45 protein-coding genes and 1 tRNA gene (1 of these 46 cut by a window edge) are annotated in these 50,291 nt (G+C 66.5%); 23 read left to right on the top strand and 23 right to left on the bottom strand.

All coding sequences use genetic code 11. From position 1 onward, the window contains the following. The 3 genes from BN984_RS19910 to BN984_RS03380 all read left to right on the top strand — a co-directional run. Positions 1–348 (top strand): pre-peptidase C-terminal domain-containing protein (locus BN984_RS19910; protein WP_342339073.1); only part of this gene is annotated, 348 nt, incomplete at its 5' end. Between the two features lie 150 nt (positions 349–498). Further along, a complete protein-coding gene (locus BN984_RS03385; protein WP_049967667.1) occupies positions 499–1,791 on the top strand; it encodes an ATP-grasp domain-containing protein in 1,293 nt (430 codons plus the stop codon). Positions 1,792–2,129: 338 nt separating this feature from the next. Continuing rightward, entirely contained in the window at positions 2,130–2,381 is a 252-nt protein-coding gene (locus tag BN984_RS03380; RefSeq protein ID WP_008095559.1) for a hypothetical protein, read from the top strand. A 118-nt stretch (positions 2,382–2,499) separates the two neighbouring features. On the opposite strand, the gene tuf is transcribed toward BN984_RS03380, so the two are convergent. Then, entirely contained in the window at positions 2,500–3,762 is a 1,263-nt protein-coding gene (gene tuf, locus BN984_RS03375) for a translation elongation factor EF-1 subunit alpha (protein ID WP_004975270.1), read from the bottom strand. 427 nt (positions 3,763–4,189) lie between these two features. On the opposite strand from tuf, the gene BN984_RS03370 reads away from it, so the two are divergent. The 7 genes from BN984_RS03370 to gcvPB all read left to right on the top strand — a co-directional run bounded on the left by BN984_RS03370 (position 4,190) and on the right by gcvPB (position 13,521). Continuing rightward, entirely contained in the window at positions 4,190–4,675 is a 486-nt protein-coding gene (locus tag BN984_RS03370; protein WP_008095561.1) for an Lrp/AsnC family transcriptional regulator, read from the top strand. Positions 4,676–5,054: 379 nt separating this feature from the next. Next, on the top strand, positions 5,055–6,539 hold the full coding sequence (locus tag BN984_RS03365; RefSeq protein ID WP_049967666.1) for a proton-conducting transporter transmembrane domain-containing protein: 1,485 nt from the start codon (positions 5,055–5,057) through the stop codon (positions 6,537–6,539). After that, positions 6,529–8,964 carry a DUF2309 domain-containing protein gene (locus tag BN984_RS03360; protein ID WP_049967665.1) on the top strand — a complete coding sequence of 812 codons (2,436 nt, stop codon included), beginning with the start codon at positions 6,529–6,531 and terminating at the stop codon, positions 8,962–8,964. The genes BN984_RS03365 and BN984_RS03360 overlap by 11 nt, the downstream gene beginning before the upstream one ends. Before the next feature lie 316 nt (positions 8,965–9,280). Then, complete coding sequence (gene gcvT, locus BN984_RS03355; protein WP_008095564.1) at positions 9,281–10,372, top strand: glycine cleavage system aminomethyltransferase GcvT; 1,092 nt, start codon at positions 9,281–9,283, stop codon at positions 10,370–10,372. Between the two features lie 2 nt (positions 10,373–10,374). Then, positions 10,375–10,755, top strand: a complete 381-nt coding sequence (gcvH, locus tag BN984_RS03350; protein WP_008095565.1) for a glycine cleavage system protein GcvH — start codon at positions 10,375–10,377, stop codon at positions 10,753–10,755. Position 10,756: 1 nt separating this feature from the next. Beyond that, positions 10,757–12,100, top strand: a complete 1,344-nt coding sequence (gene gcvPA / locus BN984_RS03345; RefSeq protein WP_049913598.1) for an aminomethyl-transferring glycine dehydrogenase subunit GcvPA — start codon at positions 10,757–10,759, stop codon at positions 12,098–12,100. Beyond that, positions 12,100–13,521 (top strand): aminomethyl-transferring glycine dehydrogenase subunit GcvPB, encoded by a 1,422-nt coding sequence (gene gcvPB / locus BN984_RS03340; protein WP_008095567.1) that lies wholly within the window; start codon positions 12,100–12,102, stop codon positions 13,519–13,521. The genes gcvPA and gcvPB overlap by 1 nt, the downstream gene beginning before the upstream one ends. A gap of 23 nt (positions 13,522–13,544) precedes the next feature. Here gcvPB and BN984_RS19630 read toward each other — a convergent pair whose 3' ends face one another. Continuing rightward, the gene (locus BN984_RS19630) at positions 13,545–13,721 is read right to left on the bottom strand and encodes a DUF7838 family putative zinc beta-ribbon protein (protein WP_004969725.1); all 177 of its coding nucleotides are present in this window, start codon (positions 13,719–13,721) and stop codon (positions 13,545–13,547) included. 394 nt (positions 13,722–14,115) lie between these two features. Here BN984_RS19630 and BN984_RS03335 point away from each other — a divergent pair, with 394 nt between their 5' ends. Then, entirely contained in the window at positions 14,116–14,457 is a 342-nt protein-coding gene (locus tag BN984_RS03335) for a hypothetical protein (protein WP_049967664.1), read from the top strand. 129 nt (positions 14,458–14,586) lie between these two features. On the opposite strand, the gene BN984_RS03330 is transcribed toward BN984_RS03335, so the two are convergent. The 3 genes from BN984_RS03330 to BN984_RS03320 are packed head-to-tail and all read right to left on the bottom strand — an operon-like array spanning position 14,587 to position 16,763. Beyond that, entirely contained in the window at positions 14,587–15,366 is a 780-nt protein-coding gene (locus BN984_RS03330; RefSeq protein WP_147298779.1) for a hypothetical protein, read from the bottom strand. Positions 15,367–15,410: 44 nt separating this feature from the next. After that, the gene (locus tag BN984_RS03325) at positions 15,411–15,995 is read right to left on the bottom strand and encodes a hypothetical protein (RefSeq protein WP_049967663.1); all 585 of its coding nucleotides are present in this window, start codon (positions 15,993–15,995) and stop codon (positions 15,411–15,413) included. Between the two features lie 51 nt (positions 15,996–16,046). Continuing rightward, complete coding sequence (locus BN984_RS03320; RefSeq protein WP_147302750.1) at positions 16,047–16,763, bottom strand: hypothetical protein; 717 nt, start codon at positions 16,761–16,763, stop codon at positions 16,047–16,049. Between the two features lie 98 nt (positions 16,764–16,861). On the opposite strand from BN984_RS03320, the gene BN984_RS03315 reads away from it, so the two are divergent. After that, positions 16,862–17,626, top strand: coding sequence for an ABC transporter ATP-binding protein (locus BN984_RS03315; protein WP_049967662.1), 765 nt, complete (start codon positions 16,862–16,864; stop codon positions 17,624–17,626). Positions 17,627–17,629: 3 nt separating this feature from the next. After that, complete coding sequence (locus tag BN984_RS03310; protein WP_049967660.1) at positions 17,630–19,234, top strand: hypothetical protein; 1,605 nt, start codon at positions 17,630–17,632, stop codon at positions 19,232–19,234. 51 nt (positions 19,235–19,285) lie between these two features. On the opposite strand, the gene BN984_RS03305 is transcribed toward BN984_RS03310, so the two are convergent. The 3 genes from BN984_RS03305 to BN984_RS03295 are packed head-to-tail and all read right to left on the bottom strand — an operon-like array spanning position 19,286 to position 22,208. Next, positions 19,286–20,284, bottom strand: coding sequence for a metal ABC transporter permease (locus BN984_RS03305; RefSeq protein WP_008095581.1), 999 nt, complete (start codon positions 20,282–20,284; stop codon positions 19,286–19,288). Further along, entirely contained in the window at positions 20,281–21,105 is an 825-nt protein-coding gene (locus tag BN984_RS03300; protein WP_081909220.1) for a metal ABC transporter ATP-binding protein, read from the bottom strand. The genes BN984_RS03305 and BN984_RS03300 overlap by 4 nt, the downstream gene beginning before the upstream one ends. Next, positions 21,102–22,208 carry a metal ABC transporter substrate-binding protein gene (locus BN984_RS03295; RefSeq protein ID WP_008095585.1) on the bottom strand — a complete coding sequence of 369 codons (1,107 nt, stop codon included), beginning with the start codon at positions 22,206–22,208 and terminating at the stop codon, positions 21,102–21,104. Before BN984_RS03295 ends, BN984_RS03300 begins: the two co-directional genes overlap by 4 nt. Before the next feature lie 188 nt (positions 22,209–22,396). Between BN984_RS03295 and BN984_RS03290 the strand changes: the two genes are divergently transcribed. From BN984_RS03290 to BN984_RS03275, 4 genes are all read left to right on the top strand, one after another. Next, positions 22,397–22,636 carry a glutaredoxin family protein gene (locus BN984_RS03290; protein ID WP_008095587.1) on the top strand — a complete coding sequence of 80 codons (240 nt, stop codon included), beginning with the start codon at positions 22,397–22,399 and terminating at the stop codon, positions 22,634–22,636. After that, positions 22,633–23,166: a cob(I)yrinic acid a,c-diamide adenosyltransferase gene (locus BN984_RS03285; RefSeq protein ID WP_004969720.1), complete on the top strand. Its 534-nt coding sequence runs from the start codon at positions 22,633–22,635 to the stop codon at positions 23,164–23,166. The genes BN984_RS03290 and BN984_RS03285 overlap by 4 nt, the downstream gene beginning before the upstream one ends. Positions 23,167–23,435: 269 nt before the next feature. Further along, positions 23,436–23,687 (top strand): hypothetical protein, encoded by a 252-nt coding sequence (locus BN984_RS03280; protein WP_008095589.1) that lies wholly within the window; start codon positions 23,436–23,438, stop codon positions 23,685–23,687. A gap of 72 nt (positions 23,688–23,759) precedes the next feature. Further along, positions 23,760–23,834 (top strand) — tRNA-Val (locus tag BN984_RS03275). A gap of 239 nt (positions 23,835–24,073) precedes the next feature. Here BN984_RS03275 and BN984_RS03270 read toward each other — a convergent pair. Both BN984_RS03270 and BN984_RS19625 read right to left on the bottom strand, forming a co-directional pair. Beyond that, positions 24,074–24,262, bottom strand: coding sequence for a DUF7511 domain-containing protein (locus tag BN984_RS03270; protein ID WP_004975315.1), 189 nt, complete (start codon positions 24,260–24,262; stop codon positions 24,074–24,076). After that, complete coding sequence (locus tag BN984_RS19625; protein ID WP_181950681.1) at positions 24,262–24,411, bottom strand: zinc finger domain-containing protein; 150 nt, start codon at positions 24,409–24,411, stop codon at positions 24,262–24,264. Before BN984_RS19625 ends, BN984_RS03270 begins: the two co-directional genes overlap by 1 nt. Positions 24,412–24,911: 500 nt before the next feature. Here BN984_RS19625 and BN984_RS20145 point away from each other — a divergent pair, with 500 nt between their 5' ends. After that, positions 24,912–26,354 (top strand): DUF7282 domain-containing protein, encoded by a 1,443-nt coding sequence (locus BN984_RS20145; RefSeq protein WP_049967657.1) that lies wholly within the window; start codon positions 24,912–24,914, stop codon positions 26,352–26,354. 90 nt (positions 26,355–26,444) lie between these two features. On the opposite strand, the gene BN984_RS03255 is transcribed toward BN984_RS20145, so the two are convergent. The 6 genes from BN984_RS03255 to BN984_RS03230 form a co-directional block, all read right to left on the bottom strand. Beyond that, entirely contained in the window at positions 26,445–26,816 is a 372-nt protein-coding gene (locus BN984_RS03255; RefSeq protein WP_008095593.1) for a hypothetical protein, read from the bottom strand. 80 nt (positions 26,817–26,896) lie between these two features. Further along, positions 26,897–27,601 carry a haloacid dehalogenase type II gene (locus BN984_RS03250; protein ID WP_008095594.1) on the bottom strand — a complete coding sequence of 235 codons (705 nt, stop codon included), beginning with the start codon at positions 27,599–27,601 and terminating at the stop codon, positions 26,897–26,899. Between the two features lie 120 nt (positions 27,602–27,721). Then, complete coding sequence (locus BN984_RS03245; protein ID WP_008095595.1) at positions 27,722–29,506, bottom strand: Ig-like domain-containing protein; 1,785 nt, start codon at positions 29,504–29,506, stop codon at positions 27,722–27,724. A gap of 3 nt (positions 29,507–29,509) precedes the next feature. After that, entirely contained in the window at positions 29,510–31,681 is a 2,172-nt protein-coding gene (locus tag BN984_RS03240) for a hypothetical protein (RefSeq protein WP_049913600.1), read from the bottom strand. Positions 31,682–31,685: 4 nt separating this feature from the next. Beyond that, complete coding sequence (locus BN984_RS03235) at positions 31,686–33,818, bottom strand: type II secretion system F family protein (RefSeq protein ID WP_049967656.1); 2,133 nt, start codon at positions 33,816–33,818, stop codon at positions 31,686–31,688. Continuing rightward, positions 33,808–36,000 carry a type II/IV secretion system ATPase subunit gene (locus tag BN984_RS03230; protein WP_049967655.1) on the bottom strand — a complete coding sequence of 731 codons (2,193 nt, stop codon included), beginning with the start codon at positions 35,998–36,000 and terminating at the stop codon, positions 33,808–33,810. Before BN984_RS03230 ends, BN984_RS03235 begins: the two co-directional genes overlap by 11 nt. A 388-nt stretch (positions 36,001–36,388) precedes the next feature. Between BN984_RS03230 and BN984_RS03225 the strand changes: the two genes are divergently transcribed. Beyond that, positions 36,389–37,531, top strand: a complete 1,143-nt coding sequence (locus BN984_RS03225) for a CBS domain-containing protein (RefSeq protein WP_049967654.1) — start codon at positions 36,389–36,391, stop codon at positions 37,529–37,531. A 102-nt stretch (positions 37,532–37,633) separates the two neighbouring features. Here the strand turns inward: BN984_RS03225 and radB are convergent, their stop codons facing one another. Continuing rightward, complete coding sequence (radB, locus tag BN984_RS03220) at positions 37,634–38,323, bottom strand: DNA repair and recombination protein RadB (protein ID WP_008095603.1); 690 nt, start codon at positions 38,321–38,323, stop codon at positions 37,634–37,636. A 139-nt stretch (positions 38,324–38,462) separates the two neighbouring features. On the opposite strand from radB, the gene BN984_RS03215 reads away from it, so the two are divergent. Then, entirely contained in the window at positions 38,463–39,209 is a 747-nt protein-coding gene (locus BN984_RS03215) for a RuvC family protein (RefSeq protein ID WP_008095604.1), read from the top strand. A gap of 181 nt (positions 39,210–39,390) precedes the next feature. Beyond that, positions 39,391–39,930 (top strand): hypothetical protein, encoded by a 540-nt coding sequence (locus tag BN984_RS03210; protein ID WP_049967653.1) that lies wholly within the window; start codon positions 39,391–39,393, stop codon positions 39,928–39,930. A gap of 65 nt (positions 39,931–39,995) precedes the next feature. Here the strand turns inward: BN984_RS03210 and larC are convergent, their stop codons facing one another. Then, entirely contained in the window at positions 39,996–41,525 is a 1,530-nt protein-coding gene (gene larC / locus BN984_RS03205) for a nickel pincer cofactor biosynthesis protein LarC (RefSeq protein ID WP_049967652.1), read from the bottom strand. 193 nt (positions 41,526–41,718) lie between these two features. On the opposite strand from larC, the gene BN984_RS03200 reads away from it, so the two are divergent. Then, the gene (locus BN984_RS03200) at positions 41,719–43,950 is read left to right on the top strand and encodes a CDC48 family AAA ATPase (RefSeq protein WP_004975353.1); all 2,232 of its coding nucleotides are present in this window, start codon (positions 41,719–41,721) and stop codon (positions 43,948–43,950) included. 84 nt (positions 43,951–44,034) lie between these two features. Here the strand turns inward: BN984_RS03200 and phoU are convergent, their stop codons facing one another. The 5 genes from phoU to BN984_RS03175 form a co-directional block, all read right to left on the bottom strand. Continuing rightward, entirely contained in the window at positions 44,035–44,715 is a 681-nt protein-coding gene (gene phoU / locus BN984_RS03195) for a phosphate signaling complex protein PhoU (protein WP_008095611.1), read from the bottom strand. 174 nt (positions 44,716–44,889) lie between these two features. Next, positions 44,890–45,738 carry a phosphate ABC transporter ATP-binding protein PstB gene (gene pstB / locus BN984_RS03190; RefSeq protein ID WP_004975356.1) on the bottom strand — a complete coding sequence of 283 codons (849 nt, stop codon included), beginning with the start codon at positions 45,736–45,738 and terminating at the stop codon, positions 44,890–44,892. A gap of 51 nt (positions 45,739–45,789) precedes the next feature. Then, positions 45,790–47,418, bottom strand: coding sequence for a phosphate ABC transporter permease PstA (gene pstA / locus BN984_RS03185; RefSeq protein WP_049967651.1), 1,629 nt, complete (start codon positions 47,416–47,418; stop codon positions 45,790–45,792). 1 nt (position 47,419) lies between these two features. Beyond that, positions 47,420–48,379, bottom strand: a complete 960-nt coding sequence (pstC, locus tag BN984_RS03180; RefSeq protein ID WP_008095634.1) for a phosphate ABC transporter permease subunit PstC — start codon at positions 48,377–48,379, stop codon at positions 47,420–47,422. 63 nt (positions 48,380–48,442) lie between these two features. Then, positions 48,443–49,480, bottom strand: coding sequence for a PstS family phosphate ABC transporter substrate-binding protein (locus BN984_RS03175; protein WP_049967650.1), 1,038 nt, complete (start codon positions 49,478–49,480; stop codon positions 48,443–48,445). Between the two features lie 346 nt (positions 49,481–49,826). Here BN984_RS03175 and BN984_RS03170 point away from each other — a divergent pair, with 346 nt between their 5' ends. Beyond that, positions 49,827–50,291, top strand: partial view of a phosphate uptake regulator PhoU gene (locus BN984_RS03170; protein ID WP_049967649.1) — the 5' portion only. 537 nt of this gene lie beyond the right edge of the window; 465 of the gene's 1,002 nt are visible here — the first part of the coding sequence; it begins with the start codon at positions 49,827–49,829; the stop codon falls past the right edge of the window.

Raw genomic sequence — 50,291 nt, 5'->3', positions numbered from 1 at the left:
GGCGGCGGCGGTGGCGGTGGCGGCGGCGACTCGACCACCTCCACCATCGACGACTCGCTGTCGTCGTCGGCCGACTCCGACTGCTGGAGCTACGCGTGGGAGTACGGCTCGCCGTCGCAGGTCGTCGTCGACCTCAGCGGGCCGTCGAGCGCCGACTTCGACCTCTACGTCAACGAGGGCTCGGGGACGTGCCCCACGACCGGGTCCTACGACTACCGCTCGTGGACCACGGACAGCGAAGAGCAGATAGTCATCGACGACCCCGACACGTCGGCCGACCTCTCGGTGCTGGTCGACAGCTACTCCGGCGGCGGCAGCTACACCGTGACCGTCACCGAAAAGGAGTAACCGCGACCGCCGACTCGGTGGCGGGACCGAACCGATAGCCGACTTCATGAGCAGGTGACCGCCGCGCCCGCGACGCGTCGCGCGGCGTCACATTCCGATTCTGCGGAACCTCGCGATGCGCTGATGCGACCGCGACGCGTAGTGTCACCCATGGAGGGGGACAAACCGACGGTCACCGTGGGGATTCTGGGGTTCCACGACAGCAGGGAGACGAAAGCCATCAGCAACGCGGTCACGGCGCTCGGCCACGAGGCTGTCTGGCTCCACGAGGAGGCGGTCGGTATCGACGTGTCGCCGTCGGGCGTCGCGCTCGACCCCGACGTCGACGTGGTGGTCAATCGGCTCCTGCTGTCGAAGTCGACGAGCCCGCTCGAAGACCTCTCTATCGCCAGTTGCTACGCCGCGGTTCGGCCCGTACTCAACGACCCGCGGAACGTCCTCTTCGCGGTCCACAAACACGCGACTTCGAGCAGACTGGCCGCCGCGGGCGTCCCGGTGCCGCACACGTACATGGCCACCGCGGACGCCAGGCTGAACGCCGCGCGAGAGGGGTTCGGGACGCCGGTCGTCTACAAGACGGCCATCGGGACCAACGGCGGAGGGACGTGGCTGGTCGACCACGACCGGGCCGTCTCGGCGACCGTCGACGGCCGGCGAGCGTTCATTCAGGAGTACGTCGACGCGAGTGAACGCCACCGCGACCTCCGAATCTATATCGTCGACGACGAGGTCGTCGGCGCGATGTACCGATACGCCCCGGCGGGTGACTGGCGCACGAACGTCGCGCTCGGCGGCGACGTCGAGGACGCGACGGAGGAACTCTCGCCGGAGGCCGCGGAAACGGCGCTCCGGGCGACGAGGGCGCTCGGTCTCGACTACGCCGGCGTCGACCTCATCGAGAGCGACGACGGCTGGGTCGTCCTCGAAGTCAACCCGACGGCGGGGTTCCGCGGGCTCTTCCGCGCCACCGGTCGGTCGCCCGCGGCGGCCATCGCCCGCCTCGCAATCGAGCGCGCCGGCGGACGCGTCGACCCGGCGCTCGTCGAGCGGGTCGGGCGCTCTCTCGACGGGACGCGACCGGCAGACGCCCCTTCGGGAATCCGCGACGAGCGAGTCCCCGTCGTCGGCCACGCGGAGCGCGTGACCGTCACCGGCGTCAGCGGGTCGAAAGCGGTGCTCGCGCGCATCGACACCGCCGCGTCGACGACGCGAATCGACCCCCGGTTGGCGGCCGACCTCGGTACCGAGCCGCCGGACGTGGTTGACGACGGCGCGCCCCCGCGAGTGGATATCGTGGTCGAACTCGCGGGGGAACGGCGGACCGTGACCGCGGTGCTCGACGAGGACGTGGGTCCGGAGACGCCGCTTCGAATCGGCCGAGACCTGCTCCGCGACTACTACGTCGACGTGCGCCGGGGCGTCCGCGGCGACGCGGGTGACTAATGAAACCGGATATATCAAGCCATTCGGTTAATTGGCTCCAACCCCTAGGATGACCGCGCCCCGTCCCCGATTCGAGAAGCCGTACTTACGCGACACGATTCGTTTCGACGACCCACCCGCGCTCGATAGCGTGGCCGTGTCGCGTCACGTCCCACGCCGGTCGCAACCCAACAGCCGGCGCACGGCGCGTCGAATCGACCACCGGACGCGGGCCATTCTCCGAAAATCGACTGACGGCGAGCGGACAGTTTCCCGTGGGGAACAATCACGATGTGGTTTATAACGATTTACTAAACGCACCGCCGGGTTTTATGTATCCAATTAACATATAATTGGGTATGTCTGAGACAGCGTCCAGAAATAATTCGAATACGTTCACAATCGTAAACGAGGTAAACGACCACGGTGCGGCGACCCTCCGCGGCGACAACGGCTCGACGTACCACGTGACCTCCTACGAGAACAGCACCTTCCGCGCCTACCTCGCGAACCACCACGCCGGCGACCGCGTGCGGATGGACATCGAGCGGGCCGGCGTTCGCGCGAACGTCTGGCAGGTGTCGGCGCTCTACCCCGGCGCTAACGAGTGACGCCGCAGGCGGCGGACGCTCACACGCGGTTTGTGACCAATCGGTCGACCGACCGCCGTGCAGACGGCCCAACCGCTGTCGCGGCGGTGGGACGAAAAACGGTGGTCGAAACCGGGCGCTACTCGTAGACTTCGAGGACTTTGCCGGCCGCGATGGTCTGTCCCATGTCGCGGATGGCGAAGCTGCCGAGTTCGGCGATTTCTGACGACGGTTCGATGCTGAGCGGCTTCTGGGGACGCAGCGTGACGACGGCGGCGTCGCCGGCCTTGATGAAGTCCGGCTCTTCCTCTGCGACCTCGCCCGACGCGGGGTCGAGCTTCTGGTCGAGCGACTCGAACGTGCAGGCGACCTGCGCCGTGTGCGCGTGGATGACCGGCGTGTAGCCCGCGGTGATGACCGACGGGTGTTGCATCACGACGATTTGCGCCTTGAACGTCTTGGCAACCGACGGCGGGTCGTCGGCCGGGCCGCAGACGTCGCCGCGGCGGATGTCGTCCTTGCCCACGCCGCGGACGTTGAAGCCGACGTTGTCGCCGGGGCCCGCCTCCGGGACCTCCTCGTGGTGCATCTCGATGGTTTTCACCTCGCCACCCGCGTCAGAGGGCATGAACCGGACGTTGTCGCCGGTCTTGAGAATCCCCGTCTCGACGCGGCCGACCGGGACCGTCCCGATGCCGGAGATGGTGTACACGTCCTGAATCGGGACGCGGAGCGGCGCGTCCGTCGGCGGTGACGGCTCTGGGAGGTTGTTGAGTGACTCCAGTACGGTCGGCCCGTCGAACCACGGCATGTTCTCCGATGGCTCGGAGATGTTGTCGCCCTCGAACGCCGAGATGGGGATGAAGCCGGCGTCGTCGGAGTTGAACCGTACCTGGTTCAGGAGCTGTTGGACCTCCTCTTTGACCTGCTTGTAGGAGTCCTCGCTGTAGTCGACGACGTCCATCTTGTTGACCGCGATGATGAGTTCCTCGATACCGAGCGTTCGGGCGAGGAAGACGTGCTCGCGGGTCTGCGGTGCGACGCCGTCGTCGGCGGCGACGACGAGAATCGCGTGGTCGGCCTGCGACGCACCCGTAATCATGTTCTTCACGAAGTCGCGGTGGCCGGGCGTGTCCACGATGGTGAAGTAGTACTTGTCCGTGTCGAAGCGCTGGTGGGCGATGTCGATGGTGACGCCGCGTTCGCGCTCCTCGGCGAGGTTGTCCATGACGTAGGCGAACTCGAAGCCCGACTTCCCCTTGGACGCCGCCTCCTCGCGGTGCTGTTCGATGATGTGTTCCGGGACGCTGCCTGTCTCGAACAGGAGCCGGCCGACGAGCGTGGACTTCCCGTGGTCGACGTGTCCGATGATGGCTAGGTTTTGGTGTGGTTTGTCTGCCATGGGTATCAGGGCGGTGTCGCCCAGTTTGATAGAATATGACACCCAAAGGTAAATCCGTTTTCCCGGGGCGAAGCGCGTCTCGCGCCGGTTCAGACGGGTCGTTGAAACGGGCTATCAGGAAACGCGAAAACTCAGGAAATCAGTCATGTCGCGGCGCAGTCGGGCGAACTGAAAGGAGAACCGAACCCCGACGAACCGCTCAGAACCCGCGCATCGCGGCGGCCATGTCGGCGAAGGTGGCCGTGCGGCGAACGGACTGCTCGTGAGCGTCGGGCGCGTCGGTGTTATCTTTTACAACAATCATAGTAACTAATTGTATCGGATGGGTAATAAATCTATCTCCGGAGACGACGGACCTCGGATGCCGAGCGGGCCTCCGTCCGAGCAATATCAAAGGATAAAGTGCTCTCCTCTCCGATGTAGTGGTATGGCTGGCGAGGATATCGACGACGTAGACAAGGCGATTCTGTACGCGCTCCAAGAGGATGCCCGGAACATGTCGTCCGGCGACATCGCGAAGCGAACGGGAACCTCGGACAGCACCGTCCGCAAGCGCATCCAGCGACTCGAATCCGACGGCGTCGTCAAGGGTTACAGCGCGAGCGTCGACTATGGGAAGTCGGGCTACCCGCTCCGAATGTTGCTCTACTGTACGGCCTCGATTCCCAAGCGGGGCGAACTCGTCCCCGAGATTCTGGAGATGGACGGCGTCGTGGCCGTCCAAGAGCTGGTCACCGGCGAACAGAACCTCCTCGTCACCGCCGTCGGCGAGACGGACAGCGACATCACCTCCATCGCGCAGGAACTCCTCGATATGGGCCTCACGGTCGCCGACGAGGTGCTCGTCCGCACGCACGAGACGACGCCGTTCGGGAAGTTCGACGCCGAGAGACACGCCGAAAACGATTCCTGAGCGGACGCGCGCACGATATCCTCGCGACGAACGGAGCGTTCACGAATCGGTCAGCGAGTCCGACGAACGACTGCAATCGCGGATCGTCGCGGAAAGTCGCCCCCGTGTGAACCGTCGCCGACATTCGGCCGTCGAACGGGCAGATAGCAGGGCATGAGGCTCGAAACGAGCGTTCTAAGCCGATTTCCCCTTCCAGAACCGGCGGTTCAAGCCGGACCGCACTCACAAAACCATAATGTTCTATAATGGCTAATTTACGAACGATTTGTGAATGTAGGTAGATTTAATAGACAATCTGTTCTCGGATGGGTGTAAGGACGACCAGTATCGGACGCCGAACGCGTTTCGGTGACCGTTCTGGTCAACGACGAATCGAACGATGTCAGGACGCACCTCGAAACCGACGGTCGGAGCACTCCCGGACGCGGCGGCGGACTCGCCGTTCGCGCCCGTCGCACTAACGAAGCTCGTGTGGGCGCTGTTCGCCGCGAGCGTCGCCGTGCTCTTCGCCCGAGTCCGACTCGGCGGCGCGTGGGAGGTTCCCGGCGTCGTCGCCGTCGACGGCCTGACCGTGCTGCTATGGGTGGTCGTGACGTTCTTCAGCGGCATCGTCCACAGCTACTCGCGCCGCTACATGGCCGGCAGTCGCCACGAGACGAGCTTCTTCGCTACCGTGTTCGGCTTCACGGTCGCCGTGATGGGCCTCGTCGCGGCCGACCACGTCGCGCTGTTTTGGCTGCTCTGGCTGGCGATGGGACTGGCGATGGCGAAACTCATCGGCATCGTCGACGGCTGGAGTCAAGCGCGGGCCGCCGCGAGCGTCGCTCGCAGGTACTTCCTCGCCAGTAGCGCGTTCCTCGGCGTCGCGCTCGCGGCTCTGTGGTGGGCGACCGGCGCGGCGACGGTCTCCGGCATCGCCGCGAGCGCCGACGGGCTCGGCGGGCCGGTGTGGCTTCTGGCCTGCGTCGCGCTCGTCCTCGCGGCGATGATTCAGTCCGCGCTCGTCCCGTTCCACGGCTGGCTCCTCTCGTCGATGACCGCCCCGACGCCCGCCTCCGCGCTGATGCACGCCGGGTTCGTCAACGCGGGCGGCATCCTGCTGCTTCGGTTCGCCCCGGTCGTGACTCTCGACGCCACGCTCATGCTCGGCATCGTGGCCGTCGGCGCGACGAGCGCCCTCCTCGGAAAGCTGCTCAAGAACGTCCAGTCGGACGTCAAGAGCGAACTCGGCTGTTCGACCATCGGACAGATGGGCTTCATGATTATGCAGGCCGGCCTCGGCTTCTTCGGAGCCGCCATCACCCACCTCATCCTGCACGGCTTCTACAAGGCGTACCACTTCCTCAGCGCGGGCGCGGCGGTCGAACACACCGCCCCGACCGACCACGACGCCCACGAGACCGGTGTCGCGGGCGCGGTCGTCGTCCTGGCGACCGGGCTGGCCGGCGGCGCGCTGTTCGCGGCGCTCACCGGGAAGGGAACGCACCTCGACAGCGGGCTCCTGCTCGTGACGTTCGTCGTGCTCACCACGCTGCACGCGGCCCGCAACGTCGTCGCGCACGCCTCGCTTCCGACGACAGTCCGCTACGGCGCGGTCCCGCTCGTCTTCTTGCCGGCAATCACCGTCTACGCGCTCGCCTACGAGGCGATTTCGAGCCTCCTGTCCGGGCTGCCGGTCGTCGAGGCCCCGGCCGAACTGAGCGCGCTCCACGCGCTCGTCGCCGGCGTCTTCCTCGTCGTCTACGCCGCGATAGAACTCGGCGTCCACGAGCGCAGCCACCGCCTCTACGTCGCGCTGTTGAACGCGAGCCAACCCGCCTCCAGCACCGTGCTGACCGCCACGGAGGACTACAATGAGTACTGAACACACCATCGAAGACAGCATCGACAAAGCGGCGACGACCGTCGGTTCGGTCTGGCCGATTCACTCGTTCGTGACGGCCAACCCGCTTTCGGGGTTCGAAGACATGCCGTTCCACGAGGCCGTCACCCAGGCCGCTGACCTCGTCGGCGGTCGCGGCTACCCGACCCCGGAGACGTTCCGGGCGGCCCTCGACGACGGGCAAATCGACCCCGACGTGCTCGCCTCGGAACTGGCCGACCGCGGCTACGAGGACGACCCCGAAACGCTGCTGGAGCGCATGGACGCCGGCGTCGAGTCGGAGCCCTCGGACGCCGAGACTGACGCCAACACCGACACCGCTCGGGTCGACCGCGTGCTGACGAAGTGGCTGTCGGCGTTCCTCGACGAGGGACAGGCCCACTGGCCGATGCCGAACCGCGAAGACGGGTTCTACAGCGCCTTCCGGTCGATGGCCGCGTACGACGGTCAGATTCCAGACGACGGAATCGTCGCCGACCTCCCCGAGTCGCCGGTCGAAACCGTCGAAGCCGCGCTGGAGTCGTATCCCCAGGGCCAGTGGGTCCCGATATTCGAGGAGCAACTCGCCGCGCTCCCCGGCTGGACCGGCTTCATCAAGCAACGCGCCGCCGACGGCGGCGAGTGGCAGTCCACGCACCCAATCACGCTCGAAGGCTACCTCGCGGCACGTCTCGCGCTCCTCGACGCGTTCGGCGTCGATGTCGAGCCGTCGACCGGTCCCGAGACCCCCAAGGCCGACGCGGCCGACGAACTCGCCGACGCGTTCCTGAGCGCGTGGGAGGCGAGTTACCGCGGCGAGGTCGTCGACCGCGTCGCCGCCGAGAGCGAGGCCCTCGACGACAGCGACTCCGCCGGCCGCCCGGACGCGCAGTTGGTCTTCTGTATCGACACGCGTTCCGAGGTCATCCGCCGCCACATCGAGGACACGGGCGACTACGAGACCCACGGCTACGCCGGCTTCTTCGGCATCCCGATGGAGTATCAGGGCTACGACGTCGATGTTGCGGTCGACGCCTGTCCCCCGATTCTCGACCCGCAGCACCACGTCTCCGAGGTCCCGACCGACAGGGAGACGAAGGCGAGTCACGACCGCTGGTCGAACCTCCGTGAGACCGCGGGCGAAGTCATCGAGTCGCTGAAGACCAACCCCGCCACCGCCTTCGGATTCGTCGAGAGCGCCGGAAGCGGGTACGGACTGGCCCTCGCGGCTCGCACGTTCGTCCCCGGTCGCGTCTCCGACCTGCTGGGAACCGCCGACGACGCGGTTCCCGACAACCACGAGTTCTGCGACCAGGCCGTCCACCGGCAGCACTCCTACGTCGGCGACCTCCCGGTGGGGCTGACCGACGAGGAGAAAGTCGAGTACGCCGCGAACGCCTTCGGACTGATGGGCTGGGAGGAGTTCGGCCGTCTCGTCGTGTTCACCGGCCACGCCAGCGAGACGGCGAACAACCCGTTCGATTCGAGTCTGGACTGCGGTGCCTGCGCCGGCAACCCCGGCGGCCCGAACGCCCGCGTCCTCGCGGCAATCTGCAACGACGAGACCGTCAAGGCTGAACTCCGCGACCGCGGGTTCGACATCCCCGAGGACACGGTGTTCGTCGCCGGCGAGCACAACACGACGACCGACGAAATCGACCTGTTCGACGGCGACGTGCCCGAGAGCCACGCCGACGACCTCGACCAGTTGCGCGCGGACCTCGCGGTCGCCCGGGAGAACGCGACCGCCGAGCGCGCCGAGTCGATGGGTGCCGACGGCTCCGCGGGTGTCAGGGAGACCGAGCGCCGCGCCGCCGACTGGGCCGAGACGCGCCCCGAGTGGGGACTGGCCGGCAACGCCGGTTTCGTCATCGGCCCCCGCGAACTGACGAGCGACCTCGACCTCGACGGCCGCGCGTTCCTCCACTCGTACGACCACTCGACGGACTCCGACGGCGACGCGCTCGAAGCGATTCTGACGGGACCGATGGTCGTCACGCAGTGGATTAACGCCCAGTACTACTTCTCGACGGTCGACAACGCCGTCTACGGCAGCGGGTCGAAGGTGACCCAGAACCCCGTCGGCAACGTCGGCGTCTACCAGGGCAACGGCGGCGACCTGATGACGGGGCTCCCGCTCCAGTCGCTGATGGCCGCCGACGACAGGCCGTACCACCAGCCGCTCCGCCTCTCGACGATTATCCACGCGCCGGTCGACCGCGTCTCCGACGTGCTGGCCGACCACGAGGAACTGACCGAACTGCTCGACAACGACTGGCTCTCGCTGACGGTCGTCGACCCGACGCAGGACCACCGCGCCTTCCACTACGAGGAGGAACTGACGTGGACGCCGGCGTCCGAACAGATCGCCGCCGAGGTCGAAGCGCGTCCAGAGTCGCCGAACGCGCCCGCCGTCGCGGACGACTGAGACCGGCCTCGCCCCGAACAGGCGGCAGCGACCCCGACGGTCTCCGCTTTTCTGACTCTCTGTCACCACCCAGTACGACACGGATAGCGATCTCGCGGCGCGTCGCAACTCCGTTTCGGAGTTCTGTATCGCAGTAGTCGGTTTATCACTCCGAGCGCCGTCCAGACCGCAACCGCTCCCGGACGGCAGATTTCGCCACCTGGTTGCGGGTTCGTGGTGTTTACCCCCGTAACTCGACCCCGATTCATGCAAGATAATGAACAGACCGAGCGAACAGATACCAAAGCATTACTTATCGCAGTTCGCAGGGGCCTGTATGGGCCTTCGCAAGCCGCCGTTGTACGACGTCCACGCGGACGCCGGGGCGACGTTTACCGAGTTCGGCGGATGGGACATGCCTGTGGAGTACGACTCCATCAAGGCCGAACACGTGGCCGTCCGAGAATCGGTCGGCATCTTCGACGTTTCGCACATGAGCGAACTCGAGGTGTCCGGCCCGGACGCGACCGCGCTGATGCAGCGCCTGACGACGAACGACGTGACGGCCCTCGAACCGGGTGATTCGCAGTACTCGGCCATCGTGAACGACGAGGGCGTCATCATCGACGACACCGTCGTCTACCGACTCCCCGACCGCGACGAGCGGGTCTACCTCTTCATCCCGAACGCCGGCCACGACGAGGAGATGTACGACCGCTGGACCTCGTTCCGCGACGACTGGGACCTCGACGCCACCGTCGAGGACGTGACCGAGGACTGGGCGATGTTCGCGGTACAGGGCCCCGACGCCCTCGATTCGGTCACGGACGCCACCCCCGACGCCGCCCTCGACGACCTCTCGAAGTTCCAAGCGACGTTCGCCGACGTGGCGGGCGTCGAGTGCTGGGTGGCCCGGACGGGCTACACCGGCGAAGACGGCTTCGAGGTCCTCTGTCCGTGGGACGACGCCGAGACCGTCTGGTCGGCGCTCGACGCGACCCCCTGCGGGCTCGGCTCCCGCGACACGCTCCGACTGGAGATGGGCTACCTGCTCTCGGGACAGGACTTCGACCCCGAGACTGAGCCCCGGACCCCCTACGAGGCCGGCATCGGCTTCGTCGTCAAGCTCGATACCGAGTTCGTGGGCCGCGACGCCCTCGAACAGCAGTCCGAGGCCGGCGTCGACGAGACCTTCGTCGGCTTCGCCCTCCTCGACCGCGGCGTTCCCCGACACGGCTACGACATCGCCGACGCGGACGGCGAAGTCATCGGCGTCGTGACGAGCGGGACGATGAGCCCGACGCTGTCGGAGCCTATCGGCCTCGGCTACGTCCCCGTCGAGTACGCCGACGACGAGACCGAGATTTCGGTGCTCGTCCGCGGCCGCGAGAAGCGCGCAGTAATCGTGACACCTCCCTTCATCAACTGACAATGTTCGAAATCCCTGACGACCGGAAGTACCTGGAATCGCACGAATGGACCACCACCGAGGGCGACGCCGTCAAAATCGGCATCTCCGACTTCGCGCAGGACGAACTGGGCGACGTCGTCTTCGTCGAACTCCCCGCTGAGGGCGACGAACTCGCCGCCGGCGAGGAGTTCGGCGTGGTCGAGAGCATCAAGGCCGTCTCGGACCTCTACGCCCCCATCTCGGGCACGGTCACGGCCGTCAACGAGGAACTGTTCGACGCCCCGGAACTCCTCAACGACGACCCCTACGGCGACGGCTGGATGCTCGAAGTCGAACCGGCCGACACGAGCGAGTTCGACGACCTCCTCTCTCCCGAGGAGTACCGCGAGCAGACGGAGTGAGATGACGGCTGGAAACGGACGGCGGGTCGGAAGCCCGTACGCCCCACACACCGACGCCGACGAGGAAGCGATGCTGGACGCCGTCGGCGTCGACAGCGCGGAAGACCTCTTCGACATCCCCGGTGAGGTCCGCTTCGACGGCGAGTTCGGCGTCGACAGCGCCGACGAACAGGAGCTCAGAAACGCCATGGCCGACCTGTTTTCACGCAACGAGGAGCTGACGGAGTTCCTCGGTCGCGGCCACCACGCCCACTACGTGCCGGCGCTGGTCGACGACCTCTCGCGGCGCTCGGAGTTCCTCACCTCGTACACGCAGTACCAGCCCGAAATCGCACAGGGCTTCCTGCAGGTGCTGTTCGAGTACCAGTCGATGCTGGTCGAACTGACCGGGCTTCCGGTCGCCAACTGCTCGATGTACGACGCCGCGACGGCGCTCGCCGAGGCCGCGCTTCTCGCGAACCGCCTTCGCCGCGGCGCGAGCGGCCACCGCGTGCTCGTCCCCGAACACCTCCACGAGGGTCGTCTCGGCGTCCTGGAGAACTACCTCGACGGCGCGGAGATGGAAATCGGCGAGTACCCGATGGACGACGGCGCGGTCGACGTCGAGACCCTCGCGGACCTCGTCGACGACGAGACCGTGATGGTCTACGCCGAGACCCCGACGGTCCGCGGCGTCATCGAGGAGCGACTCGCCGATATCAGCGACCTCGCCCACGACAACGACGCGCTGTTCTGTCTCGGAAGCGACCTCGTGGCGCTCGCCCTGCTCGAAGAACCCGCGAGCGTCGGTGCCGACGTGGTCGTCGGCGAGGCCGGCGCGCTCGGCCTCGGAACGGCCTACGGGATGGGTCTCGGCATCTTCGCCACCCGCGAGGAGTACCTCAGGCAGGTCCCCGGCCGCCTCGTCGGCGTCTCCGAGGACAGCGCCGACATGCGGGCGTTCACGCTGACGCTCCAGACCCGCGAACAGCACATCCGAAAGGAGCGCGCGACCTCGAACATCTGTACGAACCAGGCGTGGGTCGCGCTCCGAACCGCCATGCACATGGCGTGGCTCGGCCCCGACCGCCTCGTCGACTTGGCGACGCAGGCCGTCACCGACGCGCGCGACCTCGCCGCCCGACTGGACGAGCTTTCGGGCGTCAAAGCACCGCTGTACGACCGCCACCACTTCCGCGAGTTCGTCGTCCGGACGGACCAGCCCGCGCCAGCCATCACGAACGACCTCGCCGGCCGCGGCTTCGCGGTCCACGCCCTCGACGACCACCATCTGCAGGTCTGTATCACCGACGCGAACGCCGACGCCGCGGACGGACTGGTCGCGGCCTTCGAGGAGGTCATCTGATGAACTTCGACCAAGCCCGATTCAGCCGCGACGACGAGTACGAACCGCTCCTGTCCGAGAAAGACAGTACCACCGTCGAGGTCGATTCCGACGGCGTCCTCCCCGACGACCTGACCCGCGACGAACTGACGCTGCCGGCGCTGTCTGAGCCGCAACTGGCGCGCCACTACACGCGCCTGTCGCAGATGAACTACAGCGTCGAACTCGGGCCGTACCCGCTGGGGTCGTGTACGATGAAGTACAACCCCTCGTTCACGGAGGACGTGGCCGCGGACCCCAACGCCGGGGTCCACCCCGACCGCTCCGACCGGACGATTCAGGGGACGCTCGGCCTCCTGCACGGCCTGCAGGAGTACCTCGCCGACATCGGCGGGATGGACGCCGTGACGCTCCAGCCCCCGGCGGGTGCCGCGGGCGAGTTCACGGGTATCCTCGTCGCCAAGGCCTACCACGAGTCGCGCGACGACGACCGCTCGGAGATTATCATTCCCTCGTCGGCCCACGGGACGAACTTCGCGTCGGCCGCGATGGCCGGCTACGACGTGGTCGAACTCCCGTCCGACGACGACGGCCGCGTCGACATGGAGGCGCTCGACGCCGCCATCTCCGAGGAGACGGCCGCGCTCATGCTCACGAACCCCAACACGCTCGGGCTGTTCGAGCGCGACATCGTCGACATCGCCGAGATGGTCCACGACGCGGGCGGCCTGCTGTACTACGACGGCGCGAACCTCAACGCGCTGCTCGGCCGCGCCCGCCCCGGCGACATGGGCTTCGACATCATGCACTACAACGTCCACAAGACGTTCGCCACGCCCCACGGCGGCGGCGGCCCCGGTGCGGGTCCGGTCGGCGTGGTCGAAGAGCTTGCGGAGTTCCTCCCGAGTCCGATGGTCCGCGAGACGGCCGCCGGCTACGAGCAGTACGAACCCGAGTCCTCTATCGGCAAGGTCCACGGCTTCGCCGGTAACTGGCTCGTCCTCGTGAAGGCGTACGCCTACATCGCCCGCCTCGGCGACGCCGGTCTCGCGGACGCCAGCGCCAAGGCCGTCCTCAACGCCAACTACCTCGCCTCGCAGATAGACCTCGAAGTCCCGTACGGGCCGTTCCACCACGAGTTCGCGGCGACCTCGGGCGACCGCGACGCCGCCGACGTGGCGAAGCGCATGCTCGACTACGGCGTCCACCCGCCGACGACGAAGTGGCCCGAACTCGTCTCGCAGGCGATGCTCACGGAGCCGACGGAAGTCGAGGACAAGGCGTCGCTCGACGACCTCGCACACGCCTTCAACGCGGCGTACGCCGACTCCGACGAGGCGCTCGAAACCGCGCCCACGAAGACCAGCGCCCGCCGCATCGACCAGGTGTCCGCCGCGCGGAACCCGCGGCTCTCGTGGCAGGCGCTCGGCGACGGCGAATAACGAGAAAACCTCTTTTTCGCGGCTTACGCTTCCGCTTTCGCGTACGTCTCGATGTCGTCCGTGATGTGGATGTAGCCGTAGTCGCACTCCGTGCAGTGCCACTTCGTCTTCGTGCCGAGGTGAATCTCCATGCTGGCGGCGAGGTAGAACGTGTCGTTGCCGCAAGCCGGGCATTCGCGCTGGATTTCGAGGTCGCTCATGGGGTCGAATCCGTGGTAGTCGTTGTTGAAGATATTGGTTCGCGGGCGGGATCGGGCCGTGATAAACCAATTACGACGATATGAAATTCGTCTCGGCGGCCGAATGCCCGCAATGGCGAGGGCATCGGCGTCTGCGCGCTCGACACGAGAGCGACATCGGCGCGAGCGTCCAGAGCGTCGTCGCCGGGATGAAGACCTCTCGGCGTCTGCATCGAGGTCGAAGCGACCGGCCGACGGGAGGCGATACTCACCGTCTCGGGACTCGCCGGCGTCGACGAGACACTCACCGTCTCGATATAGGCGGCCGACGAGCGAGTGCGACGGGGACCGTGTCGGCCTTGCGCACACCTGTCTGTGAAGTAGTGTTATCTCCTTCCAGACACAAGCGACCGGCGTGTCCATCACCGCTATCGAGCGACCCCGCGTACTGCTGTTTTCCCTCCTCACCGTCGTCTTAGGCGGCCTGACCGTTCGGGCCACCGTCGGCGGTCACGACCCCGTGCAAGCGCTGCTCCTCGCCTCGCTGACGGGGTACGCGGTGACGGGGTTGTTGTTCCACCGGGTACCGAACGTCGAGCGCCTCGCCGCGGTCCCGCTCGGCGTCATCGGCGTCGCCGCCTACGCGGTCGGCGCGCCGACGGACCTCCCGGTGCTGTTGGTTCTTCTCGGCGTTGGGGGAGTGGTCGACCTCCTGTGGGACCCGACCGGGAACGTCCAGGGGAGCCAGTCGGACTGAGCGCGGGCAAGCCAGCAAACGGCTCGGGCGGGCGTCGAAGCGTGATTTCGTGGTCGCCGAGAGACGAGGGTTCGGGTGCCCGAGTCCCCTGAACGGCACGCCGACCGGCGGCCAGCGGGACCATCGTCACTAGGGAACCAGTCCGCCGAACCATTGATGCACGTAGAGAACAGCCGGGTACGTCGCGGGAAACGCGAGTAGGAACCCGTTCAAGCCCATGAACGCAGCGTTGAAAACGTGGAACAGGACGCCGAGTGAGAGCAGTCCGACCGACAGTTCAATCGGTCGAAGGAGTACTAGCGGGAAAGCACACTCGAAGGCGATGACGCCCCACGAGCCGACCTGGGTGAGCCGGGGATAGCGGTCGAGAAACCGAAACACGCGGCCGTTCCCCCAGTTGTTCGTCGCGAAGACACCGAGCACCGCTGTCCCGTCCCGCCACTCGTCCGACATCGCCTTACTGAGCCCCGCAATCGCGTATGAGAGGACCGCCTGGGCGGCGACGAACGCCATGGCAGCACGGGAAAGAACGCTCCCCTGGGGGGCGAGCGTGACGAGCAATACCCCGAAGGTAACGATCGTCGCCATCTGGAAATCACCGCTCAGGCCGCCCTGACACCGGAAGACGATGCAGACGTCGGTGAAAAGAACGACGAGAAGTCCGAGCGGGGATGGCATCCCGAACGCCGCCGTCACGCCGACCGCAGCGCCAGCCAGGAGTCGGCAGCCGAGTACCCACCGGAATCGGGGATACGTTATCAGCGGAACGACCACCTTCGAGGCCGGTCCGGACTCCGCGAACAAGCGGGAGACGTCCCAATTCAGTACGCCGTCGGGCTCGAATCTGCCGCGGGTAGCTAACTGCTCTGCCGACTTCAGGACCGTGTGAACGCCGATAAGGAGTGCCATCACGCGCGTGGCTCCGATGAGTGTGAGCGTTGGAATCATGTTAATCAGTCATCGAGTGAGTGAAATTCCGAGACGAATACCAGTTCGTGCCCGTCGCTCGCGCGCGAGTACTGCATAACAGCGAACTGCGTGGACTCTCCGAGCGGTGAGTGTTCCTGTGCCGTCACGAGCTGCAAGAGCGTGAGGTACATCGTCGAGAACTTCACCTGACCGAGATCGACTCGTCTCGGTTCCGGGGGGGTTGCCGCTGTTACCTCCGTTTCGGAATCTGCGCGCTGTTCGTCGTCATCAAAGGCTGACGTGAGACCCTGTGTGAGGTCGAAAAGTGCCTTGCTCCGGTACATCGATGGGTTCCAGACCCACCGGACGATAGCCGGAGGGGCCGACTGACTGAGTTTGTCGACGCTCCGCCAAGCGCTCAGCGACCCGTCGGTTCGACGGTCGCGGTATAATAAGACGTAGTCGTGTTGCCCCGGATGTGGCGAAAAGAAGTTCCACTTCGGAACTATCGCGTACAACGGACCGAGCCGTTGGGAGAGCGCGCTTGCGCCAATCCGGGTTGAGTTTCCTACCGTGGCTCCGATCCACGCACCCAGAAACGCGAGAACGACCGACTGAAGCGGCGTCATCGCGGACCAATTCGGGAGGTTTGCTGCATGATTGGAGCCAGATGGCGTCGTTTAGGCGCCAACCCGCGCCTCGATCAGCTCACTCACCGACTGGCCCGAGTCGGCGTCGGAACTGGCACCCGAGGGAGCCTCAAACGCATGGTTAGCTCGTCCGCTGCTCGAGACGGCAACCGCTGCGATGGTGACGGCGACGACGGCCGCCGCGGCGGTGGACAGGTCGGACTCTGGGTCGAAGTCGGGGACGTCTTCGCCCGCTGGAAGCCGGTCGAGCGCATCGCGTTCCGCCGAGTTGAGACCCGGCGGCGCGACGATGATGTGGAACGTCAGTTCGTCGGCACCTGCAGCCTCGCGGACCCAGAACGACGACGAGTCGATGCGACCGCCATTGAACGGGACGGAGGTGACGGCAATTGAGGCCTCGGATGGAATCGCCCGGTCGGCGACGATTTCCCGGTCACCGTAGCCGAGGTCGAAGCTCGAAACGTCACCGCTCACTTCCGAAGCCGGGCGGGGAGCGACCGACTCGTCGGCGATCTGCTCGGCGATGTGGTCGCGCTCGTTCGCGTCGAACGCCCCGTCTGCGTCGTCGAGGCCGGCGAGCGGATCGTCAGCCTCCCGGGAACAGATCAGCGTGATGCTCCCGCTTAGTTGCGGCGGCACCACGTCGAGTTCTGACCGTGAGAGAACGGTAACTTCGGGGGAATTGGTCTCGATGCTGGCACTACTATTCTCAACGCTTTCACGTTGATTTATGACACTGCCGGACATGTCATCAGTATAATAATGTTAGATGATAATAAAGATACTCCCGGGGCAAATCCGAGTGACTGGAGTGCAGCCCCGTTTGAGGAGGCAGTTTAATTATCGTGATACACGACGAACGAAACGTGCCGCTAGCAATCGAGACCGAGTCGCTCCGGAAGGAGTACGGCGACACCGTCGCAGTCACAGGGCTCTCTCTCCGAGTGGAGTCGGGGAGCGTCTACGGATTCCTCGGTCCGAACGGTGCGGGGAAGACGACGACGATGCGCATGCTCACGACACTGACGGCGCCGACGAGCGGCCGCGCGCGCGTCGCCGGGGCGTCCATCGAAGACAGGGCGTCGGTGACGAGTCGAATCGGATTTCTGCCGGACGTTCCGCCGCTGTACGACGAACTCACCGCGCGCGAGCAGTTGCGGTACGCGGGCGGCATCCGTGACCTGCCCGCCGAGACGATTCGCGAACGGGTTTCGGCGCTTCTCGACCGGTTCGACCTGTCCGACGACGCCGACCGCCACCTCGGAGCGTACTCCCGCGGGATGCGAAAGCGCGTCGGACTCATTCAGATACTCTTGCACGACCCCGACGTTGTGTTTCTCGACGAGCCCACGTCCGGACTGGACCCGCGGTCGGCGCGGACGATGCGCCGCGTCATCGAAGACCTGGCCGACGACGAGACCACCGTGTTCCTCTCCTCGCACCTGCTCACCGTCGTCGAGGCGCTCGCGGACCGCGTCGGCGTCATTCAGGACGGACGGCTCGTCACCGAGGGGCCGCTGGACGCGGTGAAACGCAAAGCGCAGCGCGACGGGGAGTCGGAAGGGCTCGAAGCCGCCTTCCTAGAGATGACCGAGGGCCGGAGCGAGTGACCGATGGAGACGATGGTTCGGCAGGTCGGACACGTCGTTCGCGTCCGCGCCCTCCGCGGGGTCCGGCGAGCGCGCGACCGCCCGATGGTGTCTGTGCTCTATCTCGCCGCCGTCTCGTTCGCACTCCTCGCGGTCGTCGGTCGACTCCCGGTCTCCGGCTACGAGGCGGTCTGGAGCGACCCGGGTGCGTACGCCGCCGGCGTCGCCGTTGCGGATGGGAGAGGGGCCGGCGCGCTCGGCACCGCGCGCGGGCTGTCGGGACTGTTGGCAGTCGCGACCTGCTACGGTGTGCTCGTGAGAACGGCCCAACGAGAGGACGACGAACGGACTGACCACCGGCGCCTCGCGCTCTCCCCGACGGCGTTTTTCACCGCGGAGCTTCTCGACCAGCTCGCGTTCGCCGGCCGGCTCGTCGGCGTCGTGGGCGTCGCCGGTGGCGTCGCGTTCGCCGCCGGAGCGGCGTCACCGAGGACGGCTGTGACCGCGCTCGTCGCCGTCACGGCGCTGGTCGCGACGGCCGTTGCGGTGACATTCCCGGTCGCGCTGGGTGTCAGATTGGCGTTCCGTCACTATCCGCGAGTGCGACGGCACCGGCTCCTTTTCGGCGCGCTCTTGGTCTCGGTCGTGGGCTTCGCGTTCGTTCGAACTCGGTCGTCCTTCGCGCTCCTGAGCGGACTCCCGGTCGGTTGGTACGCCGACCTCGCGCTTGTCGGCGCGGGCGTCGGTGCCTCGGACGGGCGCGCCGTCGCCGCCCTCCTCGGAACGCCGGTCGCGTGGTGGCTCGGTGTCGCCACGGCCCGCCGGATAACTGACTACCAACGGGCGGACGCTGGAAAGGCAGGGGAAACGCGGGGAGACCCGGCAATCGTAACCCGGCTTCGGGTCGCCGGCGGCCGGCTCGTCGCCCGTGTCGCCTCGCGGCCGACGGCCGCCGTCGCCCGCGTCGTGTGGCTCCGCCTGTGGCGCGAACCGCGCGCACTACTGTTCAGCGGAATCGTCGTCGGAGCCACCGCGGGGGTGGGACTCGTGGTCGTCGAGACGCTCCCGACCGCACTTCCGGCCGTCGTCGCGACCTACGTCGCGGTCGCGACGGGCGCGGGAGTGACGCTCGACCCGCTCGGAACCGAAGGCGCCGCGCTCCCGCTTACGCTCACGGCACCCCACGGGCGCGAACGAGTCGTGACGGGCTACGCGCTGTCGGCGGCCATTCCGGGGACCGCGCTGTCGGCGGCGGCCGGACTCGGAACCGCGCTCTCGATTGGCGCTGCCCCGGCGGCCTGCGTCGGCGCGGCGCTCGTCGGCTCGATACTGGGTGCGACAGCGCCCGTCGTGTCGCTCGCGGCCGGTCTTCGGCTTTCGCCGACGGACGCGGCGACCGGCTCGCGAGGCGTCGGGCTCCCCCCGCTCGGCGCGCTCTCGGCGTTCTCCGTGGTCGTCGCGCTCATCGGGATGCCGGCTATCGCCGCGACCGCCGCCATCGAGACCGGTTCGATGTCTCTCTCGACGGCCATGACGGTCGCCGTCGCCGCGACGGCGCTTCTCGGACTCGGCGTGGGCTGGTACGCGTTCCGGGACGCGGTCGGGCGACTCGACCGGTACGAACCATGAGCAGCCTCGAAACCGCCGAGCTGACGGACGGGGCGAAAAACGCGAGCGACGTTACAGGTCGGAGGACTCGATACTCCCCAGTTCGGGCGTCGCGTCCTCTCCGGCGCGCGACTGCAACTTACCGATGGCGACGGAGACGACGTAGATACCGACCGCGAAGAGGACGATGACGCCCCCCGCGGTGGCCTCGCCGTAGTAGGACGCGCCGATGCCGAGCAGCACGGCGAGTTCGGCGAGGACGACGGAGACCAGAAGCGACTCGGAGAAGCTTCGGGAGACCTGCGCCGCGCCCGCGACCGGGACGACGAGCATGGCGGCGACGAGGATGACGCCCATAATCTGCATCGCGCCGACGACGACCAGCGCGGTCAGCATGACCATCACGCGGTTGTACCACGTCACCGAGATGCCCGAGACGGCGGCGGCCGTCTCGTCGAACGTCACGTAGAGCAGTTGGTTGCGCGTGAGCGCGACGGTGCCGACGATGACGGCGAACAGCACGAGCAGGATGGCGGCGTTCTCCGCCGAGACGGTCGAGAGGTTGCCGAAGAGGTACTGGTTGATGCCGACCGCGAGGCCGCCCGCGTTGAGGCTGATGAGGACCGTCCCCAGCGCGAATCCGGTCGACAGCACGATTGCCATCGACACGTCGTTGTAGGCGTCGGTCGTCTCGGAGATGAGTTCGATGAGGAGCGCCGCGATGACGGCGACGACGACGGCGGTCAGGTACGGCGAGACGCCGAGGCTGAACACGCCGTTGAGAAAGAGGCCGACGGCGACCCCGGCGAAGGCGGTGTGGGCGAGCGCGTCGCCGATGAGCGCGAGCTGGCGGTGGACGAGAAACGTCCCGATGAGGGGAGCCATCACGCCGATACAGAGGCCGACGAGGATGGCGCGGTGCATGAACCGGTAGTCGAGGAAGCCGAGACCCGTTGCGTCGCCGACGGCGAAAAGCAGGTCGGACCACAGCGCGAGGAACCAGTAGAACGGCGCGAGGACGGCGTCCAACGGTCCCGCCTGCAACGCGGCGAACAGTTCGACGGGTATCACGCGCCACCACCACCGGCGAACGAGGCCGCGGTCCCGAACGCTCGTGCGAGCGCGTCGCTCTCGACGAACTCGTCAGTCGGACCGTCGAAGTAGACCTCGCGGTTGAGACAGACGACGCGCCGGGCGTGGTCGGTGACCGCGCCGAGGTCGTGTTCGATGAGGAGAATCGTGATGCCCTCCTCGTTGAGCGCTTCGAGCAGGTCGTAGAAGGCGTCGACCGACTCGGCGTCGACGCCGACGGTCGGCTCGTCCAAGACGAGCAGGTCCGCCTCGCCGGCGAGCGCACGGGCGATGAAGGCGCGCTGGCGCTGGCCGCCCGAGAGCTTCGTCACCCGGCGGTTGGCGAAGTCCGTCATGCCGACTGTGGCGAGCGCCTCGTCGACGATGCGGTGGTCCTCGGCCGAGAGCCGGCCGAAGCCGACGTGGGGGAACCGACCCATCTTCACGACCTCGCGGACCGTGATAGGCATCTCCTTGGAGGCGCTCGCGTGCTGGGCGACGTAGCCGATGCGCGCGCCGTCGTCGAAGGCGTGCGAGGGCTCGCCGAACAGCCGCGCGGTCCCCGCGTCGGGCCGGAGCAGGCCGAGGATGAGCTTCATGAGCGTCGATTTCCCGGAGCCGTTCGGCCCGACGATGGCGACGTACTCGCCGGGGTCGATGCGGAGCGAGATGTCCTCCACGACGGGCGTCGCGGTGTACCCGAACTCGACGTCTGCGAGTTCGACGAGGGGGCCGGACGAGCCGCCGGCGTCGGCGGTGGCGTCGTCGGCGACGCCGATATCAGCGGACTCCGCGGACTCGCCGTTCCGGAGGGCGCTCATTCGAAGTTCCTCCACTCGTCGGCCCAGCCGTCGTGGCCGACCTCGTCGGGCGACTTGTTGCCGAGGACGACCTCGAACGTGGGCATGTTGATGTTGTACGCGATTTCCTCGTAGCCCCAGTCGTTTTCGACCCAGTCCTCGCGGACGCCCGCGTAGGGTGTGACGGGGAAGTACGCCTCGACGGGCGTCTCGGCGATGAGCTGTTTCGCCGGGCGACGCGTCTCGAAGACGCCCGCGCCGATGTACTTGATGTCGTTGTCCTCGATGACGCGCTTCGCCTCGGTGATGTCCGAGGGCTTCACGTCGCCGCTGGCGGCGAGGTTGACGACGAGCGGGCGCATCTCGACGCCGTAGCGGACGCCGATGTACTGGAAGGCGTTGTGGGCCGCCAACTGGACGACCTTGCGCGACGCCCGGTCGAAGATGTCCTGGTAGTCCCGGTCGATGCGGTCGAGCACGTCGGCCTTGTACGCGTCGGCGTTGTCGCGGAAGGTCTCCTCGTGCTCGGGGGCGAGTTCGACCAGCCCCTCGGTGATGTTGTCGACGGCGGTCTTGGCGCGCCGCGGGTCGAGCCAGAAGTGGGGGTCTCTCCCGCGGCCCTCGCCGACGCCCTCCTCGTCGCGGTCGAGGCTCGCGGCGAGTTCCACGAGTTCGACGCCCTCGCGGACGTTGATGAGTTGGGTGTCCACGTCGTCGTCTTTCAGCGTCTGGATGGCGCGGTCGGCCCACGGTTGGAAGTCCTCGCCGACGTGGACGAACGCGTCGGCCTCGATGATGTCGCGCGTGACACTCGCGTCCGGCTCCCAGCCGTGGCCGTGGAGGCCGGTCGGAATGAGGTTCTTGAGCGTCACCGGCGTGTCGGCCGCGACCTTGCGCGCGAAGTCGTAGAAACTGAAGAACGACGCGACGACGACGAATTCGTCTTCCGACTCGGACCCGCCAGAGGCGTCGTTGGAGCCGGTGTTCGAGCCATCGCTTCCGCTTCCCGCTCCGCCGCCACCGCCGAGACAGCCGGCGAGGCCGGCCGTCAGCAGACCGGAACCGGCCGCGACGACCGACCGCCGAGAGAGTTTGGGGTCGACCGAATCTGCGTTAGTGTTCATCACTATGTGAAATAGATACAAGCCACCATATAGATTTGTTGCTCTAAGGTTGAATTTTGACGTGTCTAAAACATGCGGGTGGAGAGCCGTAACGGCTCACGGGGCACCGACGGCACGACGACCGAGGCGTGGCGGTCGGGCCCATCGGCGTGCAAATCTCTTTGAGTCGGCGCGCCCAACGGCGGGGCATGGGAATCGAACTCTACGCGCTCGACGGCTGTCCGTACTGCGAGAAGGTCCACGACGCGCTGTCCGAGGCGAGCGTCGACTACGAGACGCAGTGGGTCGACGCGCTCCACTCGGACCGAAACGAGGTCAAGCGCGTGAGCGGCCAGCGCGGTGTCCCCGTTCTCGTTGACGGCGACCGCGGCGTGACGATGTCCGAGAGCGAGAACATCCTCCGGTACGTCGACCAGACGCTGGCATGAAGATATACACCGGCCGCGGCGACGAGGGGATGACCGACCTGCGGGACATGACCCGCGTGTCGAAGACGAGCCACCGCATCGAGGCCTACGGGACGGTCGACGAGGTGAACGCCCTCGTCGGGACCGTCCGCCCGACCGGCCACGACGACGTGGACGACGTGCTGGAAGCCGTCCAGAACCACCTCCACATCGTGCAGGCCGACCTCGCGAACCCCGACCCCGACGAGGACGACCCGCAGATAGCCGCCGACCACGTCGACGAACTCGAAGCGTGGATAGACGAGGCCGACGAGGAACTCGACCCGCTCACGTCGTTTATCCTCCCCGGCGGGAGCGAGACGGGAGCTAAGCTTCACCACGCCCGCGCGGTGTCGCGGCGGGCCGAGCGTCGCGTCGTCTCGCTCGCGGCCGAAGAGCCGGTCAACGAGGAAGTCGTCGCGTACCTCAACCGCCTCTCCGACGCGCTGTTCGTCTTCGCGCGACTGGTCAACAAGCGCGACGGCGTGCCCGAGGAGTCGCCGACGTACTGAGTCCGAGCGCCCGCTTCACCCGCCGGCGTCGGCGCGATCGGCGCGGTCGCTCACGAGGATAATGGGACCAGGACGGACGAATCGTGCCCACGGTATCGCCGTCCCGGAAAGGGGCCAGACGCTAACTGGAACCGACCACGAAGCGTGGCCTGCGTTCCCGGTTTTAGGTATGCCTAAGAATCACTAAAGTGTATCGCTCTTTCCCAGACAAATGACTCTCGGTAACACGAGACATAACCGTTTTCTCGTCGCCGTGGCTATCCAGAGGTATGAACCGACACTTCACCGACGCGCGGTACTACTTCCGACGGGGATTCGAGCACCTGTACGCCGGTCTGGACGAGGAGACGGCACCGCTCCGTCGCCGCCTCATGGCGGCGCTCGGGCGCGAGGTTGAGGACGGGGAGGAGTCCGAGCCGCAGACGCGGCGAGAGCGCGTCGAGTACGGCGCGCGCCGGGCGGCGACGCGGAGTCGCCGGGCCGCCGGGCGGGTTCGCCGTCGCGTGCGGCGACCCGAGTAGGCTCGTTTGTGCCCTCGAATCGGGGCACAACGTAAGTCTTAATTGGCGGCGCGGAAAATCGAAATCGTAGCCGGGTTGGTGGTCTAGCCAGGTTATGACGGCTCCTTCACACGGAGCAGGCCGGCGGTTCGAATCCGCCCCAACCCACTTCTCTTCGACACCACCGACGAGCGACAGCGAGGAGCGTGTGTCGAAGTGTGTGGTCGCCGCGGATTCGAAGCAGGGAGCGAACGGAGTGAGCGACCGAGGTTCGAATCCGCCCCAACCCATTTTCTGATTCCTCGAACACCGAGCGGAGCTGAACGTCGTGGCCGGAGCGAGGCGTCCGTGGAATCGGAGACTGAGCACTACCAGGTGAACTACCGAAAAGCGCCGCCCGCCGACGCCTACGCGATGTCGTCGAGCGAGACGGCGCTTCCGCGGTCGACCGTAATCCACGACGTCGTCAGCTCATCCGACTTCGGGGAAAACACCGTCAGTTCGGTCGGGTTCTCCGGGTCGTCGTAGATACATTCGAGGTCGAACACCGGCGCGTCAGCCAACTCGTCGGAACTGTGTGGTGCGGCCGTGCTCATCAGATGGATACGTCCGTCTGGCAACTCGCACACAGCGCGTCGGCGACCGCCTCCTTCGGGACGGACGTCCCGCATCGAGGGCACCGCGAACGGGTGCGCGAGTACTCCGTGTACGGTGCAATCCGCGAATTCTCGTTGGATTCGCTCATACACGACCAAATAGGACACGAGTACAAGAAGTTTTGGATATTAAGAGTGTAATTCCCCAAATTCGAACTCATATGTAACGTCAATTCTGATTATATTGCCTACTCCTCAACGTCGAGAGGACAATCGGTACCCGGGTGGGAAGTCAGATGAGACTACTCGAACGACACGTGGGACAGCCAGCGATTCGACACCGTTCCGTTTTCGAAACGCTCAGCCGACCCCGTCTCTCAAAATGTCAAGAACTTCGAATAAACGAGAAGCTACCACGTTAGCTTTGGCGACCGACTCGCTTTTCTGACAGTTAAATCGTAGCGTCTCGCGTGAAACATCGTGTTTCGTGAACTGTTGCAAAAAAACAGGTCAATGAGCCCCCAGTATCGAAATCAGAGACAGACTAACCACCTATACCATCAGGTAAGTTGACAGCTTGCACGCGAAACTATTGAAACTATCTCGTCAGCTTTTGCCCACAGCGTCGGTAGATTGTCACTGCAGACACATGAATACACGAACACGTATCGCCGGCGTCCTCGTCGTCGTCGCGCTCGTCGCGGCGGCGGCGACAGGAACTGGGATGGCGGCGGTCGACACACGGCAGGCACAGGTACAGCAACAGACACAGACACAGATGCAGGCGGAGTACTGCACGTATCCGAGCAACACGACCTACGGGTCGTTCGAGGTGAGTAACCTCTCCGCGCCGTCCGGCGTCGAAGCCGGTGAGCCGGTGACGGTATCGGCGGACATCACCAACCCGAACGACGTGCCGATGATTCAGTGCGTCGAGTTCCGTCTGGAGGGTGACGTGGTCGAACGGACCGGCTGGGCGCTGAACCCCAACGAGACCGAGACCATCACGTTCGACGTCAACACGACGGGCCTCGAAGACGGGACGTACATCCACGGCATCGAGACGCGCGACTTCGGTGAACTGGCGACGCTCACCGTGGGCGAACAGCCCGAGCCAGAACCCGAAGAACCGACCGCGTCGCTCCAGTTCGACGACCAGGAGTCCGACGGGAGTAGCGTGACCGTCGCGAGCGCGAACCTCTCTGACGGCGGCTACATCGCTATCCTCGACGAGAACGGCTCGGTCGTCGGTGCGACCGACTACCTCGAACCCGGCGAGCAGGAGAACGTCTCCGTGCCGCTCCTCGAATCGCTCAACGAGAGTGCGACGCTGACTGCACAGGCGCACCTCGACACCAACGATAACCAAACGCTCGACTTCCTCACGTCCAACGGGACCGAAGACGGCCCGTACACGGTCAACGGGACGCCCGTCACCGACGACGCTGACGTGACTGTCGGTGAGGAGCCGACCACCGAAGAACCGACGACTGAGGAGCCGACCACCGAAGAACCAACTACGGAAGAGCCAACGACTGAGGAACCGACCACCGAAGAACCGACCGAAGAACCGACAGCGACCGTCAAGTTCGAAGACCAGAACTCCAACGGGGCCACCGTGACCGTCGCGAGCGCGACCCTCTCTGAGGGCGGCTTCGTCGTGATTCACAACGAGAGCGGCGACGTCGTCGGGATATCGAACTACATCGAAGAGAGCGACAGTAACATCCGAATATTCCTCACCGAGTCGCTGAGCGAGAGCGCCACCCTGACCGCCATGGCGCATCTGGATACGAACAACAACCAACAGCTCGATTTCCTCTCGTCTGACGGCGCTGAGGACGGCCCGTACACGATGGACGGGTCGCCCATCACCGACGACGCGGAGATAACCGTCGGTGACGAGCCGACGACAGAGGAACCAACGACAGAGGAACCAACTACGGAAGAACCGACCACGGAAGAACCGACGACTGAAGAACCGACCACGGAAGAACCGACGACTGAAGAACCGACCACGGAAGAACCGACGAACGAGACGGAGACTCCACCGCCGACCGAGACGCCTATCGACAACGGAACGGAGAACTGAGACGACGACCGCCGACCGACCCGGTCCCACCGCCGAGTCGGCTCGAACTATTTTTCACGACGAGCACCGGTCCGACCGACCCGGCAGCAGTCACCGGCCGAGCGCCGCGAGCAGACCGTCGGGAACGGTGAGGAAGCCGAACCAGACCAACAGGACCACGAGCGCAGTGTAACCGATAGAGATGGCGAAGTCCTTGGCGAACCGTCGGGTCGTATATGGATGCGATTCGGCGGACACCGCGTCGACAGCGCCCTTGTGGAGCAAGACGAAGCCGACCACGTTCGTCAGCCAGTAGCCGGCGACGACACCCGGGAGAAACCAGCTTCTGGAGACGAGACTCACCGTGACGCCGAACGCGTAGGCCAGCGGGAGGTTGACCACGAGGTCGTTCCACCACGAAAGCGGGGACAGAACGAACCCGATAGCGGCCAAGATTCCGCCTTTCACGCGCCGGCGTTCCATCCAACTAGATGAACGGCCAGCGACAATAGTATTGTGAGCACCTGGCGCGCGGTTCCCGCGAGCGGGTGCGAGCCGTGGGGTCAGTCCGCCGTCCCGCTTTCGTCGCCGACGAGCGTGTCGACGAGCGCCGTGAGGTCGGAGACAGAGAGGTCCGGCTCCGGTCCGAACGGTTCCCACGGCGAGTCCTTCCGGTCGACCCAGACGCCCTGCATCCCGGCGTGTTGGGCCCCCATCACGTCGAACCAGCCGGCGGTCGCGTGGGCGATTTCGTCGATGGGCGTCCCGGTGCGGGCGGCCGCGTGGCGGTAGAGTTCCGCGTCGGGTTTGAACACTCCGACCTCGTCGGCGCTGACGACGCCGTCGAGGAGGTCGCGGATGTCGGCGTGGTCGACCATCGAGTCGAGCATCTCCGGGTTCCCGTTCGAGACGACGTAGCAGTCGTAGCCGGCGTCGCGGAGGCGGCCGACCGCGTCGCGCACGTCGTCGAACACGTCGAGTTCGTGGTAGACCGAGAGAATCTCGTCGCGCTCGGTCGCCGAGACCGACGCGTCGTGGGCCTCCAGCGCGTACTGGAGCGCCGCGCGGTTGACCTCGTAGAAGGGCTCGTACTCGTCGATGTGGTTGCCGACGAAGGTGTATTCGAGCGACCGCGACCGCCAGAGCCTCGAGACGGGCTCGGGGTCGTCGACGCGCTCGGCGAGCGCCTTCTCGGCGGCGTCGACGTCCACGAGGGTGCTGTACGAGTCGAACGTGACCGTCGAGACGCGGTCCGGGTCGAACGACATGCGAGACCCTACGGCGACGCGGGTGTTAACGATACGGCGGTCGTGCGAACCCGGCGGGAAAAAAGACCGAAGAATGGGGTTGGCGCTCCTGACGAGCGCGGCGGAGGTGAGTCGGCCTACTCAGTCGTCCTCCCAGAGGGTCACGAGGATGACCACGTCCTGCATGTCGAAGGCGTTGCTGTTCGTGTTCGTCGTGCCGAGTTCGAACAGGAAGATGGCTTGGTTGCTGTCGAGTTCCATCGTCTGTCCGTCGTCGCTGATGTAGGGGGCGACGAACTCGGCGGCGTCGTCCTGTCCGTTGTAGCCTTTTATGTCCGGCACCGGGTCGCCGTCGCGGAGGACCGCGACCTGCCGGTGGTCGACCGACGAGTCGGCCGTGACGTAGCCCTCGGCGGCGGCGACGATGGAGAGGCCGTCGCCTGCGTCGCCCGCCACGTTGAACGAGCGCGACGCGCCGTCGTTCACGTTGTTCCAGTCGAACGGGCTGTGGGACTCGCCGTCGACGACGAAGGTGACGGAGACGGGCACGTCGTACCGCCCGTTCTTGATGGCGCTGCCGAGCAGTTCGAACTCGCCCGTGAAGTCGTCGGAGGGGACGACCTCGCCGTCGTCGATGGTGAAGTCATCTTCGGGCTCCGGCGTCGGGGTCGGCGTGGGTGTTGGCGTTGGTGACGGCGTCGGCGTTGGAGTGGGCGTCGGAGTCGGCGTCGAGGTGACGACGTTTCTGACCTCGTAGGTCTCGCCCATCCCGCGGACTTCCAGCGGGAAGGTGACCGTCGCGCCGGGGCCGGACGCCCCGTCGAGGGTGACGGTGACCGTGTCGTGTTCGATTTCGGTCACGCCGTCGGGCGCGGTGTACGTGAAGCTCGCGCGGCCCGACTCGTCGGTGACGGCGGTCGCCCCGTCGGTGGGGGCGACGGTGCCGCCGAGCGAGGTCGGCGATGCGACGGTCAGCGTCGCGCCCGCGGCGGGCGCGCCGTACCGGTCGAACGCGCGGACGACGAGCGTCTCGCGGCCGCCGGAGGGGACTGCGGCGTCCTCGCCTTCGACCGCGACGGCGTAGGCGGCGGGGTCGGGTTCGACAGCCTCGCCGACGCCGAGGCGAGCGACGCGGAAGTCGTAGCGGACGCCCGCGTCGAGTTCGATAGTGACGACCGCGTGGTCGCCACTGGAGGTGTAGGAGACGACCCGCGCGTGGGGTTCCTCGGCCATGAGGTCGACCCACGCGTCCTCCGAGAGGTAGGTCGGCACCGAGATGCGAACCGGGTCGGTGGCGCTGTAGACGGGTAGCGACTCGGTGCGGACGGAGACGGGCGCGAGCGCCACGGTGTCGCCGGCGGTCGTGTGGCCGTCGAGGTCGCCTTCGAAGAAGACGAGTGTGACGGTCGTGCCGCGGACGAGCGACTGGCGGTGGACGACGGGGGTGCCGTCGGTTTCGAGGTACGAGACGCCGCTTTCGAGCACCATCCGGGCCTCGTCGCGCTCGGCGTAGTCGGGTTCGTAGACGATGGCCCCGGTCGCGTAGGTGTGCGTCGAGCCGTTCCAGAAGACCCGCTCGGGGCCGACCGCGGAGACGCCCGTGACGGTCACGGCGTCCGCGCCGTCGACCCGGAACGTCCCGACGCTGTCGGGCGGTGAGACCACGAGGTAGCGCTCGGGGTACGACACGTCGGAGTCGACCGCGACGCGGCTGCCGGCGTCGACGCCGGAGGCGCGGAACACCTGCGAGTCGAGCGACGCGAGGTCGGTCGAGACGCTGGCGCTGTGGTCGGCTTCGTCGCCGGCGGTCCAGACGGGCGTGCCCGCGAGTTGGACCATGGCGATAACCGACACGATGAGGCCGAACGCGAAGACGAGCCCGAGGATTTCGGACACGCCGCGAGAGTCCAGAGAGAGGCGAGACACGGCTCAGACCTCCACGTCGGGCGCGTTCAGTTCGGGCGAGTCCTCGTCCTCGATGGCGGAGTCGGGGAGGTAGATGCGGGTCGCCGCGGTGATGACCACGTCGTCCTCGGCGGAGATGGCGGCCTCGCGGCCGCTGACCATGCCGCTGTCGGAGGTTATCTCCACGTCCGTCTTCGCCGAGGCGATGTTCGCGCCGACGACGAAGATGTTGCCCTCGGCGTCGACGAGGATGTCGCCGTCGCCGAGCATGACCACGCCGTTGAGGTTGACGCCGCCGCGGGCGGAGTCGATTTCGAGGTCGGCGTTGTCCTTGACGCCCGAGAGGCCGGCCCCGGCGAGGTCGACGCCGTCCGCGCCGTCGATGCGGACGTCGCCTTTCCCGCTGATGTCGGCGCTCCGGGCGCTGACGAAGCCGTTCGTCGAGGTGACAGCGAGGAGGTTGCGATCCTGCGTGAGCGTCACCCCGGCGTTGTCGAGGTCGATGTCGCCGCCGGCCTCGATGGTGAGGTCGGCGTTGCTGCCCTGCGTGACCGACGCGCCGGAGAGGTCGATTTCGTCTCCCGCGGTCACGTCGATGTTCTTGCCCGAGACCGAGGTGACGCTCACGCCGACCGCGGCCAGAGAGCCGCTTCCGGCGTCGATGTCGATTCGGCTGTTCGAGCCGGTCGCGACGACGTCGACGTGGAGCGAGACCCCGTCGCCCGCGAGGGTGATGTCCTCGTCGGAGACGATGGTTCGGACGCTCGGCGGGACGACGAGCCGGTCGGAGCCGGCGTCGTAGACGATGTCGCCGCCCGTGCCGGTGTTGTTGACGCGGTAGTCCGCGCCGTCGAACTCGCCGTTGCCGTCCACGTCAGCGTAGACGAAGCCGGGGTCGCCGATGGCGGCCACGAGCCCGCGGAGCGGGTCGGTGACGCCGCCCTCGCGGAGCTGCACGTCGAAGGTCACGCGGTCGACGTTCGCGCCCGCGGAGTCCTCGACGACCACGTCGAACTCGTCGGAGACGACGCCGTCGACGCTGCTCGTCGCGGTGTAGACGAACGTCGCGCGGCCGTCGCCGTCGGTGACGGTCGAGATGGTTCCGGTGTCGCGCGCGACGATGCGCCCGCTCTCGGCGGTCAGGCCGGGGCTGGCCTTGACGACCGCGTTGGGGACGGGGTTGTTCTGCGCGTCGCGGACCTCGACGACGGCCCGGTGGGTCGCACCGGGCGGGACGACGGCGTTGTCGCCCTCGACGTCGACGATGTAGGCGGGCTCTTGGAGCGCGCCGGGGGTGTCGATGCCGACCCGCGAGAGCCGCAGGTCGTACGTCTTGCCGGGCGCGAGTTCGACCGTCAGGGTGTTGTAGTCGGCTCCGGTCGCGTAGGCGATAGAGCGGACGTTGGGTTCGTCGGCCAGCAGGTCGCGCCACGTGTCTTCGGAGAGCCGAGTGGGGACCGAGATGGAGATGGGCGTGCCCGCGTCGGTGACCGTGATGTAGTCGGTGCCGGCGCTCAGGGGGACGACGCTGAAGGTCGTCGCCTCGCCCGTCGCGGTGTCGATGTCGCCTTCCAGGAAGACGAGAGACACCTTGGTCCCGTCGACGAGCGACTGGGTCGCACCGACTTCGCCGCCGCCGTAGGCGGTGTACTGCGCGGTCCCCTCGTGGACGAGCGAGGGTTCGCTCTGGAGGTACCGGTAGTCGGGTCGGTAGACGAACTGCTGGGTGTCGAACGCGTGTTCGGAGCCGTCCCAGTAGGTGCCGGTCTCGCCGGTCGCGACCGCGCCGGAGATGCGGGCCGTCGCGGGGTCGGTCGTCCGGAGCGAACCGGAACCGGCCGCGGGCGAGACGAACAGCGCGCGGGTCGGGTAGTCGACGCCGGCGTCGAGGGTCGCGCGGGTCTGCCGGCCGTCGACGGCCTTGGCGACGCTCTCGTCGAACGCGGCGAAGTCGGTCTCGGCCGCGGTGAGGTGTTCGAATTCGGTCTGTTGGTTCCACGCGGGGACCGCCGAAACCTGCACCATCGCGACGAGCGAGACGACGAGCGCGAACGCGAGCATCGTGCCGAGGATGGCCGAGGCTCCGCGGCGGTCACCGCGGAGGTGCGAGCCGCGGCGGGCCTCGCCCGCGACGAACCCGCGCAGTACGTGCCTGAGGGGCGATTGCGTGTGTTGATTGGGAGTGTTGTGAGTCATGGCCTTACACCAGTGCGAAGGCGACGAGCGCCAGCGCGGACAGTCCGAGGGCGTACTTCAGTCCGCTGAGGGCGCTGTTGTCTGCCAGTTTTCCGGCGAGGAGTCCGCTTCCGACCGCCTGAATCAGCGCGGAGTGGAAGAACACCACGTGGAAGTTCGCCAGCGGCACCGACGAGATGCCGATGGGGAGCGACTGTCCGTCCATCGACGCGGACGCCGACGGCCCGGTCATCTCGGCGAGGGGGCCGAGGTAGCTCGCACCGAGCATCAGGATGACGAACAGGTAGACGAAGTACCCGATGACGACGATGGCGATGTACGAACCCATCGCGCGACGGCGGGACTTTTCGAGCTTGTACCGGTTGCGGGTGTCCTCCGCGGCGACGCTGAGGACGCGCGAGAGGTCGCCGCTGGTGCGGCCACCGCTGGCGATGAGCCGGATGACCCGCGAGAGCTGCGGGACGTTGAGCCGGCTGGCGAACGCCATGAGCGCCGAGTGGGCGTCGTGGTTCCAGTGGATGTCGTTGCGGAGCGCGCGGAGTTCGTCCGCGAGCGCGCCGTTCGACCACCGGGAGACGAGCGCGAGCGCCTCGACCAGCGAGATACCCATCTGGTTGGCGCTCGACAGCAGGTTCAGCGTGTCGGGGAAGCGCCGTTCGAGCGTGCGCTCGCGGCGGGTCCGAAGCTCGTGGAAGACCGTCAGGGGGACCGCGACGATGGCGAACGGGAGGACGACGAACCAGACCGTCGTGTTGTACGGGTTCGCGAGCATGGCGTCGAGCGTCGGCGTCGCGAGGCCGAGCACGAGGACGCCGACGACCGACAGGAGCGCGAGAGGCACCGTGACGACGGCCGAGAGGTACGGCTGGCGGCGCATGATGTCGAGCGGGTCGCCGACGAGCGTCCGAAGCTCGTACACCGCGTTTTCCCGGCGGTAGTCGTCGAGTCGCTCGTCGACGAAGCCGCCGTCGGAGGCGACGCCGTCACCGCCCCAGCGGGCCTCGCGGGCGCGCTGGACTTCGCGGCGCATCGCGCCGAGGAAGTTGGCCACGACCGTCCGAATCTCTTCGAGGACGGTCACGTCGTGTTTCGTCCGGACCGTGTCCTGCGTGTACGGCGAGGAGAGCACGTCCACGAGGAGCAGGAACAACGCCATCCCCAGCGGGAAGATGAGGTAGTTCAGGGCGTACAGCTGGACGAGCGTGTCGCCGCCGAGGAAGCTGATGACCATCAGGGTGACGATGAGCAAGAGCGGCGCGGCGACGAACGCGGCGACGAACACCTCAGAGAGCATCGACAGCGTCTCGATGAAGTCCTCCTGCTCGTCGCGGGCCTCTTCGAGGTACGTCGCGGACTCGCGGTCGAGGAAGGCGGCCACGTCGCCGCCGGAGTCGAGGACCGAAAGGAGGTCGTCGAGGAACTGTTCGAAGTTGATCGACGGCGTCAGGTTCCGCGAGTTGCGGAGCGCCGTGAACAGGTCGTTGCCGAACAGGTCCATATCGCGGGCAATCATCTCGAACTCGCTGGACACCTCGCCGTAGTCGGGCGCGTCGGCGACAGAGCGGATGACTTCGAGGAAGCTCATCCCGCCGTGGCTGAGCGCGTACATGTAGACGATGGCGTGCGGGAGCAGGATGTCGATGCTCCGGCCGCGCATCTCGGCGCGGCTCTTGGGGAGGTAGTACCGGGCGTAGTAGGTCCCGGCGGCCGCCAATCCGCCGACGAGGCCGACGAGGGCCGCGCCGAGGATGGGCACCTTGTAGGGGAGCAGGGGAACGACGTACTGCGCCGCGATGCCGAAGCTCACGGGGCTCGACGCGTTCGCCAGCACGCCCATGCGGGCGAGGACGAACGTGAGCGCGAGCCCGACGAGCGAGCCGAACACCGCGGTGACGAACGCCAGTTTGAGCGACTGCGTGAGGTACAGGTCGTAGGTCGTACCCACGCGGGTCTGGTTCAGCCAGCGCTGGAGGTCGCGGTGGTTCGCCGGGTTGCGCTTGAAGTACGTGCGGACGTACCCGTAGCGCTGGCGGAGCCGCTTGACCTCCTCGGGCGACTCGTCGAAGTGTTCGCGCGGGAAGTACTGCTCGACCTCGTAGTCGGGCAGGGGAACCGAGGACGACGAGTCAGCGGGCATCGTCGGCCTCCCGGTCGTCGTCGTCGCTCACGGCTTCGTCCGCGTCCGAGGCGTCATCGGCCGGCGCGGGGCCAGCCTCCGCGATATCGGACTCGGTGGCGTCGGCATCGGCGTCGGCAGCGGCGTCGGCAGCGGCCGGGTCAGCTTCGTCGCCGAAGACCTCCCAGTCAGCGCCGTCGTCGGAGTCGTCGGAGTCGTCGCGCTCGTCGTCTGCCGTGTCGTCTTCCGCGTCGGCATCCGCGTCGTCGTCCAACTCGATGTCGAACAGGTCCGCGAGCAGGCGCTCGGTCTCGGGCGAGACCTCGATTTCGTCGTCGTCGAGGTCGTCTGCCGTGGCGTCCTCGTCGCCCTCGTCCACGGAGACCAGCGAGGTCTCGGCGTAGACGTGCGCGAGGAGGCCTTCGCGGTCGCGCTCGAAGCGGCGAATCATCGCGGAGACCGTCAGGTAGTCGTCGACGCCCGAGGCGGCGATGTACCGGAGCACGTCGGCGCGAACGTCGAGTTCGTACTGCAGGTCTGCCTTGGTCCAGCCGCGCTCGGCGGCGATTTCGTCGAGGACGACCGAGTCGCCGACGCGCTCGTGGGCGTCGTTCTCGGGGTTGCGCTTGAACACGTCGCGGAGTTCGACCTCGCCGTCGTCGTCGACGCCGGCGATTTCGGTGACGGCGATGTTCCGGCGGGTGCGGTCGCCGTCGAGGTGAATCTGCTTTTGGACCGAGATGATGTCGAGGTCCGAGAGCATCTGGGCCGGCACGCCGAGGGGCTCGTTGCGCATGCGGTGGACCACGCCCTCCGAGGAGTCGGCGTGGAACGTCGTGTACGCGGTGTGGCCCGTGGCGATGGAGTGGAAGAACGTCAGGGCGACGCGTTCTTCCGTGCGAATCTCACCGACCAGCAGGTACTCGGGGCGCTGTCGAAGCGCGGCCTGCAGGAGCGCGTACATCGACACCTCGCCGCGGCCGTCGGCCGTGAACGTGTCGCGGGTGACGGACTGAATCCAGTTGTCGTGCGGGAGAGTGATTTCGCGCGTGTCCTCGATGGAGACGACCTTCGCGTGGCCGGGGACGAAGAAGGACACCGCGTTCATCGAGGTGGTCTTCCCGGAGCCCGTGCCGCCCGCGAAGATGAGCGACCGGTTGTTCTCGATGGCGAGCCAGAAGTACGCCATCTGCTCGACGCTGAAGGTGTTCCAGCGCACGAGGTCGACCGGCGACAGCGGCACGTCCGAGAACTTCCGGATGGTGAAGTTCGACCCACGGGTGGCGATGTCCGAGCCGAGGGTCAACTGGACGCGGGAGCCGTCCGGGAGGCTCGCGTCCACGAGCGGGTCGGAGACGGTGACCTGCTTGCCCGCGCGTTGCGCGAGGCGGATGGTGAACGACGAGAGGTCGCCGTCGTCGAAGACGACGTTCGTCGGCACGTCCCGGTAGACGCTGTGGAAGACGTAGACGGGAACGTCGTCGCCGTCACAGGAGATGTCTTCGATGCCGGGGTCCCGCATCACGGGGTCGATGCGGCCGAAGTGGATGAAGTCGCGGAGCAGGAAGTAAAACAGCTTCCAGAGCGACCCTTCTTCGACCGTCGCCGCGTGTTCGGTGATTATCTCGCGGGCCTCGTCGTCGAACACGTCCTCGCGGTCGCCGTCGGCGTCGAGGTCGCGGTACAGGAGGCTGTTGCGCAGAATCTTCGTCAGGTCGTCGCGCACGAAGTCCTCGAAGTCGTCGAGACGCGGTTCGCTCACGTGGTACTGGTGTTCGCGCTTCTCGTGGTCGTACAGGATGGAGACGAACGCGAAGGGCTTGTTCACCCAGTAGTGTTCGACGGCCTCGACGCCCTCGAGGAACGAGAAGTCGAAGAACTGGTCTTCGATGAACGCCTCCGAGGGCGTCGGCGCGAACGCCGTCTCGTCGTCGATTTCGGCGAAGAACGCCTTCACCTCGCGGAGGACGGCCTCCCGGAGCGTTTCCGGGCGGTCTTCGTCCGCCGCTTCGTCGTCGGTGAGGTCTTCGACGGGGCCGTATTCGATGCGGTCCGACGCGGGGACCGGTAGTTCACTCGCGCGGGCGGCCATCGCCTCCAGACCGGTCGTGGGGACCAGTTCGGCGGTGCCGGCACCGTCTGCTCGGAACGATTCTTCGCCATCGCGGCGGTCAGTCTGGGAGTTCTTGTCAGGAGACGCCATTCTCTGGAAATACTGAACGGTAGGAACGGCTGTAAGTATGGAGCGACTAGATGAGCGAATTCGACCGGTTAGGCCCGAACTACCGGCATATCCCGGAATTCATCTAGTCCGATCTCGACCGGGAATCGAGGCGGGGGTGTCCCCAAACTCGCCTGCGAGAGAGTGGCAACTGGGTTACAGTATTCGGCCGCGCGCACCGTTCACGGTCGACGCGTCGGCGAGAAACGACGATATTCCGCGTGAGAATAGTGTTACCAATAAGCACAGGCCGTCTGTCGTCGGAATTCCACCCTTCAGCCCCGTCGTGGCCTTGCGATTTCGGTCCTTCCTCGCGGGTGGAAACGGGACGAACCTTCAAGAGAAGCGGCGTTGTATGTAAGGATGTATTATGGATATTGCTGATATCGCCACTCCTGATTTCATCGAGGTCGACGTTGACGAGCGATTAGGCAAGGTCCGCTCCATCTTCGAGCGGGAAAACCCTAAAGGCATCATCGTCCAGGACGACGGCGAGTACGCGGGCGTCATCGGTGAGAAGCAGCTCATCAACTCGCACGTCGAAGACAACACCAAAGCGGCCGCGCTGACGAAGGCCGTCCCCAAGATAGACCGTCACGAGAACGTGCGCGAGGTCGCGCGCATGCTCGTCGAGGGCAACACGAAGGTCGCGCCGGTCTACGAGGGCGAAAAACAGTACGGCATCATCACGCAGGACGCCATCCTCGAGGCCGTCCTCGACAACCTCGACGCGCTGACCGTCGAGCAGATTTACACCGACGACGTGGTCACCATCGGCGAGCGCGACCACCTCGGACAGGCCATCAACCGCCTCCGCGAACACGGCGTCTCGCGGCTGCCGGTCGTCGACCCGGACGGCCGCCTCGCGGGCATCCTGACCACCTACGACCTCGTCGAGTTCATGGTGCGCGACGAGGGTCGGCAGGGCAAACAGGACCGCCGCGGCGACACCGACCGGATGCTCGACCTCCCGGTCTACGACCTCATGACCAGCCCGGCGCGCACGGCGACGCCCGAAGAGAGCGTCCGCGACGCGGTCGCGCGCATGCTGGAACACGACATCGCCGGGCTCGTCGTCACGCCCGCCGACGACGACGGCGAGGTCCTCGGCGTGGTGATCAAGACCGACGTGCTCCGCGCGCTCACCTACACCGAAGAAGAGCAGATGGACGTGCAGGTCACGAACATCGGCCTCCTCGAAACGCTGAGCCGCGCCGACATCAACTCGGCCATCACCGAGGTGGCTGACAAGTACCAGCGGATGAGCGTGCTCCACGCCCACGTCCGCTTCCACGAGCACAAGGAGAAGCTCCGCGGCACGCCGCTCATCCAGTGCCAGATTCGGCTCCGCACGAGCCACGGCCAACTGGCCGGCAGCGGCGAGGGCTACGGCGCGGAACACGCGTTCCACGTCGCGCTCGATAAGCTCGAACGCAACGTGCTCGAAGTCAAGGGCTTCGAGGCCGACGAGCGCTACCGCGGTCAGCTCCTCCGGAAGCTGAACGAGCTGTAACGCCGACCCACCGGACACACCGGTACGCCCGAAATCGAAACGCGAACGGAACACAGGAGCAGGATTGGGCCGGGTCGTCCGCCCGGCCGCGTCGACCTTTTTCTACACTTCAGTCGCCGAGAGCCCGCGGTCCGTTATCTTGAACGTCGCCGTCTCCCCGGCGGGTTTCGCGCGATGTTTTTCGAGCGTCGCCCGGCGGTTGCCGCCGCGGAAGCGGTCGAGGCGGACGACGGTGCCGGTCCAGTGTTCGAGGGTGTGGCCGCCGAGCGCCCGCGTCCGGTCGGTGTCGGGGTCGGAGTACACCTGATTCGTCAGGACGACCGCGAGGTCGTGTTTGCGCGCGAGCGACAGCAGGTGCGTGACCTGCCGGGCGACCCGACGGAGCGCCTCGCCGCCGTCGCCCTCGGCGGTCCGTTCGAGCCGGTAGAAGCCGGTCGCGGAGTCGAGGACGATCAGGTCGGCGTTGGGGGCGAGTTCCTCGGCGTCGCGGACGGCCTGTTCTTGGTCCTCGAAGTCGTACGCCTCGCTTATCATCAGCCGCGAGGTCACAGACTCCACGTCCTCGGGGGCGACCGCCTCCGCGAGCTGCTGGAAGCGGTCGACCGACAGCCCCTCGGTGTCGATGTAGACGACGGTGCCACCCGCTGCGGCGACCCGGACCGCCGCCGAGAGCGCGACGTTGGTCTTGCCGGCCGCAGAGGGGCCGTACACCTGCGTGACGGTGCCGCGTTCGAACCCGCCGTCGAGGAGGTCGTCGAGCGCCGTGCACCCGGTGGAGACTGACTCTGTCACGTCAGGTGGTGGGTGCCACCGGCCGAAAAAGACCCCGGTCGCCCGGCGCGGTACGGGCCGCCGCTTCGGTGCCAGTCCGCGACCGTCGAGGGCGACCCGCGCACGACGCTTTATTCGTCGCCGTCGCCAAGGGAGGGTCGTGATAGTCGTCGCCACCGCTGACTTCGACCTCTACCACGAGGCCGTGTCCGAACTCCGGAGCCGAGGAGTCGCCTTTACCACCGTCGAGCCGGGCGACCCGCTTCCCGAGCGGGCGCGGGTCCTCCTCACCAGCCCGGACGACGACCTCGACGGCGTCGATACCGACGGCGACGTGGCCCGCGTGACCGCGACCGGCGACGACGTGCGCCGGGCCGTCGACGAGGCGCTCGCGAGCCTCCGCGGCGGCGACGGACGGACCGTCGTCGGCGTCGACCCCGGAACCAGACCCGGCGTCGCCGTCCTCTCGGGTGAGACGGTCGTCGCCGCGTTCCACGTCCCGCTTTCGGACGCCGTCGAGGTCATCCGCCGCGAGACCGAGGACGCGGTCGACCCCGTGGTCCGCATCGGCGACGGCGCGCGCCTGCAGGGCGCGAAGCTCATCAACGACCTCGACGACGTCGCGGTCGAACTCGTCGACGAGACCGGAACGACGCCGTACCTCGGGACCGGCGCGCGCGGCATGGGTGACGTGCTCGCCGCGGTGAACATCGCCCGCCGGGACGGCGAGCGCATCGAATCCCGCGAGATAGAGCCGACCGAGGGCGAACTCACGCGCATCAAGGCGCGTTCGCGCGAGGCGTCCGACGACAACCGCACCATCGACGACGCGCTCGCGCGCCGCGTCGCCGGCGGGGAACTGAGCATCGACGAAGCGCTGGACGAACACCGCTCGCGCGAGGAGTGAGCGTCCGTGTCGGCGGTTCTGCCGCCGTTAACGGCCGCCTAACGGGTGTCTACGCGACCGGTCGAGGGGCCGTGTTCGAGTGGTCGGCAGGGAAAAGAACGCTATTAACGCGACTCTCGGTTTATGAGACGCGCCGTGCCCGATTCATACCTACGTTCTACCGTCGCGTATCTCGTGTCGCATGAGCACATCACGCACCCCCGAAGTCGGGCGACGAACGTACCTGAAGGCTCTCGGCGTCGGCGCGCTCTCGCTCGGCGCGTTCGCCTCGCCCGTGGCGGCGCACCGCGGGGCGCTCCAGCGCGAACTCTCGTCGGTCCGGGCGGCCACGTCGAAGTACGCCGACGTTCGGAAGGCCATCGCGGACGGCTACGTCCTCGGCAGTCCGTTCGTGCCGGGCATGGGCTACCACTACGTGAACCACCACTACCTCATCGAGAACTACGACGACGAGGTCGATATCACGAAGCCCGCCGCGCTCGTCTACGGGAAAAACGAGGGCAACGGCAAAGAGGAACTCATCCTCGGCGCGGTCGAGTACCTGTTCGACGAAGGGCCAGAGTACGAGGGGCCGTTCCCGGACCTGTTCCACGGCGACAGCGACGACGGTATGTGGGGCTTCGCCGGCGGCCACTGGGGCCTCCACGCGTGGGTCCACGTGAACAACCCCGCGGGGACGTTCGCGCCGTTCAACTCCCGACCGCAGTTCAACGAGAAGTGACCTGACGGGTCGGCCACGACCGCTTTTTCGGCGAATCCTCCCGGACGGTGAGCCTCGCGAATCGCTTATTCACCGTCGTTAGACGCCACCGCGTCCACGGCGCGGCGCATGACCTCGCGGACGGGAAGTCCCGTCTCGTTCGCCACGGCGAGCGCGTCGTCGTACTCTGCGCTTCGGTCGTAGACGACGCCGTCGGCGTCGCTTCCGACCTTGACGCTCACCTCGTACTCGTCGCCGTCGACAGCGAGCGTCGCCGTCTCGAACTCGCGACGGGCGGTCCAGCGGTGCCCCGCCCCGTGTTCGCGGATTCCGAGCGTGCCGGTTTCGACCGCGAGGCGGTAGGCGACGCGCTCGGCGTCTTCCGGCTTGACGACGACCTTGACGAGGTGGCCGGGGCGGGACTTCTTCATCGTCGTCGGGACGATTGATACGTCGCGCGCGCCGGCGTCCTTCAGGGTCTCCTGCAGCCCGCCGAGGACTTCGGGCGTCGCGTCGTCGAGGTTCGTCTCGAGGACGGAAATCTCGTCGCGGACGAGCCGGGAGCCGCCGTCGCCGACGACCGCGCGGAGGACGTTCGGCCGGTCCGGGAAGTCCCAGCCGCCGGCCCCGTAGCCGGACGACTCGACCGACATCGACGGGAGCGTCTCGACGCCCTCGGCGAGGCGCGCGAGGATGGCCGCGCCCGTGGGGGTGAGCAGTTCGGCCTCGACGGGGCCGCCGCGGACCGACCAGTCGGCCGCCCCGGTGATGTTGAGCACGGCGGGCGCGGGGACCGGGTAGGACCCGTGGCTCATCTCGGCCTCGCCGCCGCCGACGGCGACCGGGCCGGTGACGACGCGGTCGACGCCGAGGTCGTCGAGGAGGAGACAGACCCCGACCACGTCGGCGATGGCGTCGTCCGCGCCGACCTCGTGGAAGTGCGTCTCGTCGAGGTCCGTGCCGTGGACCTCGGCTTCTGCCTCTCCGAGCACGCGGAAGATGGCCGTCGCATCCTCGACGACGCTCGCGGGCAGGTCCATCGACTCGACGAGTCCGACGACCTCGGGGAAGGTCCGGTGCGGGCCGTGACCTTCGGCGTGGGTGTGGTCGTCGTGGGAGTGGTGGTGTTCGTGGTCGTCGTGGGAGTGGTGGTGTTCGTGGTCGTCGTGGGAGTGGTGGTGTTCGTGGTCGTCGTGGGAGTGGTGGTGTTCGTGGTCGTCGTGCGAATGCTCGTGGCCGTCGTCGTGGTGGTGAGTGTGCTCCCCGTCGTGAGCGTGGTCGTGGTGGCGGTACTGGTGTTGGTGACTGTGCTCGTCTTCGCCGTCGCCGTCAGCGTCGTTGTCGGAGTCGCCCCCGTCGTCGCCGTCGGCGCGCAGGCGTCGGTGGTCGTCGCCGTGGCCCTCGCCGCGGGGGTCGCCGCCGTCGGTCTCCGCGAGGAGCACGTCCACCTTGGTCGCGAGGATGCCGTTTTTGTCGACCTCGTGGACGCGGTAGGTCACGTCGAGGGCGTCTTCGACGGGCGAGAGGACGGACGGGTCGGCACCGGCGGCGACGAGCGCGCCGAGGAGCATGTCGCCGCTGGCACCCATCCGGCCGTCGAACGCGAGGAGTCGCATGCGTGAACCGTCGTGTTCGAGGGTAAAAACGCCAGCCATCGACGCGCCGACGCCTGTCCAGTCGGTAGGGATTAGTAGCCGCCCGCCCTACGGTGTGCTAGGCTGTAACCACGGGAGGACGGTGCCTCGGGCCGACCGGGGAAGGACTTATCCGATGGCCTCTCACAGGTATCAGCATCCCCGCGAGGTAATCATGAACGAAGTCCAACTCGAAGTGGCGAAAGCGTACCCGAACGACTCGGGGCGCGGTATCGCCCGTCTTGATCCGGACACCTTGCTCCATCTCAAGCTCTCGCCGGGAGACATCATCGAGATAGAGGGAGGAAAAACGACCGCCGCGAAGGTGTGGCGGGCAGACCGGCAGGACTGGAACACGGATACGGTCCGCATCGACGGGTTCACTCGGCAGAACGCCGACGTGGGCATCGGAGAGCGGGTCACCATCCGCAAAGCAGAGGCCACGAAGGCCGACAAACTCGTGTTGGCGCCGCCCGAAGAGGCGAGCGTCCAGTTCGGGTCCGACGCGGCCGGCATGGTCAAACGGCAGATTCTCAAGCGGCCCGTGGTCGAACGCGACATCGTCCCGGTGATGTCGAGTACGAACCACCCGTTCATGCGGTCGCCCGGACAGGCGATTCCGCTCATCGCCGTCGAGACGAAGCCCGACGGCGTCGTCCTCGTCACCGAGGACACCGACGTCGAACTCCGCGAGGAGCCCATCTCGGGCTTCGAGAAGGCCGGCGGCGGCATCACCTACGAAGACATCGGCGGGCTGACCAACGAGATTCAGCGCGTCCGCGAGATGGTCGAACTGCCGATGAAGCACCCCCAGATATTCAAGAAACTGGGCATCGAGCCCCCGCAGGGGGTGTTGCTCCACGGCCCGCCGGGCACCGGGAAGACGCTTCTCGCCCGCGCGGTCGCCAACGAGACTTCGGCGAGTTTCTTCTCTATCGCAGGGCCGGAGATCATCTCGAAGTACTACGGCGAGTCAGAACAGCAGCTCCGCGAGATATTCGAGGACGCCAAAGAGGAGTCGCCGAGCATCATCTTCATCGACGAGCTCGATTCCATCGCGCCCAAGCGCGAGGACGTGACCGGCGAGGTCGAACGCCGGGTCGTCGCCCAGCTGCTGACGATGATGGACGGGCTCGAAGCCCGCGGACAGGTCATCGTCATCGCGGCGACGAACCGCGTCGACTCGGTCGACCCCGCGCTCCGACGCCCCGGTCGCTTCGACCGCGAAATCGAAATCGGCGTGCCGGACGAGGAGGGCCGCAAGGAAATCCTCCAGATTCACACCCGCGGCATGCCGCTTTCGGACGACGTCGACCTCGACGACCTCGCCGACGACACCCACGGCTTCGTCGGTGCCGACATCGAGGCGCTGACGAAGGAAGCCGCGATGAAGGCGCTTCGGCGCTACCTCCCCGAAATCGACCTCGACAGGGAAGACATCCCGCCGAGCCTCATCGACCGCATGGTCGTCAAGAACGACGACTTCGGCGGCGCGCTCGGCGAGGTCGAGCCCTCGGCGATGCGCGAGGTGCTCGTCGAGATTCCCAAGGTCACGTGGGAGGACGTGGGCGGTCTCGAAGGGCCCAAACAGAAGGTCCAAGAGAGCGTCGAGTGGCCGCTGACGACGCCCGAGAAGTTCGAGCGGATGGGCATCGAGGCCCCGAAGGGCGTGCTCCTCTACGGGCCGCCCGGCACGGGGAAGACCCTGATAGCGAAGGCCGTCGCCAACGAGACGAACGCGAACTTCATCTCGGTGCGCGGCCCGCAGCTGCTGTCGAAGTGGGTCGGCGAGTCGGAAAAAGCGATTCGGCAGACGTTCCGCAAGGCGCGGCAGGTCTCGCCGACCATCATCTTCTTCGACGAGCTTGACGCGCTCGCCCCCGCCCGCGGCAACGACATGGGCAACAACGTCTCCGAGCGCGTCGTCAACCAGCTCCTGACGGAGTTAGACGGCCTCGAAGACGCGGGCAACGTCATGGTCATCGCGGCGACGAACCGCCCGGACATGATCGACCCCGCGCTCATCCGCTCGGGTCGGTTCGACCGCCTCGTCCTCATCGGCCAGCCCGCAGAGGAGGGCCGCGAGCAGATTCTCGATATCCACACGCAGCGGAGCCCGCTCGCGCCCGACGTGAGCCTCCGCGAAATCGCGGAGATAACCGACGGCTACGTCGGCTCCGACCTCGAATCCATCTGCCGCGAGGCGGCCATCGAGGCGCTCCGCGAGGACTCCGACGCCGAGGAAATCGAGATGCGCCACTTCCGCAAGGCGATGGAGTCGGTCCGGCCGACCATCACCGAGGAACTGATGCGCTACTACGAGGATATCCAAGACCAGTTCAAGGGCGGTTCCCGCGAGGGCCTGTCGCCCGACACCCGCGACGGCGGCCGTATCGGCTTCCAGTAAGTCGGACGGTCGGCGGTCGGTTGGTCTGGTTTTTCTTCTTATCTCCCGAAAAAGAAGCGACGCGTCGGTGTGTGTGGCGCGCGCTCAGAACAGCAGCGAGTCGTCGTTGTCTATCATGTAGAGCGTCCGCGCCGCGACGTTGACGGCGTGGTCGCCGATGCGTTCGAGGTCGCGAACCGTAAGCAGGAGGCGGCGCACGTCGACGAGGGCGGTCTCGGGTTCGAGGTCGCCGTCGCCCTCGAAGTCGTCGCCGCTCATGAGGTCGCGGACGATACTCTGCGACGCGTTGTCACACATCGTGTCGAGGCTGTCGTCGCGCTCCGCCACGGACTGACAGAGGTCGGTGTCTTCGGTCTCGTAGGCGTCCATCGCCTGGTCGACCATGTCGAGCGCGGCGTCGCCGATGCGGCGGATGTCGACTTCCGTGTACACGTCGTTTTCGGCGTCGATGGCGTACTGCGCGAGGTTGGTCGCGAGGTCGCCGATGCGTTCGAGGTCGGTGATTATCTTGAACGACGCCGCGATGAATCGCAGGTCGCCCGCGACGGGCTGTTGGAGCGCGAGCAGGTCGATGCAGTCCTGCTCCAAGTCGAGGTAGATGCGGTTGATTTCGTGGTCGCCCTCGATGACCTCCTGGGCCTTCCGCTCGTCTTTGTCTTCGAGCGCGTCGAGGGCGTACCGAACTCGCTCCGAGACGAGTTCGCTGAGATACAACACGTCCTCTTCGAGCTGATTGAGGCGAGATTGGTACGTGTTTCTGGCCATACGTGACGTTCCGGCAGGCGAAGTGAAATTCCTTGTGATGGTTTCGGTGACTGGGCCGCCGATACGTCCCGAACGACCGTGTCCGATACGCGACGCCGAAACGCGGGCGTCGGGTCGGCGATGCGGACCGAGCGTGGCACAAAACGAGCCGCGAACCGTGCGAGCGAGAGCGGGTTATCCGAACTTGCCGGTGATGTAGTCTTCGACGCGCTGACTCTCGGGGTTCTCGAAGATTTTCTGGGTGTCGTTGAACTCGACGAGTTCGCCGCCGGTGAGGAAGACGGCGGTCTTGTCGGAGATACGCGCCGCCTGTTGCATGTTGTGGGTGACGATGACGACCGTGTAGTCCTCGGCGAGTTCCTCGACGAGGTCTTCGATCTGCGAGGTCGCCACGGGGTCGAGCGCTGAGGCGGGCTCGTCCATAAGCAGCACCTCGGGGTCGGTGGCGATGGCGCGGGCGATACAGAGGCGCTGTTGTTGACCGCCCGAGAGATCGAGACCGGACTCGTGGAGGCGGTCTTTCACCTCGTCCCAGAGGGCGGCTCGCTTGAGCGACTCCTCGACGACCTCGTCGTAGTCGGCGTCGATGCCCTGAATCTTCAGGCCGTAGACGACGTTCTCGTAGATGCTCTTCGGGAACGGGTTCGGCTTCTGGAACACCATGCCGACGCGGCGGCGGAGCGCGACGGGGTCGACGTCGTCGTCGTAGACGTTCTTGCCGCGGAGCGTGAGTCCCCCCTCGACGCGGGCGACGTCGATGAGGTCGTTCATGCGGTTGATACAGCGGAGGAACGTGGACTTCCCGCAGCCGGAGGGACCGATCATGGCGGTCACGCTGTTTTCGGGGATGTCCATCGAGATGTCGGTGAGCGCGTGGTCGTCGCCGTACCAAACGTTGATGTTATCCGAGCTGATGACGGTCTCGGCGTCCCGCCCCACCGAACTCTCCGACGCAGAGAGCCCGTCGCTCACGTCGGTTTCGACGAGCATCTCGTCGTTCGTCGGGTCCTCTGTTCCGTTCATGGCTTGCTGTTCTCCCTCGGGTGCTTTGTCTCTTTGGCTCATTGGTGGTGTTCAGTTTTCACTTTCGAACTTGTTGCGCAGGACGATGGCGATGGAGTTCATGGCGAGGAGGACCGCCAGGAGGACGACGACGCCCGCCGGGACTGCCTTCGTGTAGAAGTCCTCGCTGGCGAACAGGCTGGACCACGCGTACACCTGCAGGGGCATGGCGCTCACCTTCGAAGTGAGCTCCGTCGGCAGGCTGAAAAGCACGTTCGGCGCGCCGATCATGATGAGCGGCGCGGTCTCTCCGATGGCCCGGCCGAGCGCGAGGATGGTTCCGGTCAGGATGCCGGGGAACGCCTCCGGGAGGACGACGTTCTTCACCGTCTGCCAGCGCGTCGCGCCCATGCCGTAGGACGCCTGCCGCATGTCGCTGGGAACCGCCCGAATCGCCTCGCGCGAGGAGATGATGACGATGGGCAGGATGAGGAGCGCGAGCGTCGCGCCGCCGATGAGGACCGTCCCCGTCGGCTGGCCGAGGTAGGTGACGAACACGCCGAGTCCGAGCAGGCCGTAGACGACCGAGGGGACGCCGGCGAGGTTCGAGATGTTCACGTCGATGAATCGGGTGAAGGCGTTGTCCGGGGCGTACTCCTCGAGGTACACCGCCGCGCCGACGCCGAGCGGGAACGAGAGGGCGGCGACCGTCGCCATCAGCAGGATGGAGCCGCCGATGGCCGGGTAGAGGCCGGCGTTCTCCGCGGTCCCGCTGTGGGCGCTCGTGAGGAACTGCCAGTCGACCCACGACTGCGGGCCGGCGAAGCCGAGCGCGTCGACCGCGAGCGCGCCGACGAGCGACCCGCCGATGATGACGCCCGCGAGCAGCAGGCCGATTCGCTCCTGTTCGCGGGTGACCGCCGCGCCGCCGGCGTAGGCCAGCGTCGGGACGAACGCGACCGACGTGACGACGGCGGCGGCGTTGGCGTCGACGCCGAGCGTCGGGCCGACGACGGCCGCGAGGGCGGTCAAGACGAGCGCGGACGCGCCCGCCGCGAGGCCCGCGGTAGTGTCCTCTCGGATTCGGGCGATGTACTGTCCGACGACGACCGCGGTCACGCCGCCGAGAACGAGCGTCAGAATCATCCAATCGGTCGGGACGAACGGGAGCTGTCGGACGATTTCGGGGATGCTGTGGAAGTACCCCGGAACGCCGACGAGCGAGAGAATAAACGCGGCACCGGTCGCGGCGACGCGGAGGGTAAACGGAATCTGCTGTTCGTACTTGGTCAGGACGACCGTGAGCGCCGCCGGAACGAGGAGGCCGACGACGTACGACAGGCCGGTCAGCGGCGGGACGATATCGACGAAGACGATGGCGACGCCGCCACTGAACAGCAGGAACACCGCGAGCATCCCGATGACCATCCCGCCGAGCTTGAGCGCCGGGACGTTCCGGCGGGCGAGAGAGCCGGCGACGACCGTCGTGGGGACGACGAGCGTCAGGAAGAAGGTGAGATGCCACCCGAGGTCGGCGGTGAGCGGGCGAATCGCGTCGTTGGCGACGTAGACGAGGAGGATGGCGAGCGTGACGATGCCGAACATCGTCGCGCCCAACAGCAGGTACCGGAAGACGGTTCCGGTGGTTCGGCTGACCTGTCCGAACCCGTCTGCGTAACTCGATTCGGTGTCGGTCGACATCTCAGTATGCCTCCCGGTAGCGTCGCGAGACGTAGTCGCTGATGACGTTCATGATGAGTGTGATGACGAAGAGCACGAGGCCGATGGCGAACAGGCTGCGGTAGGCCAGCCCGCCGCCGGTGATGTCACCGGTGAGAAGCTGGACCATCGCAGCGGTCATGGGCAGCGCGCCTTCGAGGTACGACGCGGGGTTGAGCGGGTTGAGGAACTTCGCCTGCGCGCCCGCGGCGACGGTGACGGCCATCGTCTCGCCGATGGCGCGCGAGAGCGCGAGGATGAAAGAAGAGAAGATACCGGAGAGGGCGGCGGGGACGACGATGCCGGTCGACACGTCGAACTTCGTCGCGCCCATGCCGTAGCCCGCCTGTCGGAGTTCGTCGGGGACGGCGGACATCGCGTCCTCGCTGATGGAGGCGACCATCGGGATGATCATGATGCCGACGACGATGCTCGCAGAGAGCATGTTGAACGTCCCGATGCCGGGGAAGACGACTTCCAGTGCCGGCGTGATGTAGATGAGCGCGAAGAAGCCGTAGACGACGGTCGGGACGCCGGCGAGGATTTCCAGCGCGGGTTTGAGAATCGAGCGCGCCTGTGCGCTCGCGTACTCGCTGAGGTAGATGGCGGTGGCGACGCCGAGCGGGAGCGCGATGACGGCCGACCCGATGGTGACCATCAGGGTCGCCGACACGAGCGCCAGCACGCCGAACTCTTGGCTGTGTATCTGCCAGGTGGTTCCGGTGAGGAAGTCGACGATAGACGCCGTCTCTCCCGCTACTCCCATCAGCGGGGCTGTCAGCGTGAAGAACTTGGCCGCCTCCGTGATGAGGAGCCCGACGATACTGAGGGTCGTCACGACGGACAACGCCGCGCACAGGAAGAAGAACGACCGCGTCAGTAGCTCACGCGGGGAGTTCTCCGTGTTCCGCGTGAGGTCGGTTTCGAGGTCATCTGTGCTCATTGGTTGGATTGAATCGTGGTGTATGAAAAAGCGCTTCGTTAGCTGATTCTGTCGGGGAAGCGGCTAGTTGGCTTCCTCGATGGCCGCGTTGAGCGTGTCGAGCATCTCCTGTTGCTCGTCTTCGCCGAGCGGGACGTAGCCGACCTCGTTGGCGACGATTTCGCGGCTGGTGGAGTTCTCCATCCAGTAGCGGGCGAACTCGGCGACGTGGTTCTCCGCGAGCGACTCGCGGGCGAGATAGGTAAACAGCGGGCGGGAAAGCGGGTTGTATTCGCCGGACAGCGCCGTGTCGAGCGACGGCTCGACGAACTCGCCGGCGTCGTTCTCGATGGGGACGGCCTGCACGGCGTCGGTGCTCTCGCTGTAGTACGCGAAGCCCATGTAGCCGATGGCGTACTCGGAGCCCTGGACGCCCTGGATGATGGTGCGGTCCTGCTCGGTCGCGGAGTAGTCCTGTCGGTGGCCCGGTCCTTCCTCGCCGATGATGGCCTCGATGAAGTAGTCGTACGTGCCGGAGGCGTCGGTGGGGCCGTAAATCTGAATCTCCTCGTCGGGCCACTCGGAGTTCACGTCGGACCACGTCGTCGGGGTCGACTCGGCCGAGAAGATGGTCCGGAGCTGTTCGACGGTGAGTCCGTCGCCGAGGAAGTCGTTGTCGTTGTTGACGATGACCGTCAGCGCGTCGGTGGCGACTTTGAGTTCGACGGGGGTCACGTCGTTGCTCTCACACTGGTCTTGCTCTTCGCCCTTGATGGGGCGCGAGGCGTTGTTGAAGTCGGTCTGACCCGTACAGAAGTAGTTCGCGAAACCGCCACCGGAACCGGTGGACTGGAGGTTGATGTTGACCTCGGAGTGCTCGGTCTGGAAGCGCTCGCTCATCGCGGTCGCGAGCGGGAACACCGTCGAGGAGCCGGCGATATCGATGGTTCCCGAGAGCTCGTTGCTCCCGTCACCCGACGAGTCCTCACCCTCAGAGTCGCCGCCGGAGCCACCGCCGTCGGTGTTGTTCTCCGTACACCCGGCGAGTCCAGCGAGACCGGCCGCGCCCGAGGCAATCAGGAACTTACGCCGCGAAAGACCGCTGTCCGAGTTACGCGTCATCGATTTTGACGAGCCGATTTTGGCGTAAATACCCTGCTATGACAACTATATAGTGATACGTTCCGGTATGTCCACAACGATTGATAACGTGTGACAAGAACGGGGCGTAATCGACGAAAGCAGCCGATTGTTCCATTCGTAGCCGTCTCGTGCGCGAACTTTCGCCGACGTGTCAGAAAACGCGGGGACACGGGCCGACGGGAGCGGCGTAAAAACAACTACTGAGGGAGCGGTGTTTCGAGCTCGAATCGGCACGGGTCACGTTCGGTAGCGCTCATCACATAAAATGCGCCATCGATATATAGAGATAGACAGTTTTATTGTGTATTGAGAACCACCCACGGACATGGTCGAAACCCGAAAGGTGCAGGTGACGGGCGGTTCCACCTATACCGTCTCGATTCCCAAAGATTGGGCGACGGACAACGGCGTCTCGGCGGGGAGCGAAGTCGAGTTCTACCCGGAGGGGGACTCGCTGTTCTTGACCCCTCGCTCGGAGGAAGAACGCACCGAGGGCACCCTCGACATCGCGACCCTCGAAGGAGACGAACTCACCCGCGCCGTCATGACGATGTACGTAAGCGGGTTCGACATCATCGCGCTGGAGAGTTCGCGCATCACGACCGACCAACGCCGGACCATCCGCGAGGCGACCCAGAGCCTCGTCGGCCTCGAAGTGCTCGAAGAGACGCGCGACCGGGTCGTCATCCGCGACCTGCTCGACTCCTCCGAGCTCTCCATCCACAACGCGGTCACTCGGATGCGGCTCATCTCGCTTTCGATGCTCGAAGACGCCATCGCGGCCATCGCC

The sequence above is a fragment of the Haloferax prahovense genome, assembly GCF_000723845.1.
Lineage (GTDB): Archaea > Halobacteriota > Halobacteria > Halobacteriales > Haloferacaceae > Haloferax > Haloferax prahovense.
Note: the sequence above shows the minus strand (reverse complement) of the source record. Positions and strands in the feature narration are given on the sequence as shown.

What these genes read in the sequence shown, in the direction of transcription:
- BN984_RS03385 (WP_049967667.1), top strand. Translation starts at nt 499, where the DNA reads ATGGAGGGGGACAAACCGACGGTCACCGTGGGGATTCTGGGGTTCCAC.
- BN984_RS03380 (WP_008095559.1), top strand. Translation starts at nt 2,130, where the DNA reads ATGTCTGAGACAGCGTCCAGAAATAATTCGAATACGTTCACAATCGTA.
- tuf (WP_004975270.1), bottom strand. Translation starts at nt 3,762, where the DNA reads ATGGCAGACAAACCACACCAAAACCTAGCCATCATCGGACACGTCGAC.
- BN984_RS03370 (WP_008095561.1), top strand. Translation starts at nt 4,190, where the DNA reads ATGGCTGGCGAGGATATCGACGACGTAGACAAGGCGATTCTGTACGCG.
- BN984_RS03365 (WP_049967666.1), top strand. Translation starts at nt 5,055, where the DNA reads ATGTCAGGACGCACCTCGAAACCGACGGTCGGAGCACTCCCGGACGCG.
- BN984_RS03360 (WP_049967665.1), top strand. Translation starts at nt 6,529, where the DNA reads ATGAGTACTGAACACACCATCGAAGACAGCATCGACAAAGCGGCGACG.
- gcvT (WP_008095564.1), top strand. Translation starts at nt 9,281, where the DNA reads ATGGGCCTTCGCAAGCCGCCGTTGTACGACGTCCACGCGGACGCCGGG.
- gcvH (WP_008095565.1), top strand. Translation starts at nt 10,375, where the DNA reads ATGTTCGAAATCCCTGACGACCGGAAGTACCTGGAATCGCACGAATGG.
- gcvPA (WP_049913598.1), top strand. Translation starts at nt 10,757, where the DNA reads ATGACGGCTGGAAACGGACGGCGGGTCGGAAGCCCGTACGCCCCACAC.
- gcvPB (WP_008095567.1), top strand. Translation starts at nt 12,100, where the DNA reads ATGAACTTCGACCAAGCCCGATTCAGCCGCGACGACGAGTACGAACCG.
- BN984_RS19630 (WP_004969725.1), bottom strand. Translation starts at nt 13,721, where the DNA reads ATGAGCGACCTCGAAATCCAGCGCGAATGCCCGGCTTGCGGCAACGAC.
- BN984_RS03330 (WP_147298779.1), bottom strand. Translation starts at nt 15,366, where the DNA reads ATGGCACTCCTTATCGGCGTTCACACGGTCCTGAAGTCGGCAGAGCAG.
- BN984_RS03325 (WP_049967663.1), bottom strand. Translation starts at nt 15,995, where the DNA reads ATGACGCCGCTTCAGTCGGTCGTTCTCGCGTTTCTGGGTGCGTGGATC.
- BN984_RS03320 (WP_147302750.1), bottom strand. Translation starts at nt 16,763, where the DNA reads ATGTCCGGCAGTGTCATAAATCAACGTGAAAGCGTTGAGAATAGTAGT.
- BN984_RS03310 (WP_049967660.1), top strand. Translation starts at nt 17,630, where the DNA reads ATGGAGACGATGGTTCGGCAGGTCGGACACGTCGTTCGCGTCCGCGCC.
- BN984_RS03300 (WP_081909220.1), bottom strand. Translation starts at nt 21,105, where the DNA reads ATGAGCGCCCTCCGGAACGGCGAGTCCGCGGAGTCCGCTGATATCGGC.
- BN984_RS03295 (WP_008095585.1), bottom strand. Translation starts at nt 22,208, where the DNA reads ATGAACACTAACGCAGATTCGGTCGACCCCAAACTCTCTCGGCGGTCG.
- BN984_RS03290 (WP_008095587.1), top strand. Translation starts at nt 22,397, where the DNA reads ATGGGAATCGAACTCTACGCGCTCGACGGCTGTCCGTACTGCGAGAAG.
- BN984_RS03285 (WP_004969720.1), top strand. Translation starts at nt 22,633, where the DNA reads ATGAAGATATACACCGGCCGCGGCGACGAGGGGATGACCGACCTGCGG.
- BN984_RS03280 (WP_008095589.1), top strand. Translation starts at nt 23,436, where the DNA reads ATGAACCGACACTTCACCGACGCGCGGTACTACTTCCGACGGGGATTC.
- BN984_RS03270 (WP_004975315.1), bottom strand. Translation starts at nt 24,262, where the DNA reads ATGAGCACGGCCGCACCACACAGTTCCGACGAGTTGGCTGACGCGCCG.
- BN984_RS19625 (WP_181950681.1), bottom strand. Translation starts at nt 24,411, where the DNA reads ATGAGCGAATCCAACGAGAATTCGCGGATTGCACCGTACACGGAGTAC.
- BN984_RS20145 (WP_049967657.1), top strand. Translation starts at nt 24,912, where the DNA reads ATGAATACACGAACACGTATCGCCGGCGTCCTCGTCGTCGTCGCGCTC.
- BN984_RS03255 (WP_008095593.1), bottom strand. Translation starts at nt 26,816, where the DNA reads ATGGAACGCCGGCGCGTGAAAGGCGGAATCTTGGCCGCTATCGGGTTC.
- BN984_RS03250 (WP_008095594.1), bottom strand. Translation starts at nt 27,601, where the DNA reads ATGTCGTTCGACCCGGACCGCGTCTCGACGGTCACGTTCGACTCGTAC.
- BN984_RS03240 (WP_049913600.1), bottom strand. Translation starts at nt 31,681, where the DNA reads ATGACTCACAACACTCCCAATCAACACACGCAATCGCCCCTCAGGCAC.
- BN984_RS03235 (WP_049967656.1), bottom strand. Translation starts at nt 33,818, where the DNA reads ATGCCCGCTGACTCGTCGTCCTCGGTTCCCCTGCCCGACTACGAGGTC.
- BN984_RS03230 (WP_049967655.1), bottom strand. Translation starts at nt 36,000, where the DNA reads ATGGCGTCTCCTGACAAGAACTCCCAGACTGACCGCCGCGATGGCGAA.
- BN984_RS03225 (WP_049967654.1), top strand. Translation starts at nt 36,389, where the DNA reads ATGGATATTGCTGATATCGCCACTCCTGATTTCATCGAGGTCGACGTT.
- BN984_RS03210 (WP_049967653.1), top strand. Translation starts at nt 39,391, where the DNA reads ATGAGCACATCACGCACCCCCGAAGTCGGGCGACGAACGTACCTGAAG.
- larC (WP_049967652.1), bottom strand. Translation starts at nt 41,525, where the DNA reads ATGCGACTCCTCGCGTTCGACGGCCGGATGGGTGCCAGCGGCGACATG.
- BN984_RS03200 (WP_004975353.1), top strand. Translation starts at nt 41,719, where the DNA reads ATGAACGAAGTCCAACTCGAAGTGGCGAAAGCGTACCCGAACGACTCG.
- phoU (WP_008095611.1), bottom strand. Translation starts at nt 44,715, where the DNA reads ATGGCCAGAAACACGTACCAATCTCGCCTCAATCAGCTCGAAGAGGAC.
- pstB (WP_004975356.1), bottom strand. Translation starts at nt 45,738, where the DNA reads ATGAACGGAACAGAGGACCCGACGAACGACGAGATGCTCGTCGAAACC.
- pstA (WP_049967651.1), bottom strand. Translation starts at nt 47,418, where the DNA reads ATGTCGACCGACACCGAATCGAGTTACGCAGACGGGTTCGGACAGGTC.
- pstC (WP_008095634.1), bottom strand. Translation starts at nt 48,379, where the DNA reads ATGAGCACAGATGACCTCGAAACCGACCTCACGCGGAACACGGAGAAC.
- BN984_RS03175 (WP_049967650.1), bottom strand. Translation starts at nt 49,480, where the DNA reads ATGACGCGTAACTCGGACAGCGGTCTTTCGCGGCGTAAGTTCCTGATT.